Source organism: Pseudomonas sp. 32_A, from assembly GCF_017490905.1.
Lineage (GTDB): Bacteria > Pseudomonadota > Gammaproteobacteria > Pseudomonadales > Pseudomonadaceae > Aquipseudomonas > Aquipseudomonas inefficax.
Window position 1 is genome coordinate 1 of the sequence record NZ_JAFGYI010000021.1, and the last position, 57,671, is coordinate 57,671.

The following is a 57,671-nucleotide window of genomic DNA, read 5'->3' on the forward strand; positions in this document are numbered from 1 at the left end:
ACCCAGCACATCGCCCGCCGCCCCCAGCGCATCGCGCTGCTGCAGCACATTGCCGAACAAGGATCGATCACCCGCGCCGCCAAGGCTGCGGGCATCAGCTACAAGGCCGCCTGGGACGCCATCGACGAACTCAACAACCTGGCCAGCCAGCCCCTGGTGGAGCGCAGTACCGGGGGGCGTGGTGGCGGTGGTGCCCGCCTGTCGCCGGAAGGCCAGCGGGTGCTGCGCCTGTATCAGAGGCTGCAGGCCCTTCAGGCGCAGATTCTCGAAGCGGCCGAGGAGTCCAGCGACCTCGACTTGCTCGGCCGGCTGATGTTGCGTACCAGCGCACGCAACCAGTTGCAGGGCCAAGTCAGCGGCCTGCGCCGTGAGGGCCGGCATGATCGCGTCAGCCTGGCGTTGGGCGGAGGGTTGGAGATCGAGGCGTTGATCACCCACGACAGCACTGCGCGGCTTGAGCTGACGCTGGGGACGATGGTGGTGGCGCTGCTCAAGGCGGGGTGGGTGCGGTTGTTGGCCGACGAGGAAGAGGCCGAAGCGGGTAGCAATTGCCTGCTGGCGACGGTGGAAGAGGTGCTGGCAGAGGCTGATGGGCCTGGAGAGGTCAGGTTGGCGCTGGGTAATGGGCAGACGTTGTGTGCGTTTGCCGAGGCGGATTGGTTGGCTGGGCAGCGGGTGGCAGAAGGCAGTTCGGTGCGGGTTCAGTTTCATCCCTCCTATGTATTGCTCGGGGTTCCTGCATAGCCTGGCCGCGCTTTGCGCGGTTCGCGGGTAAACCCGCTCCCACAGGTGCATCGTTTCCCTGGCGGCTGCGCCGTACCTGTGGGAGCGGGTTCACCCGCGAAGAGGCCGGTACAGGCATTAACGCGCTACCATGGCCCCCACGCCGCCTACCCCCGGAGCCACCATGTCCCACCCCTTCGACACCCTCACCCCCGACCTGGTCCTGGACGCAGTGGAAAGCATTGGCTTTCTCAGCGATGCGCGGGTGCTGGCACTGAACAGCTACGAGAACCGCGTCTACCAGGTGGGCATCGAAGATGCACAACCGCTGATTGCCAAGTTCTACCGCCCAGGCCGCTGGAGCGACGCGGCCATCCTCGAAGAGCACAGCTTCACCGCCGAACTGGCCGACTGCGAAGTGCCGGTGGTCGCCCCGCTGCACCACGACGGTCGCACCTTGTTCGAGCACCAGGGCTTCCGTTTCACCCTGTTCCCCCGCCGCGGCGGCCACGCGCCAGAGCCGGGCAACCTCGACCAGCTCTACCGCCTCGGCCAGTTGCTCGGCCGCCTGCATGCCGTGGGCGCCAGCAAACCGTTCGAGCACCGCGAAGCGCTGGCTGTGGACAACTTCGGCCACGCCTCGCTCAATACCCTGCTGGAAGGTGACTTCGTCCCCCGCGAACTGCTGCCGGCTTTCGAATCGGTAGCCCGCGACCTGCTAAAGCGAGTGGAGGACATCTACGCCCGCTCGCCGCACCAGCTCATCCGCCTGCATGGCGACCTGCACCCCGGCAACCTGATGCACCGCGACGAGGTATATCACGTGGTCGACCTCGACGACTGCCGCATGGGCCCGGCGGTGCAGGACCTGTGGATGATGCTGGCCGGCAGCCGCGAGGAGCGCCTGGGGCAGCTGGCCGAACTGATCGACGGCTACAACGAGTTCCACGACTTCGACCCGCGCGAGCTGGCCCTGATCGAACCCCTGCGCGCCCTGCGCCAGTTGCACTACAGCGCCTGGCTGGCGCGGCGCTGGGACGACCCGGCATTCCCGCCCAGCTTCCCCTGGTTTGGCCAGCCACGCTACTGGGGAGACCAGATCCTCGCCCTGCGCGAGCAAATGGCAGCACTGGATGAAGCGCCGCTGAAATTGTTCTAGAAGCGCGCCCGCCTCTGTCTACAATAGGCGTCGCTTTATTTAGCTACCTAAGCAAGGATTCTGCATGCATGCCGCAAACCCGCGTCGCGGGTATCTACTAGGCCTCAGCGCCTACATCATCTGGGGCTTGTTCCCCCTGTACTTCAAGGCAATCCAGAGCGTCCCGGCGGTGGAGATCATTGTCCACCGGGTGCTGTGGTCGGCTTTGTTCGGCTCGTTGCTGCTACTGGTGTGGAAACACCCCGGCTGGTGGCGTGAACTGCGGGAAAACCCGCGCCGGCTGGGCATCCTGGCCCTGAGCGGGGCACTGATCGCCGGCAACTGGCTGACCTACGTATGGTCGGTGAACAACGGGCGCATGCTCGAGGCCAGCCTGGGTTACTACATCAACCCGCTGATCAATGTGCTGCTGGGCATGCTGATTCTCGGCGAGCGCCTGCGCCGTATGCAGTGGCTTGCGGTAGCCATGGCCACCGTGGGTGTTGCCCAGCAGGTGTGGCAGGTAGGCAGCCTGCCGTGGGTGTCGCTGGTACTGGCGCTGAGCTTCGGCTTCTATGGGCTGATTCGCAAACAGGCACCGGTAGCGGCACTGCCGGGCCTGGTGGTGGAAACCTGGATGCTGGTACCGCTGGCCCTTGGCTGGCTGTTGCTGCACCCGGCGGCAACAAGTGCCAAGGGCGCGTTCTACACCAGCAGCGAAGCTTTGTGGCTGATGGCTGCGGGGCCGGTGACCCTGGTGCCGCTGGTGTGCTTCAACGCTGCCGCGCGGCACTTGCCGTACACCACGCTGGGCTTCCTGCAGTACCTGGCGCCGACGCTGGTGTTGCTGCAGGCGGTGCTGCTTTTCGATGAGCACTTGTCGTCAAGCACTTTGGTGGCGTTCATGTTCATCTGGGCGGGTTTGGCGATTTATAGCGTCGATGCGTGGGTCAGTTTGCGCAAGCGTAGCTGATCAAAAAATGATCATAACCCTGCAGGCCTTGTGCTTCGTGGCCTGCAGAGACATCTCCAAAGGTTATCCACACCCTCGTCCCCGTGCTTTGTGCACAAGCTGCTGATTATTGGCTGTTTTTTGAGCAAATCCTCGGAGGGCCTGATTTGCCTGGCCTGGAGAGGTGAGCCCCCAGGTTATCCACAAGGCCTTCCCCGTGATATCGGGATAACCGCAGGGGGCTGCTTTGCAGCCCATCGCGACACAAGGCCGCTCCTACAGGGGTACACGTTTACCGGCGGATTACGCGTGCCCCTGTAGGAGCGGCCTTGTGTCGCGAAAGGGCCGCAAAGCGGCCCCCGGCGATTCCGGATCACTCCTCCGGCCGCAGTTTCAACTCGACCATCAGATCGTCCGCCAAGCTTTCCAGCTTCTGCTGCAAATCCTCCAGCGACAGGGTCAACGGCAATGCCAGCAAGGCATCGGCATGGAATAGCGGCTCGCTGCTCATGGGCGCCGGCCGCACCTCCGTGGTAAACCGCTCAAGGTTCACCCCCAGGTCCGCCAGCAAGCGGGTGATGTCACGCACGATCCCCGGCCGGTCATTCCCTACCAGCTCCATGGCAATCGGCTTCCAAGTACAAGACGGCTCGATTCCGCTCTCGGCGATCAGCACACGAATGTCATATCGGGCCAACCCCTGCAGCGAAGCCACCAGCTCGTCGTAGTTTTCCGCCGGCACCGCCACCCGCAGGATGCCGGCAAACTGCCCGGCCATACGCGACATGCGGCTTTCCAGCCAGTTGCCACTGTGGTCAGCGATGCACTGGGCAATGCGCTCGACCTGGCCGGCCTTGTCAGGGGCAATTACAGTCAGTACAAGATGATCCACAAGCCCTTCCTCGTGTCGGACCGCGCCGTGCGGCAGAAAATCGGGGGATCGACTCAGTATAGGCAAGGCGCGGCAACCTGCCGCAGGGCAATCTGCACAACGAATCGTGTACTGTTTCAAGATTTATCTGGAACAATCCACCTGTTTTTTGCGAACATACCCACTCCCAGCGTGACCATACGCGACCAACGGGTCGCATAACGGCGCTTTTAGTCTGATTTTGCCCCGCCTACTGCTTCATGTAGTATCCCGTGGCGCGGACTACAAAACGTCGTTTGGATGTCTGCCAAGGCGCCTGTGAAAATACGCACACTGTCTGCCAGCCAGTCTGGCAGGCCGCACCCAGCCGCGCTCGGGCTCTACTCGGGGGCATGCACTGGTGCCGTGTTTAGAGAAGCGCTACAGGCTTAATACAGAAGAGCGAAATAGCTGAGCAGAGTGAGGCAAGCAATGACTGGATACGTTCAAGTCGGTGGCCTTCAGGTCGCCAAGGTCCTGTACGACTTCGTGAACAACGAAGCGATCCCAGGGACCGGCATCGTCGCCGAGCAGTTCTGGGCGGGTGCAGAGAAGATCATCAATGACCTCGCTCCAAAGAACAAAGCCCTGCTCGCCAAACGCGACGAGCTGCAAGCCAAGATCGACGCCTGGCACCAGGCACGCAAAGGCCAGGCCCATGACGCCGTAGCCTACAAAGCATTCCTCCAGGAAATCGGCTACCTGCTGCCACAAGCCGACGATTTCCAGGCCACCACCCAGAACGTCGACGAAGAAATCGCCCACATGGCCGGCCCGCAGCTGGTCGTACCGGTGATGAACGCCCGCTTCGCCCTGAACGCCGCCAACGCCCGTTGGGGTTCGCTGTATGACGCGCTGTATGGCACCGATGCCATCAGCGATGAAGGCGGCGCAGAGAAAGGCCAAGGCTACAACAAGGTGCGTGGCGACAAGGTCATCGCCTTCGCCCGCGCCTTCCTCGACGAAGCCGCGCCACTGGCAGCCGGCTCGCACGTCGATTCCACCGGCTACCGCATCGAAGGCGGCAAGCTGGTAGTTGCCCTGAAAGGCGGCAGCAACAGCGGCCTGCGTGACGACGCCCAGCTGATCGGCTTCCATGGCGATGCCGCCGCGCCGACTGCCGTGCTGCTCAAGCACAACGGCCTGCACTTCGAAATCCAGGTCGATGCCAGCACCCCGGTCGGCAGCACCGACGCCGCCGGCGTGAAAGACATCCTGATGGAATCGGCGCTGACCACCATCATGGACTGCGAAGACTCGGTTGCCGCCGTCGACGCCGACGACAAGGTGGTCGTCTACCGCAACTGGCTGGGCCTGATGAAAGGCGACCTGGCCGAAAGCGTCAGCAAGGGTGGCAAGACCTTCACCCGCACCATGAACCCGGACCGCGAGTACGCCGCGCCCAACGGCGGCAGCGTGACCCTGCACGGCCGTTCGTTGCTGTTCGTGCGCAACGTTGGCCACCTGATGACCAACCCGGCGATCCTCGACGCCCAGGGCAACGAAATCCCCGAGGGCATCCAGGACGGGCTGTTCACCAACCTGATCGCCCTGCACAACCTCAATGGCAACACCAGCCGCAAGAACACCCGCAGCGGCAGCGTGTACATCGTCAAGCCGAAGATGCACGGCCCGGAAGAAGTAGCCTTCGCAGCCGAGATCTTCAGCCAGGTCGAAGACCTGCTGGGCATGAAGCGCAACACCGTCAAGGTCGGCATCATGGACGAGGAGCGCCGTACCACGGTCAACCTCAAGTCGTGCATCAAGGCCGCAGCCGAGCGCGTGGTGTTCATCAATACCGGCTTCCTCGACCGCACCGGCGATGAAATCCACACCTCGATGGAAGCCGGCGCCGTGGTGCGCAAGGGTGCCATGAAGAACGAGAAGTGGATCGGTGCCTACGAGAACAACAACGTCGACGTCGGCCTGGCCACCGGCCTGCAAGGCCGTGCGCAGATCGGCAAGGGCATGTGGGCCATGCCCGACCTGATGGCGGCCATGCTCGAGCAGAAGATCGCCCACCCGCTGGCCGGTGCCAACACCGCCTGGGTGCCGTCGCCGACTGCAGCCACCCTGCATGCCCTGCACTACCACAAGGTGGACGTACAGGCACGTCAGCGTGAACTGGCTTCGCGCACCCCGGCGTCGGTAGACGACATCCTGACCATCCCGCTGGCCGCCGACACCAACTGGTCGGCCGAAGAGATCCGCAACGAACTGGACAACAACGCCCAAGGCATCCTCGGCTACGTGGTGCGCTGGATCGACCAGGGTGTGGGTTGCTCGAAGGTGCCAGACATCAACAACGTCGGCCTGATGGAAGACCGCGCCACCCTGCGCATTTCGGCCCAGTTGCTGGCCAACTGGCTGCGCCATGGCGTGGTCAGCCAGGAGCAGGTACTGGAAAGCCTCAAGCGCATGGCGGTGGTGGTTGACCAGCAGAACGCCGGTGATGCCCTGTATCGCCCGATGGCACCTGACTTCGACGACAACATCGCATTCCAGGCCGCTGTGGAGTTGGTACTGGAAGGTGGAAAGCAGCCGAACGGTTACACCGAGCCGGTACTGCACCGCCGTCGCCGCGAGTTCAAGGCGCGTAACGGGTTGTAAGCGACATCTGCGACAGGGGGCCGCTTTGCGGCCCTTTCGCGACACAAGGCCGCTCCCACAAGTACCGCGCAAGGCTGAAGTCTGGCGCGGTACCTGTAGGAGCGGCCTTGTGTCGCGAAAGGGCTGCAAAGCAGCCCCACTCCTGCACTACTGGATCTTCAGTTCTTTCTTCACCAGCTCCAGCAGCCTGTCCAGATCCACCGGCTTCAGCAGAAAATCCACCACCCCAAGGTGCATCACGTCCACCGCCTCTTCCACATCGGTGTCGCCTGACACCACGATGATCGACAACGCCGCCCGCTCCGACTCGCGAATCTGCCGGATCAGCTCCAGGCCATCCTCGGGCTGCATGCGCAAATCCGTGATCATCAAGCCGATCCGCTGCTGGTAATGCAGGTAAAGCCTGGCTTCCTCGGCCCCATCCGCGCCTACGCAGTCAATGCCCCGGCTTTTCAGGTACAGGATCAGCGCCTCACGGTTCACTGCATTGTCATCCACCACCAGCACCAGCGGCTTGGCTGCCACAGGCGCACTCACGACGGCCAATGCCTCGCGCTCGGCGTCGCTCAGGATGTCGTGTTGCTCAGGCATGCTCATCTCGTCAAAAAAATTCCGCTTCAGCATTAGGACCGCAGAACTTGCGTAACCCGGCTGGCCTTTCGTCGGGTGTTTGACAGGGCGCTCATAGACTTACGTCCAATGGGCACCACCTCGCCGCAAGCCGACCATGGAGGCAGAGAACAACATGGCCGGCACCTATATATATATAGATATATAGTTCGGCATAGCGATACGGTCAGTTTCATGAGCAAAAAGGACGCCTACAGCCAGGCGGGCAGGACGGCAGTGCTGCAGAACATCCAGGGCACCTTGCAGTTCCTGCAGCGTTTTCCGCCATTCAACCAGATGGAACACAGCCACCTGGCCTACCTGGTCGAACAGTGCCAGCTGCGCTTCTATGCCAGCGGCGAAAGCATCGTCAAACCTGCCGACGGGCCGGTCGAGCACTTCTACGTCGTCAAGCAAGGCCGCGTGGTGGGTGAGCGCCAGCACCTGGTCAAGCCTGGTGTGGAGACCACCTTCGAAATCACCAGCGGCGAATGCTTCCCGCTGGCGGCCCTGCTCGGCGAGCGAGCGACTCGAACCGAGCACCTCGCGGGTGAGGACACCTTCTGCCTGCAACTGAACAAGCCCGCGTTCATCCGCGTATTCTCCATGTCGGAAGTGTTTCGGGATTTTGCCCTGCGCGGGGTCAGCAGCCTGCTCGACCAGGTCAACCAGCAGGTACGCCAGCGCGCGGTGGAAACCCTCGGCACCCAGTATTCGCTGAATACGCCACTGGGAGAACTGGCCATGCGCCACCCGGTAGTGTGCAACCCCGAGACGCCCCTGCGCGACGCCGTGCGGCTGATGCACGAGCAGCAGGTCGGCAGCATCGTGGTGGTCGACCCGCAGCGCTACCCCACCGGTATCTTCACCCTGCGCGACCTGCGCCAGGTGGTGGCCGCGGCCGACGCCGACCTAGGTGCGCCCATCGCGCGCCACATGACCGCCCAGCCGTTCTACCTCAGCCCCCAGGCCAGCGCCTTCGACGCAGCCATGGCCATGACCGAACGGCATATCGCCCATGTCTGCCTAGTGGAAAACCAGCGCCTGTGCGGTGTGGTTTCGGAGCGCGACCTGTTCTCCCTGCAACGGGTCGACCTGGTGCACCTGGCGCGCACCATTCGCCATGCGCCACGCCTGGATACCCTGGTCTCGCTGCGCGGCGAAATCAGCCAACTGGTCGAGCGCATGCTGGCCCATGGCGCGTCCTCCACGCAGATCACCCAGATCATCACCCTGCTCAACGACCACACCGTGTGCCGGGTGATCGAGCTGGCGCTGGCCGAGCGCGGTGACCCGGGCGTGCCGTTCAGCTGGCTGTGCTTTGGCAGCGAAGGGCGACGTGAACAAACCCTGCATACCGACCAGGACAACGGCATCCTCTTCGAAGCCGCCGACAGCGACGAGGCCGACGCCATCCGCGCGCGCCTGCTCCCGCTGGCGCAATACATCAACCAGTGCCTGGCCCAGTGTGGCTTCACCCTGTGCAAGGGCAACGTCATGGCCGGCAACCCCGAGCTGTGCCTGTCCCGCAGTGAGTGGGCGCGGCGTTTTGCCGGTTTTGTCCGCGAGGCCAGCCCGGAGAACCTGCTGGGCTCGAGCATCTATTTCGACCTGCGCGTGGTGTGGGGCGACGAGCAAGGCTGTGAGCAGTTGCGCCAAGGCCTGCTGGACCAGGTGGCTGACAACCGCATCTTCCAGCGCATGCTGGCTGACAACGCCCTGCGCCAGCGCCCGCCGGTAGGCCGCCTGCGCGAGTTCGTGCTGACCCGCCAAGGCAACGACAAGGCCGCCACCCTCGACCTCAAGGTCCAGGGCCTGACGCCCTTCGTCGATGGTGCCAGGCTGCTGGCCCTGGCCAACGGCATCGGTGCCTGCAATACCCTGGAACGTCTACGTCAGCTGGTGGCCAAGGGCGTGATCGAGGCACTGGACGGCGCAGCATATGAAGAGGCCTACCACTTCATCCAGCAAACCCGCATGCAGCAGCACCAGCGCCAGACCCGCGACAACCTGCCGTATTCCAACCGCCTGGACCCGGACAGCCTCAACCACCTGGACCGGCGCATCCTGCGCGAGTCCCTGCGTCAGGCCCAGCGCCTGCAAAGCAGCCTGGCCTTGCGGTACCAGCTATGAGCCTGTTCGCCTGGCTGCGCCCCAGTGCGCCCGAACTGGACCATGCCATGCGCCAGCGCCTGGCCCGGCTGCCCAAGGCCGCACCACTGGGGGTGTGTACCCTGCGCGAGCAGCGCTGGGTGGTGCTGGACCTGGAGACCAGCGGCCTGAACCCCAACCGTGACCAGGTACTGTCGGTTGGCGCCGTGGCCATCGAGGATGGCGCCATCGACTTTGCCCAGCAGTTCGAACGCACCCTGCACCGGCCTTTGCAGAAGACCAACGCCAGCGTGCTGATCCACGGCCTGGGCCCGAGTGCCCTGGCTGCCGGCTGCGACCCGGCCGAGGCCTTGCTCGATCTGCTCGACTTCATTGGCAATAGCCCGGTGCTGGCATTCCATGCGCCGTTCGACCAGCGCATGCTGGCCCGGGCGCTGAAGGAAAGCCTGGGCTATCGCTTGCAGTCGCACTTCCTGGATGTTGCCGAGTTGGCGCCGATGCTCAACCCCGACACAGTGCTGCGCGAGGCCGGGCTGGATGACTGGGTGGCGCGGTTTGGCCTGCACGTGGAAGAGCGCCATCATGCCAGCGCCGATGCCTTGGTGACCGCCGAACTGGCGCTGATCCTGTTCAGCCAGGCCCGGCGCCAGCAACTGGACAGCCCGCTGCAGCTGGAGCAGCGGTTGCGCGGGTGGCGCAGGCGCAAGGTGCACAACCACGGCCTGTAGCTTTTCACCGCCCTTGCTGGCCTCTTCGCGGGTAAACCCGCTCCCACAGGTACTGTGCAATGCTCAAGGCCTGCGCCGTACCTGTGGGAGCGGGTTTACCCGCGAAGAGGCCTGTACAGGTGATGCACCTTCCATGATGGCCATCCGATAAGCGTCCATTGCACCCACCCCCTCCCCTCTGCAACAATCGCGAATAATTATCGTTAGTTAATGCATTCGTTCCGGGGGGACGCTGCTTGTCTTCTGCACAGAGCCCACACGCCGATCTGGTCGGTGCGCTGTACCGCGACCACCGCGGCTGGCTGCTCGCCTGGCTGCAACGCAGCATGGCCTGCCGCCAACGTGCCGAAGACCTGAGCCAGGACACCTTCGTGCGCCTGCTCGGCCGTGCGCAACTGGATACGCCCCGCGAACCCCGCGCATTCCTGGCCGCCGTGGCCAAGGGCCTGATGTTCGACCACTTCCGCCGCGCCGCGCTGGAGCAGGCCTACCTGGCCGAACTGGCCTTGATGCCGGAAGCCGAACAACCTTCCCCGGAAGTGCAGCACCTGATCCTCGAGGACCTCAAGGCCATCGACCGCCTGCTCGGCAAACTGTCGAGCAAGGCCCGCGCGGCATTCCTGCACAATCGCCTGGACGGCATGAGCCATGCCGAGATCGCCGAGCGCATGGGGGTTTCGGTGTCGCGGGTACGCCAGTACATCGCCCAGGGCATGCGCCAGTGCTACGTGGCCCTGTACGGGGAGCCGACGTGAGCAGCGCCCCGGTTTCGTCACGGGTGCTGGAAGCTGCCATTGCCTGGAAACTCAGCCTCGACAACGGTAGCGGCACACCTGACGAGCGCAGCGAATTCATGCGCTGGCATGCCGCGAGCGAGGAGCACGCCCGCGCCTGGCGCCAACTCGGCGCCATGGACCAGCGCGTGAACGCCGCTGCAGGCCCGGCACGCCAGGCCCTGCTGCAATCGCGCGCCGGCCTGCGCCGACGTATCGGCAAGGTCGGCGGCGGGCTGGCCGGCATGTTTCTTCTGGGCTCGCTGCTGGCCTGGGTCGGCGCGCCATCGCTGGCACCGAGCTACTGGCTTGCCGACCAGCGCACCGCCACCGGCGAACTGCGCACCCTGCGCCTGGAAGACGGCACCTTGCTGAGCCTGAACAGCCACACTGCCGTGGACATCGACTACGCCGGCGAGCAACGGGTGATCGTGCTGCACCAGGGCGAGATCTCGGTCGAAACCGGCCATCAGGACCCGCGTCCGCTGCTGGTGCGCACCGACGATGGCCGCCTGCGCCCACTGGGCACGCGCTTCCTGGTGCGCCGCGAGGATGACGGCACCCGCCTGGAAGTGCTGCAAGCCTCGGTCGCCGCCATGCCGCTGAACAGCGGCGACGAACAGGTGCTGCGCGAAGGCCAGCAGGTGCTGATGAACGCCAACGGCCTTGGCCGGGTCGGCACGGTGCCAGCCGGAGCCGACGCCTGGACCCGCGGCATGCTGGTGGTGGACAACGTGCGCCTGGCCGACCTGCTGGCCGCGCTTGGCCAGTACCGCAGCGGTTACCTCGGGGTAGACGACAAGGTCGCCGATCTGCGGGTGACCGGCAGCTTCCCGCTGACCGACACCGACCTGGCGCTTTCGTCGCTGGTGCCGGCACTGCCGGTGAAGGTCGAGCGGCATACCCAGTGGTGGGTGACCGTCGGTCCCAAGTAGGCCTGCACCGGCCTCTTCGCGGGTAAACCCGCTTCCACAGGATTGCACCAGCCTCAAAGCCCCCGCGATCCCTGTGGGAGCGGGTTTACCCGCGAAAAGGCCGGTACAAGCAGAAACCAACTTCAAATAATTCTCAATTTTTTTCAGATTCGCCCTGTCACTTTTCAAATCTCGCTCGGCAAGGAAGCAGAAAGCACTTATCCGTCGAGGAGCCGCTGCATGTCCCGTGCTGTTGATCGTATCCTGCGCCCCAGCCTGATGGCCCTGGCCATCGCCGTGGCCGCGCCATTGGCCAGCCCTGCCCTGTTCGCCGCCGAGCAATCCGCTCAGCGTGCCTACGACCTGCCCAGCGCCCCGCTGGCCACCACCCTCAACCAGATCGCCAGCCAGGCCGGCATTACCCTGGCCATCGACCCGGCACTGGTCAGCGGCCGTACCTCGGCCACGGTGAGCGGGCAGTACGATGGCCTTGGTGCCCTGCAGGCTGCCCTGCGCGGCACTGGCCTGCAGCTGCAGCAAAGTAGCGTGGGCAGCTTCAGCCTGGTGGCTACGCCGGAAGGGACACTGGCGTTGCCGGAGACCGCGATCAATGCGACTTCCAACTATGAAAGCGCCTGGGGTGCCTCCAGCGGCTACGTGGCCACGCGCACTGCCGCGGGTACCAAGACCGACACACCAATCGTCGAGACCCCACGCTCGCTGACTGTCATCACCCGCCAGCAACTGGACGATCGCCAGGTACTCAACCTCAATGACGCCCTGCGCTACACCGCTGGCGTGCAAAGTAGTGGTTACGGTTCGGACTCGCGCGCCGACTGGCTGCGTGTGCGTGGTTTCGAGCCGACCCAGTTCCTTGACGGGCTGCCGCTGCCCAAGGGCTCGTTCGCCAATCCCAAGGTCGAGCCGTGGAACCTCGAACGCATTACCGTACTGCGCGGACCGGCGTCGTCGGTGTATGGCCAGACACCACCGGGCGGCATGCTCGATATGGTCAGCCGCCGTCCGCAACTTGAGAGTGCGCATCAGATCGAAGCCCAGGTGGGTAGCAACGAACACAAGCAGATCAACTTCGACAGCACCGGCAAGATCGACGACGAAGGCAAGTTTCTATACCGCGTGAGTGGTGTGGTGCGTGACAGCAATTCACCCGTCGACCATATCCCGGACAAGCGCTACAACATCGCACCCAGCCTGACCTGGAATATCGATGAAGATACCAAGCTGACCTTCATCTCTCAGTACACCCGGGACGATACCGGTATCACTGGTCAGTTCCTGCCACTACAAGGAACCAAACTGGACGGCCCGACCGGCAAGATTTCCCACCACAAGAACCTTGGCGAACCGGACTGGGACTTCTACGACCGCAGCTACTACGCGTTGGGATATGCCTTCGAGCACCGACTCAACGACACCTGGCAGTTCCGCCAGAACCTGCGCTACACCAAGAGCGATTTGTCGTTCCAGGCCGTGCAGGTAGCCACCATCAACAGCATCGATGCCGATGGCAACGTCAATCGCGAGTCGGGTATCGTCAACGAAGACATCAGCCAGTTCGCCGTCGACAACAACTTCCAGGCCGACTTCCAGACCGGCGACATCAGCCACACAGTGCTGCTGGGCCTGGACCATCAGCGTTCGAATACCAATTATCAATGGCTGTATGGCATGGGCGTGCCTCCGATCAATGTCAACCGCCCGGTATATGGCGCCGACCTGTCGAACGTCACCTACTTTGCCATGCAGGACTTCCAGCAGAAAACCCACCAGACAGGTGCCTACGTTCAGGACCAGATGTCACTCGACAACTGGCGCCTGACCTTGGGTGGTCGTGAAGACTGGATTCACACCGGCACTGTGTTCCACAACAGCGCCGACGCAACCAATACCCAGCGCGACAAAGCCTTCAGCGGCAACGTCGGCCTGAGTTACGTTTTCGACAACGGCATCACGCCGTACTTCTCGTACACCGAGTCGTTCCAGCCGGCCAGTGGTGCCAACGTCAAATCCACGGAATCGTTCAAACCAACCGAAGGCCGCCAGTATGAAGTGGGTGTGAAATACCAGCCCGTCGGGACTGACACCCTGCTCACTGCAGCGGTGTATGACCTGAAGCAGCAGAACGTCAGCGTCACGGAAGGCAGCATCACCCGCCAGGTGGGTGAACTGCAGGTTCGCGGCGTCGAACTGGAGGCCTCCACTCAGGTTACCGAGAACCTCAAGGCCATCGCGTCATACACCTATACCGACACCGAGATCCTGAAGGGTGACGACAAAGGCAACCGCATGGCGCTGATCCCGCGCAACCAGGCAACCCTGTGGGCCGACTACACCTGGCACAGCGGGCCACTGGACGGCTTCGGCATTGGTGGTGGTGTGCGCTATGTGGGTGACACCTACGGCAACACGGCCAACACCGAACTGGCCCATGTGGGTTCGTACACTGTGTACGACGCTTCGGTGCACTACGACCTGGGCCGCCTGGACAGCAGCATGAAAGGCCTGACGGTAGCAGTGGAGGCGAAGAACCTGTTCAACAAGGACTACCTGGCCAACTGTGACGGTTACTGGTGCTACTACGGCGACGAGCGCAACGTGGTGGCCAGTGTCAATTACAAGTTCTGAGTAAGCAGGGACTGCTTCGCAGCCCGATCGCCGGCAAGCCAGCTCCCACAGATTCAGCGCATTGCCCGAGGCCTGCGCTGTACCTGTGGGAGCTGGCTTGCCGGCGATTGGGCCGCACTGCGGCCCCAGGTTCCAACAGGCAAACACCGGTATCGTGATGAAAAGCCCAACCATTCGCCGCTGGTCCACAATCCATACCTGGAGCAGCCTTGTCTGCACCCTGTTCCTGCTGTTGCTGGCGCTCACCGGCCTGCCGCTGATCTTCCACCACGAACTCGAACACCTGCTCGGCGACGCGCCCGAACTGCGCGAAATGCCGGCAGGCACCCCACACCTCGACCTGCAGCAGCTTGTGATCAAGGCCGAGCAGCACCGCCCCGGCGAGGTCATGCAGTACTTTGGCTACGACGAGGACGAAGCCAACGGCTTGGTGGCCATCACCGCTGCCACCGCCGGCACCGAACCCAATTCGTCGCACACTTTCATGCTCGACGCCCGCACCGGCGAAGCCGTGGCCATGCCGGCCGCCAACGGCGGCTTCATGATGACCATGCTGCGCCTGCATGTGGACATGTTCGCCGGCCTGCCCGGCAAGCTTCTGCTGGCCTTCATGGGCGTGCTGTTCGTCGTGGCGATCATCTCCGGCACCGTACTGTATGCACCGTTCATGCGCCGCCTGGACTTCGCCACGGTACGCCACGGCAAATCCCGCCGCCTGCGCTGGCTCGACCTGCACAACCTGATCGGTGTGGTCACCCTGGCCTGGGCACTGACGGTAGGCGTGACCGGTGTGATCAGCGCCCTGTCCGACCTGGTCATCGCCGCCTGGCGCAACGACAGCCTGGCCGCCATGGTCGCGCCCTACCGTGATGCCCCACCGCTCACCGAGCGCGCCCCGGCCACCCGCCTGCTGGGCATCGCCGAACAGGCCGCGCCCGGCATGCGCCCGGACTTCATCGCCTTCCCCGGCACCCGCTTCTCCAGCGAACACCACTACGCGGTGTTCATGAAAGGCGCCACGCACCTGACCTCGCACCTGCTCACCCCGGTGCTGATCGATGCACGCACGCTGGAAGTTACTGCGGTCGGTGAACGCCCCTGGTACATGGACGCCATGGGCCTGTCGCAACCGCTGCACTTCGGCGATTACGGCGGGCGGCCGATGCAGGTCCTCTGGGCCGTGCTCGACGTGCTGACCATCATCGTGCTCGGCAGTGGCCTGTACCTGTGGTGGGGCAAGCAGCGCAAGCCCAAGGGGGCAACCGCATGAGCCACAAGTCGCGGTCAACCCGGCGCATCTACGCCTGGCCGGCGCTTATCGCCCTGCTCAGTGCCGGCGGGTTATTCGCAGCCCTGCTGGGCGACGGCATCTGGGACAGCCTCGCCTGGCTAGGCCTGGGCGTTTCGGCCGTGCTGGGCCTGCGTGGCTTGTGGCCCCGGCGCCGGCAATAACCGGCTACCACCCACCTCGCACATTGCCTCGACATGGTGTGGCTCCCTTGACCCACGGAACTACACCATGACCCCGCTACAACGCCTCGAAGCCCTGGACACCCAGATCACTGCCCTGCAACGAGGGCAGCCCGCCCCGGTCGACGGCCTGGCGCACTTGCAGCTGCGCCAGCGCTTTTTCGGTGACCTGGCACTGTTCTGGAAGGAAGCCCCTGCCGGGGGCCAAAGCCGCTTCCAGCGCTTGCTGCAACTGCGTCACGAGCAGCTGCTTGCGGAGCTGGAGCTGCGTCTGGCCGACCAGACTCTCGATTACGACGCTATCGTGTTGCTACGCACCTGCCTGGCTTCGCCACGGGCCTGGCAGCGCCGACATCTGCCCACCATGCAGCGCGCACAGCTGTACCGCCCGGTTTTCAGCAGCCTGAGCCCCAACCGCCGGCTGCACCTGCGGGGCGCGCTGGTGCTCGTGGCCGGTAGCCCGGAGGGCAGCGCTGCAGTGCCCGGCACAACCAGCGGCCTGGCCTTGCTGTGCAGCCTTTCACATGGCATCGAGGCATTCGCCAACCTCGCCGAACTGCACACCGAGCTGTGCGAACGTCTCGACGACCCGCTGCAAAGCCAACCCATGCTGCAGCTGCTGCCCCGCATTGAAGACCAGCAGTTGATCCAGCAAGCGGACCAGCTGCGTTACGAGTGGTTTGCCGAGGACATGGTCGAGCAGCAGGTTCAAGACCTGATCGATGTGCAGCGCGAACGCCTGGCAATTACCTGGCAAACCGCCTGGCAGCATGAGCATGCGCCCGACCTGGCAGACTTCAGCGCCATGCTGGCCAACCAGCAAGGCTTGCTGAGCCTCATGGGTTGCAAGCATGCCCTGGCCACGCGTTATGCACTGCTGCTGGAAAAACATTTGCCCAGCTGGCTGCGCAATGCTTCCGCACAAGGTTTGGCGCACATCATGCAAACCATGCAGGAGCTCGCCGGAGCCATCACCCAGGCCGCCGCGCCCGGGCTGCTGACCCTGGAGCAGTTCAGCCAGCATAATCACTTGCTGGCATGGGTCCGTGACCGCCTGGGCGAACAGCTGCGCCGGGAACACGGCATCCACACGCCTGCCGAGCAGATCCTCGTCAAGGTCACCATGGCCCGGCGCAAAGGCCCGCTGCTGAATCCGCTGGCACCCTCCAGCTACATCGCAGCAGCAAGCCGCCCACAGGTGGGCGATACCATCGAAATGGTACCGCTCAGCTACCGCCTGGACGAGTTGGCTCTGCTCAACATCGCCTGGTTCGATGTCGAATACTGGCTGACCGCACGAGTCCAGCGCGCTGACGGAAGCGCCTTGCCCAGGCTCACGCCTGCGCATGTCAAACGACTGGTGCGCAACCTGGATGCTGGCAGTGGCTACCTTCGCTACCTGCGCCACCACCTGCTCGACTCCGCCGCCGGTCGCTGGCGCATGCAGGCCCATGGCGCCATAAACCGTGCGCGCATGCACGCCGAAGCGGCCAAGGCCCGCTACGCCGGGCACTTCCTGAACGACCCGCTGGAGCAGGGCTATCGCTGGGTCAGGGCAATCATTCACTACCCAGACAGCGGCTGGCGGCCGACCATCGAGGAACACCGCATCGTGGTCCGCCAGTTGCTCATCGACGGCCATACCCTGCACGGTGTACTGCTGCTCAATGCCGAGGTCGCCAGTGTCCAGTCGTTGGTGGTCTACACCCCGGATGCGCCCGACCGCCGTGCCTGGCGCGAATTCCGCAACACCCGCGACCTGTTACGGACCTTGCGCAATACCCCGGCGCTGCGCGAATACGTGATTCAACGGGCGCCCCAAGCCAACCGCAAACGGCTGGACAAACTGCTGCGCATGGGGCGCCTGGGGCCCTACGTGCAACGACCGATCATTACCGGCAACCTGTACCAAGCCTGCTACCGGGCAGAGGTGCAAATGCTGATGGCCGAGGCCGACAGCAACAGCCGCAGCAACAACGAAGTGCTGGGCGAGTTCAGCCTGGCCACCCTGCGCCTTATCCTCGACCTGATCAGCTTGGTGCTGCCTGCACCCGCCATGTCGGCACTGGCCTTCGGGCGCATGGCCATTTCCATCTGGGATGGCGTGGAAGCGATGCATCGGGACGACTACGAAGCCACCCTGCACCACGCCATTGCCGCGCTCAGCCACACCGCCGACGGGCTAAACAGTTTTGCCGGCTCAACCTTGATGCGCCGGGCCCTGCGCGGTTTGCCACCACAGCCACCGAGGCCGCTACCGAAAAGCCACGAAGCCGCGGTCGACATCAGCAAGCTGCGCTACCGGATCGACGGTATTCACGGGGAGAAGGTCTACGAACAGATCAGTGCTACAGCAGGGCCGGACCGCTATTTCGTCAAGGACAGCCATGGGCGCATGTACAGCGTAAACTTCGACGGCCAGCGCTGGCGGGCACTGGACCCCAGGCAGCCGGACGCCTACGTGCAACTGCCGCTAAAGCGCCTTCGCGATGGTACCTGGGTGGTCGACTCGCCCGTGCTCTGGCACGACGGTTTGCCCGACCTCAGCCACCTGTTCGAAACCTGCCGCCTGCAACCCGAACGCGAAGGCCTGGCGCTAGCGACCGAGGACGACCTGTACGAGGCCGATGGGCAACTTTACCTGCTGCTGGCGGGCAAGCAGCTACCGGTGCGCCGGCACCTGCTCCCAGGCCATTACCATCTAGGCATCCCGCAACACGCGCTCGGCGCGGTGCACGCCTGGGCGGTGCTGCGCCGCCAGGACGGCCAGTGGCGCATTCGCGTGCGCCAGCCAGGCCGCAGCAGCGACTGGCTGACACTGCCGGCGGATTACTCGGCCAGCCTGGGCAGCAGCCGGTCCAGCCGCTGATGCAGGGCACTGCCACTCGGCCAGTTGCGCAGCAACCGCGCCCGGTCACGGGCGTAGGCCGGGGCGAAGCTGAGCTGGGTGGCGTGCTGGCACATGGCATCGAGGTCGATCAGCGACCACTGGCCGTTGTCCCAGAACAGGTTATGGCCCTTGAAATCGCCATGGCTGATACGCTCGCGAATCAGCTGCTGCATCACATGTACCAGGGCATCGACCTGCTCTTCGGGTGCATCGCCGTTTTCCACATAGGGTGCGAAGCACTCGGCCAGGTCCGGGCCATCGACATACTCGGTGACCAGGTAGGCACGGCTGCGCAGGCCCATGACCCGCTGCTCCAGCACCGCCAACGGGCGCGGCGTGGCGATGTCGAGGAACTCCAGGCGATGCCCTTCGATCCACGAATGCCAGGCCCGGCTCGGCCGCCAGAATCGCTTGAACCAGTGTGCGGTGTTCTTGATGTTGTAGCGCTTGAGCACCAGTGTGCGGCCGCCAACCTCGATGCGCGCCACACTGGCAGCGCCACCGGTCTTGTACAGGTGGCCCTGGTCGATCAACGCGTCGGCCTGCTCCAACACCGGCAGCATGGCTTCAACCTCGTTGCGGCGGACCGCCCGCAAGCCCGAAAGGCTGCGCTCGACACTGAACAGGCTGCATTCACGGCCAGCCTTTTCCAGGTAATCCTTCTGGCGCCAGCTGCGCACCTTGTCCACCTGCTTCTGCAAGGCTTCCAGCGGCAACGCATGCTCGGCGTTGGCCAGCAGATAGTGCACCAGCAGCTCTTCGATGAACGGTTCCAGGCGCTTGGGTAGCTGGGCGAAGAATACCCCAAGGTTTTCCAGCACACGCGGGCGCGACAGCTGCTGGCCAGGTGTTTCCGCCTTGATGCCGGCGCCGTCGATCAGGTAAAGCTTGCCCCCATGGCGCAGCAGGTTGTCCAGGTGCAGGTCTTCCTGCCACAGGCCTTGGGCGTGCATGTGCGCCACTGCGGTGAGCGCCTCGCCCAGCACCAGATGCTGCTCATCGGCCAGCACCGGCAAGCTCTCCACTGCCGCCCAGGCATCGGCCAGGCTTTCGGCCCCGTCGAGGAACTCGAACAGCAGCCAGCCACCCTCGCCTTCCTTGAGGCCATCGGCCAGCAGCTTCGGCGTGGTCAGGCCCTGCTCGGCCAGCAGCTTCACGCCTTGCAGTTCGCGCTGGAAATGCCGTGCAGCGTTACCACCGACCAGCAGTTTGGCCAACACCGGTGTACCGCGCCACACGCCGGCGCCCACATAGCGCTGGCCCGGCAGCACGCGCAGCAGGCTGAGCAATTGCAGGTCGGCCGTGCCGGCGGCATCGGCCAGGGTGATACTCAGGGGCAACGAAGGGCTGCGCCCGGCCTCTTTCAATTCAGACAAACGCATCAGCGGGCCTCTTTTTCACGACGGCGTTGCGTCAGGCGTTGCAGCCAGGTATCGACCAGCGTGCCGTCGGCAGGCTGCGCCAGGTAGCTGGCCAGCAAGCTACGTACATCGCGCCCGCTCCAGACAGGGGCGCGACGCAGCAGCGGCTCAAGGTCCTTGAGACGGTCACGCATGCCGAACAGCAGGGGGCGGGTCTTCTCCAGGTCGATCAGTTGCGCGTCCCAGCCTTCGCGGCGCTGGCGCAGGAAGATGTGCTTGGGGTAGAAGCAGCCATGCACCTGGCCGGCGCTGTGCAGGGTACGCGCCAGCTGGCCGCAAGCCTGCAGCACGCCGTTGCGTTCAGCATCGCTCAGTTGTGGCCACCGGGCCAGCAGGCTGTCGAGGTCGGCCCATTCGTCCAGGGCGCGAGTCATCAGGATCGCCCGGTGCGTGCCGCCTTGCTTGCGCTCGCCATAGAACACCGCCTGCAAGGCCGGAATCTGCAGCTTCTGGTAACGGCTGATGTTGCGGAATTCGCGGGCGAAGGTCGGTTCGCCAAATGGCCGGTGCAGGGTACGGGTCAGGTAGTCGCTCTGGCGCTTGAGGTAGTAGCCCTTGCCTTCGAGCTCCAGGCGGAACACGCTGCTCCAGCCACCGCGGCCGGTGTTTGGTTCGTCCACGGCATCCAGTTGCAGCGCCCACAGCGCCTCGAAGTCGTCCAGGCCATGGCGTTTGAGCAGCGCGATGTCCGCGCTGGCCAGATAATCGGTCATTCCCTTCCCTCGAAAAAGCTCACCACCTGGCGAATGCGTTTCTTGTCACGCACATTCAGCCGGTCGCGGCCACGGTATTGCAGGTAGAAACGCAGGCGCTGGGTTGCCGACAGGTGGTATTTGGCCACTTTGTCCAGGCACGCCAGGTCCTTGATCATCCGGTGCCGCCACATGAAGCCGCGCCAGAAATCACCGGTGGGGCAGTCGATGAAGAATAGCGTGCCATGGTCGTCGACCAGCAGGTTGCGCCATTTCAGGTCGTTATGGGCGAAGTGGTGCTGGTGCATGACCCGAGTATGGCGCGCCAGCTGGCTGCTGACATGCCCGACCCAGGCGCGATCGGCCAGGCGTGCATCGTTGCGCTCGGCCAGCGCCGACAGGTCTTCGGTGCGTGGCAGTTCGCGAGTGATCATCGCCCCCCGACCGAAAGCCAGGCCATTGCGCTCCAGGCCCCAGGCCACCACTTCGGCAGTGGGGATGCCCCATTTGTCGAACTGTTTGAGGTTCTGCCATTCGGCCTTGATCCGCGGCCGGCCCAGGTAACGGCGCATGTGCTTGCCGGCCCCGGTGTAACGCTTGACGTAGTAGTTGACCCCGCCACGTTCGACGCGCACCACCTCGCTGATGGGGTCGCGGGTCAGGCGCTCGCCTTGCAAGGCGAATACCGCTTCCAGGCTGCCGAAGTCCGCCGCCAGGTGTTCATAGCCCGGCGCCAGTGTCCACCCCGCCATCAGAGTGCATCTCCATAGCGTTGCTTGCGATCGTAGAGTTTCTGCGCCTTGCGCTCCAGCCAGGCGAGCAGCGCGGCTTCGTCCTTCAGGATCTGCCGCAGCGGGCGCTGGAAGTAACCGCGCAGGAAGCGCAGCTTGTCGCGCTGGGTCAGGCCGATGTCCAGCGCCGAGAAGTACAGCGCGGCCAGGTCCTTGTCGCGCCAGCGGCGGCTGATTCTCGCCCGGGTCTGCGCGCGGTGCAGGTCGATCACCGACAGTTTGAAGTCGTCCGCCGTCACCGGGCGGTCGGTGTGCAGCAGGAAGTGGCAGATGTAGCAGTCGCGGTGGTTGACCCCGGCGCGGTGCATGCCGCCGGTCATCTTCGCCACTTCGGCGATCAGCGCACGCTTGAGGCGCGGCTCGGGCGGCTGCCTGACCCAGTCGATGCTGAAGTCTTCCAGGCTGATGGTCGGCGCCAGTTCTTCGGTGATGATGAACGAGTGCTGCGCGGCCGGGTTGCTGCCACGCTCGCCATAGGCGACGGCAGTCATGGTCGGCACGCCAACCTGGTGCAGGCGCTGGATGGCCTGCCATTCCTGGCCGGCGCCGAGCACCGGCAGCTTGGCGGTGAGCAGGTTCTTGAAGATCTCGCCCCAGCCGATGCCGCGGTGGATCTTGACGAAGAAGCCCTCGCCAGCGACTTCGGTGCGTAGCGTGCGGCGCCCTTCCAGTTCGCGATAGACCTCGCCTTGCAGCGCCTCAACGGCATCGAAGGCATCACGCCCGGCCCACAGGCGCTTGAACGGTTCGGCCAGTATCAGCTTCATGCGGACTCCTGCCCCAGGATCACATCAGCGGCATGCTGCGGCATGCTGTACAGGTCGGCGGTTTCAGCAAACGCCAGGCCGTTGCGCGACCAGCTGGCGCGGGCCTGTTGGTCCTCGAGCATGCGCTGCAGGTAGCCATTGAGCTGTTCCTGCTCGAACGGCTCGTCCAGCACCAGGCCGCTGTCGGCTTCGGCAATGTAGTGGGCGTAGCCGCACACCTTGGAGACCAGCACCGGCAGGCCGGCCACCAGCGCCTCGAGCAGCACCGTGCCGGTGTTCTCGTTGTACGCCGGGTGGATCAGCAGGTCGGCGCCCAGCAGGAAGCGCGGGATGTCGCTGCGGCCCTTGAGGAACTGCACCTGATCGCCCAGGCCCAAGGTAGCGCTTTGCAGCTGGAACACCTTGGGGTCATCCTGGCCGATCACCATCAGCCTGGTGCGCTTGCGCAGGGCCGAAGGCAGTGCGGCCAGGGCCTTGAGGCTGCGGTCGACGCCCTTGGTCTTGAAGCCCGAGCCAATCTGCACCAGCAGCAGGTCGTCGTCGCCCAGGTTGAATTCCTTGCGGAACTCCGCGCGGATCTCGCTGGCATTGGCCGGCGCGCGGCGGTCCTGGGAAATGCCCGGCGGCAGCAGGTGGAAACGCTCCACCGGGGTGCCGTAGTGCTTGATGAACAGCGGCTGCTGAACTTCGGAAATCATCAGCACTTCGGTATGGGCATCCTTGGCGAACACCGCACGTTCGTACTCGGCAAAGTGCCGGTAGCGGCCCCAGCGGCGGTACAGGCCGCCACGCAGGGTCTGCGCCTTGTCCTCGAAACAGCCATCGGCGGCGTAGTACACATCCAGCCCAGGCATCTTGTTGAAGCCGATCAGGCGGTCGACCGGGCGCTTGGCCAGGTCGGCGGCCATCCAGGCGCTGAGCTTCTCGTTGCGGCGGTGGTTGAAAATCGCCTTCACCGGCGCCACCAGCACTTCGAAGCCCGGCGGAATGTCACCCTCCCAGATCAGCGTGTACACACGGATCTGGTGGCCCCGCTTCTGGCATTCCAGGGCAATGCGCATGAAGTCGCGCTGCAGCCCGCCGAAGGGGAAATATTTGTAAAGCACGAAAGCCAGTTGCATCAACGGACATCCTCAGCCAGCAGCAACGCGCTCAAGCGGCTCGCCACATGCTCGGGATTCAGGCGAGTGAAGCACAGCGGCCACTCGCGTTTCAGATCGAACCGGCGCAGGTCGTCGGCGCTCGGTTTATAGGTGCACTTTTTCTGCAGGCAGGGCGCGCAGGGCCAGTCACTGGCCTGGTGAATCTGGGTCCGTCCGTAGGCGCCGGTCAGGCCCGGGTTGGTCGGGCCGAACAGCGAAATGGTGGGCACATCGAGTGCCGCCGCCAGATGGCCAAGGCCGGTATCGACCGCCACGCAGGCTTTTGCCGCCGCCAACACGCGGGCGACGCCGGCAAGGTTCAATTTGGGGAGTACCTGGCAATTGTTCAACCCCTGGGCGATGCGCTCGGCCCGCGCCTTCTCGGCAGGGTTGCCCCACGGCAGGCGCACCTCCAGCTTGCGCCGGCCCATGCGCTCGGCCAGTTCGCGCCAGTAGGCTTCGGGCCAGTGCTTGGTCGCCCAGGTGGTGCCATGCAGGAACACCACATAGGGGGCGGCAGGCGGCAGTTGCAGGCGCTCGAGGTCGAGGCCGTAATTGCCGATGCCTTCCGGCAGGTCATAGGCCAGGGCCATGGCGAACAGCTGGCGCACCCGCTCTACCGCGTGCTGGCCGGTAGCAACCGACAGGCGCCGGTCATAGAAGCGGCTGGCCCAGCCTTCGCGGGCCGAGTAGCGGTCCAGGCCAGCCACCGGCGCCTTCACATAGCGGGTCAGCCAGGCCGACTTGACCAGGCCCTGGGCGTCGATCACCAGGTCGTACTTGCGCTCGCGTACACGTTGCTTGAACGCCTTCCACTCGCCACTCTTGATGGTTTGCCAGAGGTTCTTGCGCCATCGGCGGATGGCCACCGGGATCACCTGGTCGACCGCCGGGTGCCAGCTGGGGATTTCGGCGAAGCCTTCTTCCACCACCCAGTCGAAGCGGATGCCCGGGATGGCGTGGGCCGCATCGGTAAGCGCCGGCAAGGTGTGGATCACATCCCCCAGCGACGAAGTCTTGATGATCAGTACCCGCACTTAGTCGACCTCGGCCACGGTATCGATCAGGTCCGGCCCGCTCAGGCTGTGCAGGGCGGCAATGACTTTGCCAGGTTCCAGCAGGCGCAGGCAGTTGTAGTGGCCGAAGCGGCAGGTGCGGTCGAAGCACGGGCTGCACTCGATGCCGGTGCGCACCACTTCCACGTGCTCGGCCAGCGGCGGGGTGAAGCCCGGCGAGGTCGAGCCGTAAACGGCCACCAGCGGGCGGTTCAGCGCGGCGGCCACGTGCATCAGGCCGGAGTCGTTGGACACCACGGCATGGGCACAGGACATCAGGTCGATGGCTTCGGCCAGCGAGGTTTCCCCGGCCAGGTTGGACGATTCTTCACGCAGCCCCGGGATCAGCCGATCGCGGATCTGCTCACCGACCGGGTGATCGTTCTTCGAGCCGAACAGCCACACCTGCCAGCCCTGGCGGATCATCGCATCGGCCACGCTGGCGTAGTGCTCGGCCGGCCAGCGCTTGGCCTCGCCGAACTCGGCACCGGGGCACAGCGCCAGCACCGGGCGGTCCAGCTCCAGGCCGAACTTGGCCAGGGCGGCGTCACGGCTTTGCGCTTCGATCTGCAGGCTGGGCCGCGGGTACGGCTGCGGCAGCTCGGCGCCGGGTGCGTAGGCCAGGGCCATGAAGCGCTCGATCATCAGCGGGTAGCGGGCCTTGTCCAGCTTGCGCACGTCGTTGAGCAGGCCGAAGCGCATTTCGCCGCGCCAGCCGGTGCGCTTGGGGATACCGGCAAAGAACGGCACCAGCGCCGACTTGAGCGAGTTGGGCAGCAGGATGGCCTGGTCGTACTGGCCGGCCAGGGACTTGCCGATGCGTCGCCGCGTGGCCAGTTCCAGTGCGCCGTGGCCGAGCGGGAAGCTCAGGGCCTGACGGACCTCGGGCATGCGCTCCAGGATCGGCCGGCTCCACTCGGGGGCCAGCACATCGATCACGCAGTCGGGGTGCTGCTGTTTCAGGCACTGGAACAGGGTCTGCGCCATCACCATGTCGCCGACCCAGCTGGGGCCAATGATCAGTATTCTCATGCTTAGTCCAGAAACGCTCGGGGAGGCTACAGGCTGCGGTACAGCCTGGCCTCCCCTCTTTATATTCAGGCTATGTGGCGGACAGTGTACCACTCAGGCATATCCGTCGCTGACTGCAGACCCTGTGGGAGCGGGTTTACCCGCGAACACCGGCGAAGCCGGTGCCATGCACCGCGTGGCCTTTTCGCGGGTGAACCCGCTCCCACAGGGTTGGCGAGGCCTTCAAGTCAGACCCAATTCACCCCAGATCCGCCGCACCTCACGGCGTTCATCGGCAAACTGCGCTGCATCGATCACCCCAGCCTCCTTTTGCAGAGCCTGGCGGTGCGAGGCCGAGCGGAACGCCTTGTACACTTCACGCAACAGCACCGCGTCACTGGCCGGCATCAAACCCGCCTGCTCCAGCTCTTCCAGAATGCGGATGTTATCGGTCCATCGGAGTATGGCCGGGTGGTCGTGGGACCAGGCCAAAGCGGCGTATTGCACCATAAATTCGATATCGACGATACCGCCGGCATCCTGCTTGATATCGAACGGCACACCGGCCTCGAAAGCGTTGGCTGCGGTACCGGCAGCGGTGGCCTTGGTGCCGAGGTTATCGCGCATCTTGGCGCGCATTTCGCTCACTTCGCTGCGCAGTTTTTCCAGGTCGCGGGCCTGGCCCAGAACCTTGGCGCGCACACCTTCGAATGCCGTGCCCACCTGCTTGCAGCCCACCAGCACCCGGGCCCGCACCAAGGCCTGGTGCTCCCAGGTCCAGGCCTCGTTCTGCTGGTAGCGCTCGAACGCACCCAGCGAGCTCACCAGCAGGCCCGAGGCACCCGACGGGCGCAGGCGCATGTCCACGTCATACAGCTGGCCCGAGTTGGTCTGGGTAGTCAGCAGGTGAATGATGCGTTGGCCCAGGCGGGTGAAGAACTGCGCACTGTCGATCGGCTTGGCGCCGTCGGTTTCCGCCTGCGGGTCGCCGTCATGGATGAATACCAGGTCCAGGTCCGAGCCGTGACCCAGCTCCAGGCCACCTACCTTGCCGTAGCCGATGATGATGAAGCCCGGGTCGCACAGGCTGCCGTCGCTGCGCTTGGGCTGGCCGTGGCGGGCCACGGTCTGGCGCCAGGCCAGGGCCAGTACCTGGTCGAGGATGGCCTCAGCCAGCCAGGTCAGGTAGTCGCTGACCTTCATCAGCGGCAGGTTGCCGCTGATTTCCGAGGCGGCCACGCGCAGGCTGTGGGCCAGCTTGAAGTGGCGCAGCGCCTCCATTTGCTGTTCCAGGTCGTCCTCGGGGATGCGCGTCAGGCGTTCGCGCAATTCGCTGGCCAGCTCCGGCGCCAGTGGCGGGCTGAACAGGCGGCCTTCATTGAGCAGCTCGTCGAGCAGCAGCGGGTAGCGGGCAATCTGCTCGGCAATCCATGGGCTGGCGGCGCACAGGGTCAGCAGGCGGCGCAAGGCGCCGGGGTTTTCGGTGAGCAACACCAGGTAGGCAGAACGCCGCGCCACGGCCTCGACCAGCGGCAACACGCGCTCGAGCACCAGGTCGGGGTTGTCATGCTCCACAGCCTGGGCCAGCAACCGCGGGATAAAGGCGTCCAGGCGCTCACGGCCAATCCGCTGCATCGAACGCAGCTGCGGGCTGGAGCGCAGCGCGGCCAGGCGCCGCAGGGCTTCGGCGGGCTGCTGGAAGCCGGCCTCCTGCAGCTGACGGCCAGCGGCCTCTTCATCCTGCGCCTGCTCCCACAGCGGCGACCATTCGCCACCCACCACCAGCTCGCCTTCGCCGTCTTCATCATCCGGGTCGGCGATCACCTGACGGAAATGCCAGTCAATGCGGCCACGCCAGTGCGTCAGTTGGTCATGGAAGCTTTGCCAGTCGGCATAACCGAGCATGTAGGCCACCCGCGCCTGATCGGTCTCGCTGTCCGGCAGCATCTGCGTCTGGCGGTCGGCGATGGCCTGGATGGCGTGCTCGGTATAGCGCAGGAATTCATAACCCTCGCGCAGCTCGGCGACCACGGCTGGCGGCAGGTAGCCCTGGCCCTCGAGGGTGGCCAGCACTTTCAGCAGCGGCCGCTGTTGCAGGCTGAGGTCGCGCCCGCCGTGGATCAGCTGGAAGGCCTGGGCGATGAATTCCACCTCGCGAATGCCCCCGGCACCCAGCTTGATATTGTCGGCCATGCCCTTGCGCCGCACTTCCTGCTGGATCAGCTGCTTCATGGTGCGCAGCGCTTCGATCGCGGAAAAATCCAGGTAGCGGCGGTACACGAACGGCCGCAGCATCTCCTGCAGCTGCGCGCCGGCCGCCTGGTCGCCGGCCACCACCCGCGCCTTGATCATCGCGTAGCGTTCCCAGTCGCGGCCCTGGTCCTGGTAGTACTGCTCCAGGGCATTGAAGCTGAGCACCAGCGCACCGGCCGATCCGTAGGGGCGCAGGCGCATGTCGACGCGGAACACGAAACCGTCGACGGTGACCGGGTCCAGGGCCTTGATCAGGCGCTGGCCCAGACGGGTGAAGAACTCCTGGTTGTCTAGCGAGCGCTTCACCCCTTCGGTTTCGCCACCTTCGGGGAAGGCGAAGATCAGGTCGATGTCCGACGACAGGTTCAGCTCCACCGCGCCCAGCTTGCCCATGCCCAGCACCACCATGTGCTGCGGCTGGCCGCTGCGGTTACCGACAGGCGTACCGAACTGCTGGCAGTGGCGCGGGTACAGCCACTGGTAGGCTTCGTCGATGGCGGCATCGGCCAGGTCGGACAGGTCGCGGCAGGTTTCGCCCAACTCGGCCTGGCGAGTGATATCGCGCCAGATGATGCGCAGCTGTTGACGGTTGCGCTCGCGGCGCAGGTTGCGCGCCAGCTCGTCTTCGCTCTGCGCCGCCTGGGCCGTGGCGGCGATGTGCCCGCGCAGTTCACCGGCAGCGTAGCGCCGGTCCAGCTCGCCGCTGGCCAGCAGGCCGAACAGCATGGCCGGCTCGCGCCGGGCCAGGCCGAGGACGAAGTCGCTGGCGGCGGCTACCTGGTCGAACTGTTGCCGATGCAGCGGGCTCCAGATGTGCAGGTCGAGTTCCGGGTGGGCAGCCACCGCATCGCTGAGGAATTGCTGGTTGCGAATGATCAGCGGCTGCAAGGTGGCGGGCAGATCGGACGGCAAAGGTAGGCGCATGGTCTATCCTTGATCGGCGTGAAAGAGAGGGGAACAAGCGGCCAAGGGGAAGCCGGACCACGGTTGGACTGTCGTACAAAAGTTGGAAATAGCTGAAAAAAACGGAAAATTGGTAGCAAACATCAAGAATTACCCGCTCGCGACACAACGCCAACCAACATGAACGTTTTTCCTCACAAGCCAACATGCGACGAAACGTCGCACAAATGTAGTTTTACTACTACTCGTGTCGTGTAAAAGCATGAAATGCGAAAGCAAATGTAGTAAAACTACACGGCGCCGGAGGACACCCCGGTAATCCAAGAATTCACGACGTCTGCCCATAAGGCCAGTCGCAACTTCAGGCAATCGATTCTGGTTGCCTTTCCGCCCTGGAGCAAGCCATGCAAGACCTCGATCCAATCGAAACCCAGGAATGGCTGGATGCCCTGGAGTCGGTCCTCGACAAAGAAGGCGAAGACCGCGCTCATTACCTGATGACCCGTATGGGCGAGCTGGCCACCCGTAGTGGCTCCCAGCTGCCGTATGCGATCACCACGCCATACCGCAACACCATCCCTGTCACCCACGAAGCACGCATGCCTGGCGACCTGTTCATGGAACGCCGCATTCGCTCGATGGTGCGTTGGAACGCCCTGGCCATGGTCATGCGTACCAACCTGAAAGACTCGGACCTGGGCGGACACATCTCCAGCTTCGCCTCCAGCGCCACCCTGTACGACATCGGCTTCAACTACTTCTTCCAGGCCCCGACCGAAGAACACGGCGGCGACCTGATCTTCTTCCAGGGCCATGCTTCGCCAGGCGTCTACGCCCGTGCCTTCATGGAAGGCCGCATCAGCGAAGACCAGATGAACAACTTCCGTCAGGAAGTGGACGGCAACGGCCTGTCTTCGTACCCGCACCCATGGCTGATGCCTGACTTCTGGCAGTTCCCGACCGTATCGATGGGTCTGGGCCCGATCCAGGCCATCTACCAGGCACGTTTCATGAAGTACCTTGAAGCCCGTGGCTTCATCCCGGCCGGCAAGCAGAAGGTCTGGTGCTTCATGGGCGACGGCGAGTGCGACGAGCCGGAATCCCTGGGCGCAATCGCCCTGGCCGGCCGCGAGAAGCTGGACAACCTGATCTTCGTCATCAACTGCAACCTGCAGCGCCTCGACGGCCCGGTTCGCGGCAATGGCAAGATCATCCAGGAACTCGAAGGCGTGTTCCGTGGCGGTGGCTGGAACGTCAACAAGGTCGTCTGGGGCCGTTTCTGGGACCCACTGTTCGCCAAGGACACCAACGGTGCCCTGCAGCGCCGCATGGACGAAGTCATCGACGGCGAGTACCAGAACTACAAAGCCAAAGACGGCGCGTACGTTCGTGAGAACTTCTTCAACACCCCAGAGCTCAAGGCCATGGTCGAAGACCTGTCCGACGAAGAGATCTGGAAGCTCAACCGTGGCGGCCACGACCCGTACAAGGTCTACGCGGCGTACCACCAGGCGGTCAACCACAAGGACCAGCCTACCGTCATCCTGGCCAAGACCATCAAGGGTTACGGTACCGGTGCCGGCGAAGCCAAGAACACCGCGCACAATACCAAGAAGGTCGACGTCGACAGCCTGCGTCACTTCCGTGACCGCTTCGACATCCCGGTCAAGGATGCCGACCTTGAGAACCTGCCGTTCTTCAAGCCGGAAGAAGGTTCTGCCGAAGCCAAGTACCTGGCCGAGCGCCGTGCTGCCCTGGGCGGTTTCGTACCTCAGCGCCGTGCCAAGAGCTTCAGCGTGCCGACCCCGCCACTGGAAACGCTGAAAGCGATCCTGGACGGCTCGGGTGACCGCGAAATCTCCACCACCATGGCCTTCGTGCGTATTCTGGCGCAGCTGGTCAAGGACAAGGAAATCGGCCAGCGCATCGTCCCGATCATCCCGGACGAAGCCCGTACCTTCGGTATGGAAGGCATGTTCCGCCAGCTGGGCATCTACTCGTCGGTCGGCCAGCTCTACGAGCCAGTCGATAAAGACCAGGTGATGTTCTACCGCGAAGACAAGAAGGGCCAGATCCTCGAGGAAGGCATCAACGAAGCCGGCGCCATGTCGTCGTTCATCGCTGCCGGTACCTCGTACAGCTGCCACAACCAGCCGATGCTGCCGTTCTACATCTTCTACTCGATGTTCGGCTTCCAGCGTATTGGCGACCTGGCCTGGGCTGCCGGCGACAGCCGCACCCGTGGTTTCCTGATCGGCGGTACCGCCGGCCGTACCACCCTGAACGGTGAAGGCCTGCAGCACGAAGACGGTCACAGCCACATGATGGCGGGCACCATCCCGAACTGCCGCACCTACGATCCGACCTACGGCTACGAGCTGGCGGTGATCATCCAGGACGGCATGAAGAAGATGACCGAAGAGCAACAGGACATCTTCTACTACATCACCGTGATGAACGAATCCTACCAGCAGCCAGCCATGCCGGCCGGTGTCGAGGAAGGCATCATCAAGGGCATGTACCTGCTGGAAGAAGACACCCGCGATGCCGCGCATCACGTACAGCTGATGGGCTCCGGCACCATCCTGCGCGAAGTCCGCGAAGCCGCGAAGATCCTGCGTGAAGAGTTCAACGTCGGTGCCGACGTATGGAGCGTCACCAGCTTCAACGAACTGCGTCGTGACGGCCTGGCCGTGGAACGCGCCAACCGCCTGAAGCCTGGCCAGAAGCCACAGCAGACCTACGTCGAGCAGTGCCTGAACGGTCGCAAGGGCCCGGTCATCGCCTCCACCGACTACATGAAGCTGTTCGCCGAGCAGATTCGCCAGTGGGTACCGAGCAAAGAGTTCAAGGTCCTGGGTACCGACGGTTACGGTCGCAGCGACAGCCGCAAGAAGCTGCGCCACTTCTTCGAAGTCGACCGCCACTTCGTGGTGCTGGCTGCCCTGGAAGCCCTGGCTGACCGTGGCGAGATCGAACCAAAGGTTGTTGCAGACGCTATCGTCAAGTTCGGTATCGACCCGGACAAGCGCAACCCACTGGACTGCTGAGGAGTATTTTTAAGTGAGCGAACTCATTCGCGTACCTGACATCGGCAGCGGTGAAGGTGAAATCATCGAGCTGTTCGTCAAGGTCGGTGATCGTATCGAGGCTGACCAGAGCCTGCTGACCCTGGAGTCCGACAAGGCCTCCATGGAGATCCCGGCTCCCAAGGCCGGCGTGATCAAGGAACTGAAGGTCAAGCTGGGCGACCGCCTGAAAGAAGGCGACGAGCTGCTGGTCCTGGAAGCCGAGGGCGCCGCTGCTGCGGCCCCTGAGGCCCCGGCCGCTGCTCCGGCCCAGGCTGCTGCGCCGGCTCCTGCCGCCGAAGCCGCCCCTGCCCCTGCTCCGGCCGCAGCCCCGGCTGCCGCCAGCGTGCAGGACATCCACGTGCCGGACATCGGTTCGTCGGGCAAGGCCAAGATCATCGAAGTGCTGGTCAAGGTCGGCGACACCGTCGAAGCCGACCAGTCGCTGATTACCCTGGAGTCCGATAAGGCCTCCATGGAAATCCCGTCGCCGGCTGCCGGCGTGGTCGAAGAAGTCCTGTGCAAGCTGGAAGACGAAGTCGGCACTGGCGACCTGATCTTCAAGCTGAAAGTCGCCGGCGCTGCCCCGGCTGCTGCTCCGGCACCTGCCGCTGCTGCTGCCCCGGCCAAGGCTGAGGCGGCTCCAGCCGCCGCACCTGCCGCTGCTGCCTCGGCTGCTGCCCCTGCACCGGTTGCTACCGCACCGGCTGCCGGCAGCAACGCCAAGGTTCACGCAGGCCCGGCGGTTCGTCAGCTGGCCCGTGAATTCGGCGTCGACCTGGGCGCGGTTGCCGCGACCGGTCCGCACGGCCGCATCCTGAAAGAAGACGTGCAGGTCTACGTCAAGGCGATGATGCAGAAGGCATCGGCCGCACCGGCAGCCGCTGGTGCAACCGGTGGCGCCGGCATCCCGCCGATCCCTGCCGTGGACTTCAGCAAGTTCGGTGAAGTGGAAGAAGTGGCCCTGACCCGCCTGATGCAGGTCGGTGCTGCCAACCTGCACCGCAGCTGGCTGAACGTGCCGCACGTGACCCAGTTCGACTCTGCCGACATCACCGAGCTGGAAGCCTTCCGCGTTGCGCAGAAGGCCGTGGCCGAGAAGGCTGGCGTGAAGCTGACCGTGCTGCCACTGCTGCTCAAGGCCTGCGCCTTCCTGCTCAAGGAACTGCCGGACTTCAACAGCTCGCTGGCGCCAAGCGGCAAGGCCATCATCCGCAAGAAGTACGTGCACATCGGCTTTGCCGTGGACACCCCGGACGGCCTGCTGGTCCCTGTGATCAAGAACGTCGACCAGAAGAGCCTGCTGCAACTGGCTGCCGAAGCGGCTGCGCTGGCCGAAAAAGCCCGCACCAAGAAGCTCTCGGCCGACGAGATGCAAGGCGCCTGCTTCACCATCTCCAGCCTCGGCCACATTGGCGGCACCGGCTTCACGCCGATCGTCAACGCGCCGGAAGTGGCTATCCTGGGCGTCTCCAAGGCGACCATGCAGCCGGTCTGGGATGGCAAGGCCTTCCAGCCGAAGCTGATGCTGCCGCTGTCGCTGTCCTACGATCACCGTGTGATCAACGGCGCTGCCGCCGCGCGCTTCACCAAGCGCCTGGGCGACGTGCTGGGCGATATCCGCACCATGCTGCTGTAAGGCAGCACACTGCCCCTCTCTGCGAGGGGCAGTACCCTTTTCGAGCTGCCACGCTCGTACCTCAACCCCGTCGATTGGCGGGGCTTTTTTTTGCCTTGATTTTCCCGGTGGGCTGCACCCTCTGTGGGAGCGGGTTCACCCGCGAACACCGGCGCAGCCGGTGCCATGTACTGTGTTGGATTCATCGCGGGTAAACCCGCTCCCACAGGCCGCAAAGCGGCCCCAGGATCTCCAGTCAACCTACAGATTCCGACCAAACAGCCGATAACCCATCCACAGCATCAAGCTCGGCCGCTTGCCAGCCCCCGGGACATGATGCAACCTTGCCAGACCTGCCGCCCCAAAGGCCGCGTTCCCTCTTCAAGCGAGTCTTCGATGAAAAGCCAACCCGATGCCGCCAGCCGTGTGGCGGCCGAGGTCGTCACGCAGTTACCCGTGCCCTCGCGGCTCGGCATGCTGCGTTTCGAAAGGCTCAACGAAGCCACCTGGACCATGCTCTACCTCGACCCGGCCTGCGAGCGCCAGTTCGGCCTGCACGCCGGCGACCTTTGCGCCCTGGTAGACGCACCCTACGCCAGCTTGATGGAACCCGAAGCCCGCTACCGGCTGCACGACGAGATCCAGTCGCAACTGGCCCAGCGCGGCTACTTCCGCGTGCGATACACCTTGCACACGCCAACTGCATCGCTACGCCTGCTGGAAACCGGGGAAGCCTACAAGCAGCACAACCGCCACCTGTTGCGCGGCTACCTGAGTGTGCTCGACGACCACGCCGAAGATACCGGCGAGGCCGGTGCCAGCGACCTGGAATCGCGCAACAACCGCCTGCAATTGGCGCTGCAACTGAACCAGCGCACGCAGCAGGAACAACTCGAGCACCTGGAACGGGTTCGTGGCCAGCAAGACCTGATCCTGCGCCTGGCCCGCCAGCGCTACAGCGCCGGGAATTCGCTGCGCGAAGCCGCCCAGCTGATTACCCAGAGCGCCTGCGAGATCTACAAGGTCGACAGCGCCAGCATCTGGCATCTGGAAGACCAGCGCCTGGAGCCGATCATCGCCTGGTACCGGGACGCGCAGGAGCACCGCCAGCCCGAAGCCATCGATGCCAGTCGCTTCCCCGACTACCTCGACGCGCTGCACGCCAGCCGTGCCATCGACGCCCACAATGCCGGCCATGACCCGCGTACCCGCGCCCTGGCGCAAAGCATGTGTCCGGAAAACAAGGCCATGCTCGATGCCAGCATCCGTGTCGATGGCCAGGTAGTCGGCGTGCTGTGCCTGGAGCAGACCGGCCAGACACGCGCCTGGCAATCGGACGAAATAGCCTTTGCCGGCGAACTGGCCGACCAGTTCGCCCAGGTCATCACCAACCACAACCGGCGCACCGCCGCCAGCGCCCTGCACCTGTTCCAGCGTGCGGTCGAGCAGAGCGCCAGCGCCTTCCTGCTGGTGAACCGTGACGGCGTGGTGGAGTACGTCAACCCCAGCTTTACCGCGATCACCCAGTACAGCACCGAGGAAGTGCAAGGCCGCCACCTGGGCGAGCTGCCGGCGCTGGAGAACCTGAGCGAGCTGCTGTTCGACTCGCCCTCGAGCCTGGCCATGGGCAACAGCTGGCAGGGCGAGTTCAAGAGCCGGCGCAAGAACCTCGAGCCCTATTGGGGCCAGCTGTCGATTTCCAAGGTATACGGCGACAACCGTGAGCTGACCCATTACATCGGCATCTACGAAGACGTCACCCAGACCAAGCTGGCCCAGCAACGCATCGAGCGCCTGGCCTACACCGACAACCTGACCAACCTGGGCAACCGCCCGGCGTTCATCCGCAGCCTGGACGAGCGCTTTGCCCGTGATGGCGAGCACTCGATGTGCCTGCTGCTGGTGGACATCGACAACTTCAAGCGCATCAACGACAGCCTCGGCCACCAGACCGGCGACAAGCTGCTGATCAGCCTGGCCCGGCGCTTGCGCAACAGCCTGCACACCGGCGGTATCCTGGCGCGCTTTGCCAGTAACGAGTTCGCCGTACTGCTCGACGACACCAGCCTGGAAGATGGCCAGGGCGTCGCCCAGCAATTGCTGCGCACCCTCGACAAGCCGATGTTCGTCGACAACCAGCTGATCAACGTGACCGCCTCGGTGGGCCTGGCCTGCGCTCCGCTGCACGGCGCCGACCCGGCCAGCCTGATGAAAAACGCCGGCCTGGCACTGCACAAGGCCAAGGCCAACGGCAAGCACCAGGTGCAGGTGTTTACCGAAGTGCTCAATGCCGAAGCCAGCTACAAGCTGTTCGTCGAGAACAACCTGCGGCGCGCCCTGACTCAGAACGAGCTGGAGGTGTTCTACCAGCCCAAGCTGTGCCTGCGCAGCGGCCGCCTGCTGGGGCTGGAAGCACTGCTGCGCTGGAACCACCCCGAGCGCGGCATGATCCGCCCGGACCAGTTCATCAGCGTGGCGGAAGAAACCGGCCTGATCATCCCCATCGGCAAATGGGTGGTGCGCCAGTCGTGCCGCATGAGCCAGCAACTGCGCGAGGCCGGCATGGGCAACCTGCATGTGGCCATCAACCTGTCCCCCAAGCAGTTCTCCGACCCGGACCTGGTGGCATCGATCAGCACCATCCTCGAGGAAGAAGCCCTGCCCCCGCACCTGCTGGAGCTGGAGCTGACCGAAGGCCTGCTGCTGGAAGCCAGCGAAGATACCCACCGCCAGCTGGATGAGCTGAAGGCCCTGGGCCTGACCCTGGCCATGGACGATTTCGGCACCGGTTATTCGTCGCTGAGCTACCTGAAGAAGTTTCCGATCGACATCCTCAAGATCGACCGCAGCTTCATCAACGAGATCCCGGACAACCAGGACGACATGGAAATCACCTCAGCGGTGGTGGCCATGGCGCATAACCTCAAGCTCAAGGTGGTGGCCGAGGGAATCGAGACGCCGGAACAACTGGCGTTCCTGCGTCGGCACCGCTGCGACGTGGGCCAGGGCTACCTGTTCGACCGGCCGATTCCGGGGCGCGAGCTGGCTGAACGGCTGAAGCGCTATCCGCGTGGCCCACTGGCCTGACAGCCGGGTAAACCTCGGGCACTATAGAACCTATACGGGTCCCTTCGCGGGTAAACCCGCTCCCACAGGTACACCACAATATTCGAAATCTGTGGGGTATCTGTGGGAGCGGGTTTACCCGCGAATGCCCCAACACCTATTCAACTGACATTCAGAGGAACGGCCATGGTCCTGCGTTCGGAAATCCTGGTGAACAAAAACGTCATGCCAACAGCGGAGCAGGCCCTGCCTGGCCGCGAAACGCCAATGAAGCTGCCCGAGTTCCACTACGTGTTCAAGGACACGCCGCTGCTCGGCCCCTTCTTCGAAGGCGCCATCGACTTCGCCATCTTCGGCCTGGGTTGCTTCTGGGGCGCCGAGCGCCGCTTCTGGCAGCGTGAAGGCGTGGTCAGCACCGTGGTCGGCTACGCCGGCGGCTTCACCCCCCACCCCACCTACGAAGAGGTCTGCTCGGGCCTGACCGGCCACACCGAGGTGGTGCTGGTGGTGTTTGACAAGGACAAGGTCAGCTACCGCGAGCTGCTGGCGATGTTCTGGGAGCTGCACAACCCGACCCAGGGCATGCGCCAGGGCAACGATATCGGCACCCAGTACCGCTCGGCCATCTACTGCACCAGCCCAGAACAGCTGGAACAGGCCAAGGCCAGCCGCGACGCCTTCCAGGCCGAACTGAGCAAGGCCGGCTTCGGCGAGATCACCACCGAAATCGACCAGGCACCAACCGTGTATTTCGCCGAGGCCTACCACCAGCAGTACCTGGCCAAGAACCCGGACGGCTACTGCGGCATCGGCGGCACCGGTGTGTGCCTGCCACCCAGCCTGCAGGGTAACTGACGCATGAGCACGATGACCCTGTTCCACTCGCCGTTGTCGCCTTTCGTGCGCAAGGTCATGGTGGTGTTGCACGAGACCGGCCAGCTTGAACGCGTGCAAGTGCAGCCGGTAAACATCAGCCCGGTCAGCGGCGACCCAAACCTGAACCAGGACAACCCGATCGGCAAGATCCCGGCCCTGCGCCTGGAGGACGGCACCGTGCTGCATGACAGCCGGGTGATCTGCGAGTACCTCGACCTGCAGCATGTCGGCCTGCCGCTGCTGCCGCGCGAAGGCTCGGCACGTTGGCGCCGCTTGACGCTGGTGTCACAGGCCGATGCGATCATGGATGCGGCGGTGTCGTCGCGCTATGAGAGCTTCCTGCGGCCTGAAGACAAGCGCTGGGACGGCTGGCTGCAGGCACAGGGCGACAAGATTCGCCGTAGCCTGGCCAACCTGGAGCAGGCGCATTTGCCTGAGCTGATGTCCGGGTTCGACCTGGCAGCGATTGGAGTGGCCTGTGCGCTGGGGTATCTGGATTTGCGCCAGCCCGAGTTCGGCTGGCGTGAGCAGCAGCCTGGGTTGGCGGCGTGGTATGCCGAGGTGATCAAGCGGCCTTCTATGGTTGCCACCGCGCCGGTAGCCTGAAGGGCCTCTTCGCGCGCACGCCCGCTCCCACAGGGTATGCGCCCTACCTGTAGGAGCGGGCGTGCCCGCGAAAGGGCCGCTACAGGCGCCTCGCCATCAGCAGCCCGGCTTGCCAGCGGTAAACTTCTTGGCCGGGTTGACCGCTGCCTTGAACTCGCGTAACGCCTTGGAGCCCACCAGCAGGGGGTAGTTGAAGCTGCTGCGGTCGACCAGGTTGACCTCCACGGTGCGCTTCACGTCACCCAGGCACAGCTCCAGGTCGACCACCGGGCGCTTGGAGATTTCCGGCGCATCGCCTTCCTCCTCTTCATCGGCCCGGCCCTTGATCTTGCTGATGCGCGAGACCTTGTGCTCGTACACCTTGCCGTCCGAGTCCTTGGTTGCCAGGCGGAAGCGTACCCACTCGTCACCATCGCGGGTAAATAGCTCGATATCCTTGGCCGACAGCGACGCGGTAAAGGCACCGGTATCCATCTTGGCTTTCAGGGTTTCGCCCAGTTCGGGCAGGGCTATGTTCTCGTAACGGCCGTAGATAGTGGGTTCAGCGGCCATGACCGGCAGTGCCAACAACGACAACAGGGCAAGCAGAGGTTTCACAGGCAGGCTTCCTTGAGGAGTGTCAGTGCTTAGACTGCACTGGCAGGATAGGTTCGCTGTCACAAGCCTAACCAACATAATGTGAAACATTTGTCCTCGCCGCAGGGCACTGGAAATTTGGCGTAGGCCACGGCCCTGCTTATCATTGCCAACCGTTTATCTCCTACAACAAGAGTCTCTTTATGCGTCGCCTGCTGACCGGCATCCTCACTACCATCCTGCTGCTGCTCAATACCCTGGTGTTGATCTGCCCGCTGCTGGTCTTCGCGCTGCTCAAACTGGTGCTGCCGGGGCGTGGCCGTGACTATGCCTCGTGGGCGGTGATGTGGGTGGCCGAGACCTGGTCGGAGATCGACAAGGCCATCTTTGCCCTGTGCATTCCGACCCAGTGGGACATCCGCGGCGTCGAGAACCTGCGCAAGGACACTTCGTATCTGGCCGTCAGCAACCACCAGACCTGGGTCGATATTCCGGCGCTGATCGAGAGCCTCAACCGCCGTACACCGTTCTTCAAGTTCTTCCTGAAGAAGGAGCTGATCTGGGTACCTCTGCTGGGTCTGGCCTGGTGGGGGCTGGACTACCCGTTCATGAAGCGCTACAGCAAGGCCTTCCTGGAGAAGCACCCCGAGCTGAAAGGCAAGGACCTGGAAATCACCAAGGCTGCTTGCGAACTGTTCAAGCGCCAGCCGGTGACCGTGGTCAACTACCTGGAAGGCACACGCTTCACCGAAGCCAAGCGTCAGCAGCAGCAATCGCCGTATCGCTACCTGCTCAAGCCCAAGGCGGGTGGCGTGGCGTTCGTGCTGGCGGCATTGGGCGAACAACTGGATGCCTTGCTGGACGTGACCATCGTCTACCCCGGCAACAAGGCGCCGGGGTTCTGGGATTTGCTCAATGGCAGCATCAACCGGGTGATTATCGACATTCGCGTGCGTGAACTGGACCCGATGCTGTGGGCGGGGGATTACGAGAATGATCCTGAGTTCAGGCAGACCGTGCAGGCCTGGGTGAACCAGTTGTGGGTGGACAAGGACCAGCGGATCGAGCAGTTGCGGGGGGAGATGGGCTGAGGTCTTTTTCGCCTGCCCGGGCCTCTTCGCGGGTAAACCCGCTCCCACAGGGACCACGCCACCTTCAAGGCCTGTGGTAATCCTGTGGGAGCGGGTTCACCCGCGAAGAGGCCAGACCAGGCACTACAGAAAACTGATTAGAACCCAGGCTAATAATCAGCATAAGGATTACTTTTTTGTCATCCCCCACCTAAGTGGATAAAAATCGACCAAAGCACAACTACAAAAATGCTCTGGATCGAACGATGGCCAACCCACCCAACTCTACCCCCGTCCAGCTTCGCCGTGTTCTCGGCCTACCCGCCCTGGTGTTCTTCGGCCTGGTGTACATGGTCCCGCTGACCATCTTCACCACCTACGGCATCGTCACCGAACTTACTGGTGGCCGTACGGCTGGCGCCTACATCGTCACACTGGTGGCCATGCTGTTCACCGCCACCTCCTACAGCTTCATGGTCAAACGCTTCCCGGTCGCTGGCTCTGCGTACTCCTACACCAACATGGCCTTCGGCCCGAACGTTGGCTTCCTGGCCGGCTGGTCGCTGCTGCTCGACTACCTGTTCCTGCCGATGATCAACTACCTGCTGATCGGCCTGTTCCTCAACATCGCCTTTCCCGCCATCCCCGCGTGGTCGATTGCGCTGGCCTCTATCGCCCTGGTCACGGTGCTCAACGTGGTCGGCATTCACTCTGTGGCCAAGACCAGCAACCTGATCGTCGGCGCACAGATCGTCTTCATCGTGGTGTTCGTCGCCCTGTCCTGCCAGTCCCTGGCCGGCCAGCCGCTCGACCTGCTGTCGCCACTGCTGGGCGACGGCTCGCAGCCTGGCTTTGGTGCGCTGATGGCTGGTGCAGCGGTGCTTTGCCTGTCGTTCCTCGGCTTTGACGCTGTCTCGACCTTGGCCGAAGAATGCCGCGATGCCCGCCGCGATGTGCCACGGGCAATCATCCTCACCACCCTGTTCGCCGGTTTGCTGTTCACCGTGCTGGCCTATGTAAGCCAACTGGTACTGCCGGGCACTACCTTTGCCAATGCCGATGCGGCGGCCAACGAGGTGATGTTCAAGGCGGGCGGGCAGTTTCTGGCCAACTTCTTCACTGCTGCGTATGTCGCCGGCAGCCTGGGCTCGGCGCTGGCCTCGCAGGCGGCGGTGTCGCGCATCCTGTTCACCATGGGGCGCGACAACGTGCTGCCACGGCGAACGTTCGGCTACCTGTCACCGCGTTTTGGCACGCCGGTGTTCGCCATTCTGCTGGTTTCGGCGTTCTCGTTGCTGGCGTTGGTGATCGACCTGGCGACCCTTGCCTCGCTGATCAGCTTCGGGGCGCTGGTAGCGTTTTCGGCGGTGAACCTGGCGGTAGTGAAAACCCACCTGATGGATGATGGCGCCCAGCGTAACCTCAAGGAGTTGCTGAGCTATGGCCTGGTGCCGCTGGTGGGGTTGGGGTTGACACTTTGGCTGTGGACCAGCCTGTCGGCGCTTACCTTGGTGATTGGCTTGTGCTGGTTCGCTCTGGGTCTTGCGTACCTGGCAGTACTGACCGCCGGCTTCCGCCGCCCGGTGCGCCTGGTGGACTTCACTGAAGCTGCCTGACTGCCGGCCCGACGCAGATCTGCTTTTGTTTTGTGGGAGCGGGCGCGCCCGCGAAGAATTCAGCGCGGTGTCTGGCACCGGCTTCGCCGGAGTTCGCGGGCATGCCCGCTCCCACAAAAACAGCGCAGGCTCTTGAACTTTGATCAAGACAGATGCCCCACAGGTACAGCGCCAGTCCTTGAGGCCTGTGATAACCCCGTGGGAGCTGCTTGCCGGCGATAGGGCCAGCACTGCCCCTACAAAACCTTCAGACCGAAGGCTGGGCCAACGGCGCCGGCGTCGGCGTAGTCCACAAGCTCCCCAGGTTCTGCAACAAAGCCCCGGCAATACCCTGCTGCCCCAGGTACTGCAGCAGCAACGGCGCAAACTGCCCGATCATCCCGGTATCCATGCCCAGTGCCTTGAACGCATTGTCCAGGTCACTGCGGTTCTGCACATTGCTACCCAGCGCATTGCTCAACGCCGACGGGTTCTCACTGTTCTTGCCCAGCAAATCACCCAACCCACTCAACCCACCCAGCGCACTGGCGCCAGCCAGCAGGTCCAGCCCCGGCACCGCCTTGGTCAGCTGGCCATAGTCCTCGCTGCTGAGGTTGTTACGCGCCAACCCCAACATCGCCCCTGCCCCACCCACGGCTTGTTCGGGGGTGATCTTCAATTCGCTGCCCAAGGTGTTGAGCAGATTGGCCTGCGCCTCGGGCGCCTGCACCTGGCCTTGCTGGCTTTGATTCTGGTTCTGCATGGCCGACACGGCGTTGGCGGCGTCGCTGAGGTTGAAGGCGAACACCGGGCTTGCGGCCAGGGTCATCAGGGTTGCCAGGGTGACTGCTTTCATCGGGAGGGACCTCGTTGGCCGGGATGGCCTGGGAAACGAGGGGTTTGACTCGTGGGTTGGGGGTTTGTTCCGACCATTCGTTACCTGACAAAACTGCTAGTTGTAGCGGTCGAAAATGTTGGGCACAGTCAAATCAACATCGCACAGTTCCTTGGGTGACAAACCATGACCAACAACGTCGAACCCAGCAACGGAGATGCAGCGGCTACCATCAAGGTGCAGCCAAGCAAGGAGAAAAATGTTAGCCATATGCATTTTTACCAAAATGACTTGCTGACTACCAAAGTTTCTGCGCAGAGGAGTTTTCAACTTCTCCGGATGCAAGACGTGGCATTGGCTCAGCTTGAGCAAAAACAAGCGCCAAAAATGCTGCTCACTGACAGCTCCAAATCTGTTATGGGCATGCCTCCGAACTCGATGACCTATTCGCCCTATGGCTATCTGCACGCAATACATTCAAATGCGCTTCTCGCTTACAACGGGTACGAGTACGACCCAATAACACAGGGGTATCTACTAGGTAACGGCTATAGACTATTTAATTCGTGCCTAATGCGGTTTTGCTGCCAGGATTCTATGAGCCCCTTCGGTAGAGGCGGCTTGAATGCCTACGCATACTGCATAGGCGACCCGGTAAATAACACTGATGCTAATGGGCATTTCAGGATCCCTTTCCTTAAACGGAGCCCAATTTCGAAACTTAGCCACTACACCACCAAAAAACAATTACTGGCAGACAAAGAAATAAAGATCAAAAATAAAATTTCACATTACGAGACGAAAATTCAGGAACTTACCGGCGAGAGAAACCAGTGGCGAACAGCGGCCTTAGACAATAATTACCCTGATCGGCACGGCAATCGACCCTCAGAGCAAGTAGCAACCCTAAATCACGATATAGGCAGAAATGAAGCCAAACTTAACAAACAGGACAACAAACTGACAAAACTAGAAGCATACATTGAGCGCACCCACGAAAAATTTCTCAACGCCCAGCAATTAGTTGCATCTCAAACACCAGCGACTAATAATGAGCTACCTGGCTATGCAACGCTTACTCAACAGCAGACACAAGTTAGAGCGTCCCCCTAACATCTACTGATTTAGCTATTGCGGCGCGGATCCCATGTCGCTTCTTGATTTACTAGCTGATCTACCTGCTGAAGGCCGTTGCTCCGCAAGGGGCACTAATATTGAGGCTCGGGTGCTCAGCACAACAATCGCTCTCAGAATTTCGGAATTTCCCCCTTACTTGCTGGACGCTTCTGAATTACAGTCCCAAGCCGCTTAAGCCATTGCGATGATCTGGACTGGGCTCTAGTCTCGGACGGTCGCTGCGAAATCAGTGACCGGCTTTGACAGGCCACCTTCGTCAACCACATGACTTTTGCCGCTATCTGGTCGCGCTGGCCAAGGCGCTGATGGATGATGCCGAACTGGGAATGATGCGCTGAGCCTTGTGCTGGCCTCATCGCCGGCAAGCCAGCTCCCACAGAGCCCGCGTGAGCGTCGAAAACTGTTATTTCTGCCAGTATCAAAATCCCTGCGGCTGTTCAGAATGGGCTGCAAGCAGCCCCCATTCATCCAGCACCGCAGGGACTTGAACCATGAGCAAAGCAACGAACGGTACGCTTTTCTTCTACCAGGGCGACAAGCTGATCACTGTGAAACAAGGCGACCAGCAACGCGCCATTTTCCGCAACGGGGCACAACCGCTGGCAGAGCTGAGTACAGACGAAACCCACACCGGAGGCTTGTTGGCCACCGATGACAAAGGCTCTGTCCTTGTCGTGCAGGACGCCGGCGAGCAGCCATAAAAAAGCCCCTCATATCGAGGGGCTCGTTATTACATCACGCGATCACGCCGCGCCCCACATCTTGTGCGGGTCGATCACGAATTTCTTCGGCACACCTGCATCGAACTCGCCATAACCTTCCGGCGCCTGATCCAGGTTGATCACCTGCACACCCACCACTTCAGCGATGTTGATGCGGTCCCACATGATCGCCTGCATCAGCTGGCGGTTGTACTTCATGGTCGGGGTCTGACCAGTGTGGAAGCTGTGCGACTTGGCCCAGCCCAGGCCGAAGCGGATGCTCAGCGCGCCGATCTTGGCGGCGGCATCCACCGCGCCCGGGTCTTCGGTCACGTACAGGCCCGGGATACCGATGTTGCCGGCAACGCGGGTCACCTGCATCAGCGAGTTCAGCACGGTGGCTGGCGCTTCGTGCTTGGCACCTTCGTGGCCATGGCCGCGGGCTTCGAAGCCTACGGCGTCGACGGCACAGTCCACTTCCGGTTCACCGAGGATGTCGACGATCTGCTCGTGCAGCGGGGTGTCCTTGGACAGGTCGACCACTTCGAAGCCCTGGGACTTGGCGTGGGCCAGGCGGGCCGGGTTCAAGTCGCCGACGATGACGCAGGCAGCGCCCAGCAGGCGCGCCGAGGCAGCGGCGGCCAGGCCGACCGGACCAGCGCCAGCCACGTAGACGGTGCTGCCTGGGCCGACGCCAGCAGTCACGGCACCGTGGTAGCCGGTCGGCAAGATGTCGGACAGGCAGGTAAGGTCACGGATCTTCTCCATGGCCTTGTCGCGCTCGGGCAGTTTCAGCAGGTTGAAGTCGGCGTAAGGCACCAGCACGTATTCGGCCTGGCCGCCGGTCCAGTCGCCCATGTCGACGTAACCGTAGGCACCGCCGGCGCGGGCCGGGTTGACGGTGAGGCAGACACCGGTGTGCATTTCCTTGCAGGAGCGGCAGCGGCCACAGGCGACGTTGAATGGCACCGAGACCAGGTCGCCAATCTGCATGCGCTCGACGTCACGGCCCTTCTCGACGATCTCGCCAGTGATTTCGTGGCCCAGGACCAGGCCGACCTGGGCAGTGGTGCGGCCACGGACCATGTGCTGGTCGGAGCCGCAGATGTTGGTGGAGACCACCTTCAGGATCACGCCGTGCTCGATCTTCTTGCCGCGTGGGTCCTGCATTTTCGGGTAGTCGATCTTCTGCACCTCGACCTTGCCGGCGCCGAGATATACCACTCCACGATTGCCAGACATGCTCTTACCTCGCTTGATTTTTATTTATGCAGCGGTGGTTGAACGCGCCGCCTTCCGTGGGCGGCATGTGTTTCTGGAATGAGGGGAATTGTGGGCCTGATAGGGCGGGATGCACTGACTGGGAGCGACAGGGAGATGCCATTTAGCGGCAGGGTTGTCGTTGGAAGATATGGGGGCAAACAAAGGTGGCGGCGTGTGCTGGCCTCTTCGCGGCTGAAGCCGCTCCCACAGGTACTGCGCCAGTCTTTAAACCTGCACAAACTCTGTGGGAGCGGCTTTAGCCGCGAAGAGGCCGGTACAGGTTGTTACAGAACAACGGTCCGGTTGGCGTTGAGGAACACCCGCCGCTCGATGTGATAACCGACAGCCCGCGCCAGGGTCAGGCATTCGATGTCGCGCCCTTTGGCAATCAGGTCTTCGGGGTAATGGCTGTGGTCGACCACTTCCACACCCTGGGCAATGATCGGCCCTTCGTCGAGGTCGTTGTTGATGTAGTGCGCCGTGGCACCGACCATCTTCACGCCTTTGTTGTATGCCTGGTGATAAGGCTTGGCGCCCTTGAACCCTGGCAGCAACGAGTGGTGAATGTTGATCGCCCAACCATCCAGTCGCCGGCACAGCTCTGGCGACAGCACCTGCATATAGCGCGCAAGAATCACCAGCTCGGCGCCGGTTTCCTCGATCACCTGAAGCACCTTGCGCTCTTGCCCAGGCTTGTCCTTGGGGTCGAGGGCGAAGTGGTAGTAAGGGATCTTGTGCCAGTGCGCCAGGGGTTCGAGATCGGGGTGGTTGGACACCACCGCGACCACGTCCATGGCCAGCTGACCGATACGCTGGCGATACAGCAGGTCGTTAAGGCAATGGTCGGCCTTGGACACCATGATCACCACCTTGGGGCGGTGGTTAGGGGCGGTCAGCTCGAAGGTCATGCCGAACGCATTGCTGCGCTCGGCGAGGCCGGCCCGGAAACCTGCCTCGTCGAAATCGTCCGGCTGGCGGAACTCCACGCGAATGAAGAAACGCCCCGACAGCCGGTCATCGAAGGAATGGTGCTCCGTCACGTAGCAGCGCTGCTCGAAGAGGTAACGCGTCACCACGTCGACGGTGCCGAGCATGCTCGGGCAGTCGGCGGTGAGAATCCAGGTATCCGGTGCCCGACTCATGTTCTGCTCTCCTTAAGCCTCGATGCTCAGGCCGTACTCGGCCGAAGCGTCCTGCAGCCACAGCCACCAGTAGTCGGCGAAGCTGCGGCGAATCACCAGCTCCCAGGTGTCTTCGGCGGTACGGCGGATCACCAGTTGCGACTTGGCGAACACGGTGCCGACTGCCTTGCCAACCGGGAAGTTGTTCGGGTGAACATCATAGCTGGTGGACTTCATCAGCACTTCACGCACGTTGGGGCCGCGCAGTTCCAGCAGGCTCTGCCCACCGCTGACATTGACCACCTGGATGTGCTGGCCTTCGAGGGCGGCGCGCAGTTTCTGCTCGACCGCCAGCTCCTGGCCGCCTGGCACGATCAGCAGCCACTCGTCTGGGCCGACCCATTGCAGCGACATTTCGTTGTTGGCGACCACGGTCAGGGCCACTGGCAGCTCCAGGCCCAGGGCCTTGTGCACGCCGGCGGCGAATTCCGGGTCGTGGCCGTCGCCACGGAGGGTCAGGTGGCCGAGGAACTTGCGTTCACGCAGGGTCACGCCTGCGTTCTTGCGGCCTTTGCCAACCAGGCTGGCCAGGTCGGCGTGGTGCAGTGGCGACTGGGCCTTGGCCTCGGCGCCGGGGTTTTGCTGGAAGACGTTGATAGCGCTCATTTCTTACCTGCCTTGAATTCTGTAGGTCGCATGCGGTGCTGCGGCTGGTGGTGCACTCTGTGGGAGCGGGTTTACCCGCGAATGCGATGGTGGATTCACCGCCCTCTTCGCGGGTGAACCCGCTCCCACAGGCACTTCATATCCAACCCGGCACCGTGTGCCATCCGGGGCCTTAGACGTTCTGCCGCTCACCCTTCGGATCGAAGAACACCGAAGACACGATCTCCGCCTCGATCACGCTGCCATCCGCCTGCGGCGAGTAGACGCGCTCGCCCATGCGTTTGAGGCCGCCCTTGACCACACCCATGGCGAACGAATAGCCCAGGGAGTTGGAGGCGTAGCTGGAGGTGACGTGGCCAACCATGTCCATCGGGATCGGCTGCTTCGGATCGAACACCAGCTGGGCGCCTTCCGGCAGCCATTTGGTCGGGTCGATCGGCTTCAGGCCTACCAGCTGCTTGCGGTTCTCGCGCAGGCAGTCTTCGCGGTTCATGCCACGCAGGCCGATCCACGAGAATGGCTTGTTGCGGCCTACGCACCAGCTCATGTTCAGGTCGTCCGGGTTCATCGAGCCGTCGGTGTCCTGGCCAACGATGATGAAGCCCTTCTCGGCACGCAGTACGTGCATGGTCTCGGTGCCATACGGGGTCAGGTTGTACTTCTTGCCTGCCTCGATGATCTGTTCCAGTACGCCCATGGCGTAGTTGGCTTGCACGTTGACTTCGTACGACAGCTCGCCGGTGAAGGAAATGCGGAACACGCGGGCAGGTACGCCGCCGACGTTGCCTTCCTTCCAGGTCATGAACGGGAAGGCTTCCTTGTCCATGTCGATGTCGGTCAGCTCGCTGAGCAGCTTGCGGCTGTTGGGGCCGGACAGGGTCATGGTGGCCCAGTGGTCGGTGACCGAAGTGAAGTACACCTTCAGTTCCGGCCATTCGGTCTGGTGGTACAGCTCCATCCACTGCAGTACCCGGGCGGCGCCGCCGGTGGTGGTGGTCATGATGAAGTGGTTATCGCCGACGCAGGCGGTTACACCGTCGTCGAAGACCATGCCGTCTTCCTTGCACATCAGGCCGTAGCGGGCCTTGCCCACGTCGAGCTTGGTCCAGGCGTTGGTGTAGATGCGGTTGAGGAACTCACGCGCATCGGGGCCCTGGATGTCGATCTTGCCCAGGGTCGAAGCGTCCAGCAGGCCCACGCTGTCGCGCACGGCCTTGCATTCACGGGTCACGGCGGCGTGGATGTCTTCACCGGCTTTCGGGAAGTACCAGGGGCGCTTCCACTGGCCGACGTCTTCGAACTCGGCGCCGTTCTTCACGTGCCAGGCATGCAGGGCAGTGAAGCGTACGGGCTCGAACAGGTGACCACAGTGACGGCCCGCTACCGCGCCGAAGGTTACCGGCGTGTAGTTGGGGCGGAACATGGTGGTGCCCATTTCCGGGATAGTGATGCCGATCGAACGGGCGGCGATGGCCAGGCCGTTGATGTTGCCCAGTTTGCCCTGGTCGGTACCGAAGCCCAGCGCGGTGTAGCGTTTTACGTGCTCGACCGACTCGAAGCCTTCGCGGGTGGCCAGTTCGATGGCGGCTGCGGTGACGTCGTTCTGCTGGTCGACGAACTGCTTGGGTGCGCGGGCAGTGCCCTTGTCGTGCGGCACCTGGAACAGCGCCACGGTGGCCTCTTCCTTGCGCGCAACGGTTTTCGGCAGGCTGCCGACGGTGGCCTTGAAGCCCGCTTCGGTGGCTGCGCGAACGCCGCCTTCGAAGCCATCGGCGATCACGTCGCCCAGGGCGTAGACGCCGTTGATGCCACCCACGCATTCGCGTTTCTGCGGAGCATCGCCCGGTACGAAGCCGAGGATGTCTTCACGCCATACCGGGCGACCACCCAGGTGCGAAGCCAGGTGCACGATCGGGCTGTAACCACCGGAGGTAGCGATGAGGTCGCAGTCGAGGGTTTCGCCCGGGCTGGTGACCTTGTGTGCCTGCACGTCGATGGCGGCCACACGGGCGCCGGTAACGTGCTTGGTGCCCTTGGCCTCGATCACGGCGCTGGATGTGAGGATGCGGATGCCTTTGGCACGTGCTTCTTCAACCAGCGAGCCACGCGGGTTGTGGCGAGCGTCGGCAATGGCGACCACTTGCAGGCCGGCATCGTGCCAGTCCAGCGCGGCGCGGTAGGCGTGGTCGTTGTTGGTCGACAGCACCAGCTTGCGGCCCGGGGCCACGCCGTAGCGGCGCACGTAGGTGGAAACTGCACCGGCCAGCATGTTGCCCGGCACGTCGTTGTTGCCGTACACCAGCGGGCGCTCGTGGGCGCCGGCAGCCAGCACCACGCGCTTGGCGCGGACGCGGTGCACGCGGTGGCGCACCTGGCCGATCGGGGCGCGGTCGCCGAGGTGGTCGGTGAGGCGCTCGTGAATGGTCAGGAAGTTATGGTCGTGGTAGCCGTTGACCGTGGCGCGTGGCAGCAGGGTCACTTCCGGCAGGCTTTCCAGCTCCTTGACCACGGCGTTGACCCAGTCGGTGGCAGGCTTGCCGTCGAGGGTTTCGCGGGTGTCGAGCAGGCTGCCGCCGAACTCTTCCTGTTCGTCAGCCAGGATCACGCGGGCACCGCTGCGCGCAGCGGCCAGCGCGGCGGCCAGGCCAGCAGGGCCGGCGCCGACGATCAGCACGTCGCAGTGCTGGTTCATGTAGTCGTAGCTGTCCGGGTCGTTCTGCAGCGGCGCGCGGCCAAGGCCGGCGGCTTTACGGATGTACTTCTCGTAAGTCATCCAGAACGATTTCGGGTACATGAAGGTTTTGTAGTAGAAGCCCGGCGGCATCATGCTGCCGCCAACCTTGCCAAGGATGCCCATGACGTCGTTGTTGACGTTCGGCCAGCCATTGGTGCTGGTGGCTACAAGCCCGGCGTACAGCGCCTGCTGGGTGGCACGCACGTTGGGGATCTGGGTGGCTTCGCTGGAGCCGATCTGCAGGATGGCATTCGGCTCTTCGGTACCGGCGGCGATGATGCCGCGCGGACGCGAGTACTTGAAGCTGCGGCCGACAATGTCGACGCCGTTGGCCAGCAACGCGGCGGCCAGGCTGTCACCGGCATAACCCTGGTAGGTCTTGCCGTTGAAAGTGAAGTTCAGGACCTTGCTGCGGTCGATACGGCCGCCGCTGGCGAGGCGATAGGTCTGGCTCATACTTTTTCCCCTTGGCCTTTGACGGTCGACGCGGCGCTGCTTTGCTTGCCGCTGGCGGTCACTTGCGGCTTCTCGCCAATCTTGTAGGTTTCCAGAATCTCGTAGGTCACGGTGTCACGGGTGACGTTGAAGTACTGGCGGCAGCCGGCAACGTGGTCCCACAGTTCGTGGTGAATACCGCGCGGGTTGTCACGGTAGAACATGTAGGTACCCCACTCCTCGTCGGAGCAGGCGTTGGGGTCCAGCGGGCGGGCGATGTGCGCCTGGCCAGAGGCGTGGAACTCTTCTTCGGAGCGCAGCTCGCCGCAGTGGGGACAGAAAATATGCAACATGACGGTGTCTCCGGTTAGTGGGCGACGGCGGCGGCGCCGTGTTCGTCGATCAGTGCGCCGTTGTAGAAACGGTCCATGGAGAACGGCGCGGCCAGTGGGTGCATTTCGCCCTTGGCCAGGCTCGCGGCGAAGACGTTGCCCGAACCCGGGGTCGCCTTGAAGCCGCCAGTACCCCAGCCGCAGTTGAAGAACATGTTCTTGACCGGGGTCTTGGTGATGATCGGGCAAGCGTCCGGCGAGGTATCGACGATGCCGCCCCACTGACGGTTCATGCGCACGCGCGAGAGGTTGGGGAACATCTCGACGATGGCCTGCAGGGTGTGCTCGATCACCGGGTACGAACCGCGCTGGCCGTAGCCGACCCAACCGTCGATACCGGCACCGATCACCAGGTCGCCCTTGTCGGACTGGCTGATATAGCCGTGCACGGCGTTGGACATGATCACGCTGTCGATGATCGGCTTGATCGGCTCGGATACCAGTGCTTGCAGCGGGTGCGATTCCAGCGGCAGGCGGAAGCCGGCCAGCTTGGCCATGTGCCCGGAGTTACCGGCGGTGACCACGCCGACGCGCTTGGCGCCGATGAAGCCTTTGTTGGTTTCCACGCCGATGACCGCGCCGTTTTCCTTGCGGAAGCCGATTACTTCGGTCTGCTGGATCAGGTCCACGCCCAGGGCGTCGGCGGCACGGGCGAAGCCCCAGGCTACGGCGTCGTGACGGGCCACGCCGCCACGGCGCTGCACGGTGGCACCGAGGATCGGGTAGCGGGTGTTCTTCGAGCAATCCAGGTACGGGATCTCGGCTGCGACCTGGGCGGTGTTGAGCAGCTCGCCGTCCACGCCGTTCAGGCGGTTGGCGCTGACCCGGCGCTCGGAGTCACGCATGTCCTGCAGGGTGTGGCACAGGTTGTACACGCCGCGCTGGGAGAACATCACGTTGTAGTTGAGGTCCTGGGACAGGCCCTCCCACAGCTTCATGGCGTGCTCATACAGGTGCGCCGACTCGTCCCACAGGTAGTTGGAACGCACGATGGTGGTGTTACGGGCGGTGTTGCCGCCGCCCAGGTAGCCTTTCTCGATCACGGCAACGTTGGTGATGCCGTGTTCTTTGGCCAGGTAGTAGGCGGTTGCCAGGCCATGGCCGCCACCGCCGACGATGACCACGTCGTAGACCTTTTTAGGGGTTGGCGTGCGCCACATGCGCTGCCAGTTCTCGTGGTGGCTGAGGGAGTGCTTGAAAAGGCCGAAGCCCGAGTAACGTTGCATGGTGTGTGACTCCACTCAGCGGTAAACAGGGAAATCTGCGCACAGGGCCGCGACGTTCTTCGCCACATCGGCTTCGACGTCTGCGTCACCGAGGTTGTCGAGGATGTCGCAGATCCAGCCGGCCAGGGCTACACATTGCGCGACCTTGAAGCCACGGGTGGTAACGGCCGGGGTGCCGATGCGCAGGCCCGAAGTGACGAATGGCGACTGTGGGTCATTCGGCACGGCGTTCTTGTTGACGGTGATGTGCGCGCGGCCCAGGGCGGCGTCGGCATCTTTGCCGGTGAGGCCCTGGCGGATCAGGCTGACCAGGAACAGGTGGTTGTCGGTGCCACCGGAAACCACGTCGTAGCCGCGGTCGATGAACACCTGGGCCATGGCCTGGGCGTTTTCGATCACTTGTTGCTGGTAGGCCTTGAATCCAGGCTCCAGCGCTTCCTTGAAGCACACGGCCTTGGCGGCGATCACGTGCATCAGCGGCCCGCCCTGGGCACCAGGGAACACCGCAGCGTTCAGCTTCTTCTCGATCTCTTCGTTCGACTTGGCCAGGATCAGGCCGCCACGTGGGCCGCGCAGGGTCTTGTGGGTGGTGGTGGTAACCACATCGGCGAACGGGATCGGGTTCGGGTACAGGCCAGCGGCAACCAGGCCGGCTACGTGGGCCATGTCGACGAACAGCAGCGCACCGACCTTGTCGGCGATGGCGCGGAAGCGTGGGAAGTCGAGGGTCTTGGAGTAGGCCGAGAAGCCGGCAACGATCATTTTCGGCTTGTGCTCGACAGCCAGGCGCTCGACTTCGTCGTAGTCGATCAGGCCAGTGTTGGTGTCGATGCCGTATTGCACAGCGTTGTACAGTTTGCCCGAGGACGACACCTTGGCGCCGTGGGTCAGGTGGCCGCCGTGAGCCAGGCTCATGCCGAGGATGGTGTCACCAGCCTGCAGCAGGGCCAGGTAGACAGCGCCGTTGGCCGAGGAGCCGGAGTGCGGCTGGACGTTGGCGTAGTCGGCACCGAACAGCTGCTTGGCGCGCTCGATGGCCAGGGCCTCGACCTTGTCCACGTGCTCGCAGCCACCGTAGTAGCGCTTGCCCGGGTAGCCTTCGGCGTACTTGTTGGTCAGGCCGCTGCCTTGGGCCTGCATCACGCGCTTGGAGGTGTAGTTTTCCGAGGCGATCAGCTCGATGTGGTCTTCCTGGCGCTGTTCTTCGGCATTCATCGCCGCCAGCAGTGCATCGTCGTAACCCTGGATCTGGTCTTGCTTGCTGAACATCGTGTATCTCCCGGCAGCGATCATTTCTTGTCTTGGGGCACTGTGGCCCTTTGTGGCGATGTTATGACTGGCCGGGACGGGTCAGATGCCTGCGCACGCCTTGCAATGGCGCGTTTACGACATTGGCATTTGTGTTGACCATGCCGGCCCTTTCGCGGGTGAACCCGCTCCCACAGGTACGGCGATGCTTTAATGCTTGTAATGTCCCTGTGGGAGCGGCTTTAGCCGCGAAGAGGCGAGTACAGGCAATGCCGAAATCAAACGATCCACAGCTTGTATAGGCAACCGCTGAATCGATGGTTTACAGTGCTGTTCTGCGTCGTTCACAGGACAGTGCCATGACAGACAAGAGCCAACAATTCGCCAGCGACAACTATTCCGGTATCTGCCCCGAAGCCTGGGCGGCGATGGAAAAAGCCAACCATGGCCACGACCGCGCCTACGGCGACGACCAGTGGACCGAACGCGCCGCGGAATACTTCCGCAAGCTGTTCGAAACCGACTGCGAGGTGTTCTTCGCCTTCAATGGCACCGCCGCCAACTCCCTGGCCCTGGCCTCGCTGTGCCAGAGCTACCACAGTGTGATCTGCTCCGAGACCGCCCACGTCGAAACCGATGAGTGCGGCGCGCCAGAGTTCTTCTCCAACGGCTCCAAGCTGCTGACCGCGCCCAGCGTCAACGGCAAGCTGACGCCGCAGTCGATCCGCGAAGTGGCGCTGAAGCGCCAGGACATCCACTACCCCAAGCCACGGGTGGTGACCCTGACCCAGGCCACCGAGGTCGGGACCATCTACCGCCCCGATGAGCTCAAGGCGATCAGCGCCACCTGCAAGGAGCTGGGCCTGAACCTGCACATGGACGGCGCACGCTTCAGCAATGCCTGCTCGTTCCTGGGCTGCAGCCCGGCAGAGCTGACCTGGAAGGCCGGCGTCGACGTGCTGTGCTTCGGTGGCACCAAGAACGGCATGGCGGTGGGCGAGGCGATCCTGTTCTTCAACCGCCAGCTGGCCGAGGACTTCGACTACCGCTGCAAGCAGGCCGGGCAACTGGCATCGAAGATGCGCTTCCTGTCGGCGCCTTGGGTAGGCCTGCTGGAAGATGGCGCCTGGCTGCGCCATGGCGCGCATGCCAACCATTGTGCGCAGCTGCTCGCCTCGCTGGTGAGTGACTTGCCGGGGGTGGAGCTGATGTTCCCGGTGGAGGCCAACGGGGTGTTCTTGCAGATGCCGGAGCACGCGATCGAAGCGCTGCGCGGCAGAGGGTGGCGGTTCTATACCTTCATTGGTAGCGGCGGGGCGCGGTTCATGTGCTCGTGGGATACCGAGGAAGAGCGGGTGCGCGAACTGGCGGCGGATATCCGCGCCATCATCGGCGCCTGACAGGCCGCATTCGCGGGTAAACCCGCTCCCACAGGGATCGCGCAGGTTTCAAGGCCTGAGGTGAGCCTGTGGGAGCTACAGATACAGCTCTGCCCTCAAAAGCAATGATGAACCTGTGGGAGCGGGTTTACCCGCGAAGAAGCCAACACTGATCTAAAGCCTGAACCCGCCCATCTGCCGCGCCAGGTCATCCGCCAGGCCACGCAGCGCCTGGCACTCTTCGCGGCACCCCTGCACCTCTGCCGCCGTCTCCCGCGCCAGGTCGGAAATCCCCTGCACCGTACGGTTGATCTCCTCGGTCACCGCCGATTGCTCTTCGGTCGCAGTAGCCACCTGATGGTTCATGTCGCTGATGTGCTCCACCTGGTCGGTAATCGCGCCCAACGACGCCCCGGTACGCTGGCTCGACTCCACGCCACTGCCGGTAGCCTGCTGCCCCGCCTGCATCGAACTCACCGCCGAACCCGCGCCCTGCTTCAAGCGCTGGATCATCTGCTGCACTTCGTCGGTGGACAGCTGCGTGCGCCGGGCCAAAGTACGCACCTCATCAGCCACCACGGCAAATCCACGCCCCATCTCCCCTGCCCTGGCCGCCTCGATGGCGGCATTCAGCGCCAGCAGGTTGGTCTGTTCGGAAATACTACGAATCACCGCGAGAACTTCGTCGATCGAGGCCACTTCATCAGCCAACTGGCTGACTGCATCGGCCGCCTTGCCGATATCACCCGACATCCCCTCGATACCCCGGATCGAGCGTTGCACCACTTCACGCGCCTGCAAGGCTTCCTCCCGCGCCGACTGCGAGGCCTGGGCCGCATCGCCGGCATTGCGGGCAATGTCCTGCACGGTCAAACCCATTTCGTGCACGGCGGTAGCGACCATTTCGGTCATTTCCTGCTGGCGTCCGGAACGCTCGGCGGTGTTGTCCACCACCTGTGTCACCTGCTCGACCGCCAGGTGCAGCCGCTCGGAAGTGTGCAGTACCTCGCCGATCAAGCGGCGCTGGCTGTCGAGGAAACGGTTGAAGCCACGCGCCAGGTCACCCAGTTCGTCCTGGCGTGAATCGTCCAGCCGGTGGCTGAGGTCACCCGCGCCGCTGCCAATCTGCACCAGCGCCGCTGTGACGCGGCGGATCGGCCGCACCAAGCCACGCGCCAGCAGCACCACCAGCAGCAGCGACACCAGGGCCACGGCTCCACCGATCAGACTTGTCAGCCATACCGCCTGATGCATTTGCGCGTAGATTTCCTCCTCGGGCACCTCGGCCACCAAGGTCCAGTTGAGGTCGCGCAGCGGCAGGCCGAGCGCCAGGTAGCTTTCGTCGTCACGGCTGAAGCGGCTGCTGCGCAGGCCTTCGCCGCCGGTCATCAGCGCCTTGGCGGCATCCGCGCCAAGCTGTTCCGTGAGCTGGCGTTTGCCGCTGAAGGCAGCATCCGGATGAACCTGGATCAGGCCATCGTTACGCACCAGGAACACCTTGCCGTGCTCGCCAAACTTAAAGTCATGGATCAGTTTCGACAGCTCGGTCATGCGCAGGCCCATGCCGGCCACACCGACCAGTTGGCCGTTCTTTTCCACGCGATAGTCGATGAACAGGGCGAGCTCGCCGGTAGCACCGTCGATATCGATGTTGATCAGGCGTTCGGCGCCGCTGTCGATGTAGCCGTAGAACCATTTGTCCTTGGGATTGCTGCGGCTGAGGGTACGGTCCAGGCCATTCTCGTTGTAGTAGCGGCCGGTTTCGGTCGAGACGAATAAAGTGGTGAAGGCCTGGTTGCGCTGCTTGGCGGCGGTCAGGTATTCGATGAATGGTGCGACCTGCGCGGGGTCTTCGCCGGCGGCTAGCCAGTCGCGCAGCAGGGTGTTGCCGGCGATGTCCGCCGCCGCCACCAGCGGCTGGCCAAGCATGCGCTCGATGTCGTTGCGGATGGCCTCGATGCTGGCGGGCAGGGCGGTGTCGACCAGGTAGCGCTCGGTGAGGCGGTTGAGCGCCACCGTAAAAATGATGACCACCACCAGGATACTCGCCAGCAGGGCGGCGCCCATGCTGGTGATCAACTGCCACTGGATGCTCTTGCGCCAGATACGCATGCCCTACTCCCCGCATAATTATTGTTTTGCGGAAAGTGTATACACTTGCGTATCCAGTTAATCCAGTGATCTGAAGCAATCATATGCCCTGTGGGAGCGGCTTTACCCGCGAATGCGATGCTGAATGCACTGACGCATTCGCGGGTGAACCCGCTCCCACAGAGGTCGATGCAAGGCCTTATTGTTCGGCTATGGTCCGCACGATGGCGTCCACCGTGGCGTCGATCTGCGCCTGGGTACGCTCCAACGTCTTGCGGTGCTCATCCTGTAGTTCGATCTGCCGCGAACACAGGTTCAGCGCGGCCAGTACCAGCAACTTGTCGCCGATCAGGGTCGGGTACTGACGCTTGGTCTGGGCCAGGGCGGTGTTGAGCATCTGCACCGCCTGGGCCAGGGTCGCTTCCTGGCCTTCAGGCGCCTTGATCGAATAGTCGTTGCCGAGGATCGACACGACATTGATCGGCTGCGCTTGCAGTGTCATGCGCCTACGACGCCGGCGTTGGCGCGCTCGAGCAGGGCCTGCAGGCGTGCGGCGGTGCTGCCGTTCTTCTCTTCCTGCTCCATCAGCGACAGCTGCAGGGTTTCGTTCTCTTCCTTGGCCTGGGCCAGTTCCTGGCCGAGGGCGGTGTTCTGCTCGGTGAGTTGAGCGTTCTTCTGCATCAGGTCGCTGACCAGTTGCTCGATTTGGTTAAGGGAAGCTTCCAGCATGGGTCTATCTCAGGTTGTTGCGAGGGGCGCACACGATAAAGAAAAGTGCGGCCCATCGCCATTAAATATCGGATTCACGAGGTGTCTAACCCGCAGATTGACAGAGGAACCACCCCCTTGTTCCGACCTGGGTCAACCGCCGGTCAGGAAAAGGTTAGCAACCTCACAATTTTCGCCAATAGCACTCAAGACTGAGCAGTCACAACCGATAGCCCGGCAAGTCATGTTTTGTCGCACTTGCGCACCATTTTTCCCTTGCCTGGATCGTCCCCTCCATGTCTCTACGCAATATGAACATCGCCCCGCGCGCGCTGCTCGGCTTCGCGCTCATCGGCCTGCTGATGCTTGGCCTCGGTATTTTCTCGCTCATCCAGATGGGCAACATCCGCCAGGCCGGCGTCGTAATCGAACAGGTCAGCGTGCCCAGCATCAAGATCCTCGACGAGCTCACCGCCCTGAACCTGCGCATGCGCACCCTCTCCTATCGCCTGCTGCTCAACCGCGAGCCGGCAACCCAGCGCGAGACCCTTAGCCTGCTGGACGAGCGCAACAGCCAGATCGACCGTGCACGCCAGGCCTACCTGCCGATGATCGGCGCCGCCGACGAGCAAGCTGCGTTCGACCAGTACGGCCTGTTGCTCAACCAGTACCGCCAGCTTGAGTCGCGCTTGCGCAGCCTGAGCCAGGCCGACCGCGTCGACGAACTGCGCGACCTGCTCAACCGCGACC

At 63.4% G+C, this 57,671-nt stretch carries 45 protein-coding genes (1 of these 45 running past the window's edge); 23 read left to right on the forward strand and 22 right to left on the reverse strand.

Annotated features, from left to right (window positions below):
- The 3 genes from J5M58_RS14560 to rarD form a co-directional block, all read left to right on the forward strand.
- The coding region (locus tag J5M58_RS14560) for a TOBE domain-containing protein (RefSeq protein ID WP_207878565.1) at window positions 1-744 on the forward strand (744 nt) is incomplete at its 5' end.
- Between the two features lie 163 nt (window positions 745-907).
- Window positions 908-1,882 (forward strand): serine/threonine protein kinase, encoded by a 975-nt coding sequence (locus tag J5M58_RS14565; protein ID WP_207878567.1) that lies wholly within the window; start codon window positions 908-910, stop codon window positions 1,880-1,882.
- Between the two features lie 64 nt (window positions 1,883-1,946).
- Window positions 1,947-2,834, forward strand: coding sequence for an EamA family transporter RarD (gene rarD, locus J5M58_RS14570; RefSeq protein WP_207878569.1), 888 nt, complete (start codon window positions 1,947-1,949; stop codon window positions 2,832-2,834).
- A gap of 352 nt (window positions 2,835-3,186) precedes the next feature.
- On the opposite strand, the gene J5M58_RS14575 is transcribed toward rarD, so the two are convergent.
- Window positions 3,187-3,705: a glycine cleavage system protein R gene (locus J5M58_RS14575; protein WP_112251475.1), complete on the reverse strand. Its 519-nt coding sequence runs from the start codon at window positions 3,703-3,705 to the stop codon at window positions 3,187-3,189.
- A gap of 450 nt (window positions 3,706-4,155) precedes the next feature.
- On the opposite strand from J5M58_RS14575, the gene J5M58_RS14580 reads away from it, so the two are divergent.
- Window positions 4,156-6,333 carry a malate synthase G gene (locus J5M58_RS14580; RefSeq protein WP_112251473.1) on the forward strand — a complete coding sequence of 726 codons (2,178 nt, stop codon included), beginning with the start codon at window positions 4,156-4,158 and terminating at the stop codon, window positions 6,331-6,333.
- A 147-nt stretch (window positions 6,334-6,480) separates the two neighbouring features.
- Here the strand turns inward: J5M58_RS14580 and J5M58_RS14585 are convergent, their stop codons facing one another.
- Complete coding sequence (locus tag J5M58_RS14585) at window positions 6,481-6,957, reverse strand: response regulator (protein ID WP_112251471.1); 477 nt, start codon at window positions 6,955-6,957, stop codon at window positions 6,481-6,483.
- A 180-nt stretch (window positions 6,958-7,137) separates the two neighbouring features.
- Here J5M58_RS14585 and J5M58_RS14590 point away from each other — a divergent pair, with 180 nt between their 5' ends.
- The 8 genes from J5M58_RS14590 to J5M58_RS14625 all read left to right on the forward strand — a co-directional run bounded on the left by J5M58_RS14590 (window position 7,138) and on the right by J5M58_RS14625 (window position 18,454).
- Window positions 7,138-9,075, forward strand: a complete 1,938-nt coding sequence (locus J5M58_RS14590; protein ID WP_207878571.1) for a DUF294 nucleotidyltransferase-like domain-containing protein — start codon at window positions 7,138-7,140, stop codon at window positions 9,073-9,075.
- A complete protein-coding gene (locus J5M58_RS14595; protein WP_112251467.1) occupies window positions 9,072-9,782 on the forward strand; it encodes a PolC-type DNA polymerase III in 711 nt (236 codons plus the stop codon). Before J5M58_RS14590 ends, J5M58_RS14595 begins: the two co-directional genes overlap by 4 nt.
- 236 nt (window positions 9,783-10,018) lie before the next feature.
- Complete coding sequence (locus J5M58_RS14600; protein WP_015268687.1) at window positions 10,019-10,537, forward strand: RNA polymerase sigma factor; 519 nt, start codon at window positions 10,019-10,021, stop codon at window positions 10,535-10,537.
- On the forward strand, window positions 10,534-11,490 hold the full coding sequence (locus tag J5M58_RS14605) for a FecR domain-containing protein (protein WP_207878573.1): 957 nt from the start codon (window positions 10,534-10,536) through the stop codon (window positions 11,488-11,490). The genes J5M58_RS14600 and J5M58_RS14605 overlap by 4 nt, the downstream gene beginning before the upstream one ends.
- A 219-nt stretch (window positions 11,491-11,709) precedes the next feature.
- Window positions 11,710-14,115 (forward strand): TonB-dependent siderophore receptor, encoded by a 2,406-nt coding sequence (locus J5M58_RS14610; RefSeq protein WP_112251463.1) that lies wholly within the window; start codon window positions 11,710-11,712, stop codon window positions 14,113-14,115.
- A 157-nt stretch (window positions 14,116-14,272) separates the two neighbouring features.
- A complete protein-coding gene (locus J5M58_RS14615; protein ID WP_207878575.1) occupies window positions 14,273-15,385 on the forward strand; it encodes a PepSY domain-containing protein in 1,113 nt (370 codons plus the stop codon).
- Window positions 15,382-15,567, forward strand: coding sequence for a hypothetical protein (locus J5M58_RS14620; protein WP_112251460.1), 186 nt, complete (start codon window positions 15,382-15,384; stop codon window positions 15,565-15,567). Before J5M58_RS14615 ends, J5M58_RS14620 begins: the two co-directional genes overlap by 4 nt.
- 67 nt (window positions 15,568-15,634) lie before the next feature.
- Window positions 15,635-18,454 carry a DUF6543 domain-containing protein gene (locus tag J5M58_RS14625; RefSeq protein WP_207878577.1) on the forward strand — a complete coding sequence of 940 codons (2,820 nt, stop codon included), beginning with the start codon at window positions 15,635-15,637 and terminating at the stop codon, window positions 18,452-18,454.
- Here J5M58_RS14625 and J5M58_RS14630 read toward each other — a convergent pair.
- The 8 genes from J5M58_RS14630 to glnE form a co-directional block, all read right to left on the reverse strand.
- Entirely contained in the window at window positions 18,415-19,857 is a 1,443-nt protein-coding gene (locus tag J5M58_RS14630; RefSeq protein WP_112251457.1) for a lipopolysaccharide kinase InaA family protein, read from the reverse strand. The two genes, J5M58_RS14625 and J5M58_RS14630, sit on opposite strands and share 40 nt — an antisense overlap.
- A complete protein-coding gene (locus J5M58_RS14635) occupies window positions 19,857-20,609 on the reverse strand; it encodes a lipopolysaccharide kinase InaA family protein (protein ID WP_207878579.1) in 753 nt (250 codons plus the stop codon). Before J5M58_RS14635 ends, J5M58_RS14630 begins: the two co-directional genes overlap by 1 nt.
- A complete protein-coding gene (locus J5M58_RS14640; RefSeq protein ID WP_112251455.1) occupies window positions 20,606-21,340 on the reverse strand; it encodes a lipopolysaccharide kinase InaA family protein in 735 nt (244 codons plus the stop codon). The genes J5M58_RS14635 and J5M58_RS14640 overlap by 4 nt, the downstream gene beginning before the upstream one ends.
- The gene (gene rfaP, locus J5M58_RS14645) at window positions 21,340-22,146 is read right to left on the reverse strand and encodes a lipopolysaccharide core heptose(I) kinase RfaP (protein WP_112251454.1); all 807 of its coding nucleotides are present in this window, start codon (window positions 22,144-22,146) and stop codon (window positions 21,340-21,342) included. Before rfaP ends, J5M58_RS14640 begins: the two co-directional genes overlap by 1 nt.
- A complete protein-coding gene (locus tag J5M58_RS14650; RefSeq protein ID WP_207878581.1) occupies window positions 22,143-23,267 on the reverse strand; it encodes a glycosyltransferase family 4 protein in 1,125 nt (374 codons plus the stop codon). Before J5M58_RS14650 ends, rfaP begins: the two co-directional genes overlap by 4 nt.
- Window positions 23,267-24,325 (reverse strand): lipopolysaccharide heptosyltransferase I, encoded by a 1,059-nt coding sequence (gene waaC / locus J5M58_RS14655; RefSeq protein WP_015268679.1) that lies wholly within the window; start codon window positions 24,323-24,325, stop codon window positions 23,267-23,269. Before waaC ends, J5M58_RS14650 begins: the two co-directional genes overlap by 1 nt.
- Complete coding sequence (gene waaF / locus J5M58_RS14660; RefSeq protein ID WP_112251452.1) at window positions 24,326-25,375, reverse strand: lipopolysaccharide heptosyltransferase II; 1,050 nt, start codon at window positions 25,373-25,375, stop codon at window positions 24,326-24,328. It abuts the gene before it with no gap.
- Between the two features lie 222 nt (window positions 25,376-25,597).
- The gene (gene glnE / locus J5M58_RS14665; protein WP_207878583.1) at window positions 25,598-28,531 is read right to left on the reverse strand and encodes a bifunctional [glutamate--ammonia ligase]-adenylyl-L-tyrosine phosphorylase/[glutamate--ammonia-ligase] adenylyltransferase; all 2,934 of its coding nucleotides are present in this window, start codon (window positions 28,529-28,531) and stop codon (window positions 25,598-25,600) included.
- A gap of 383 nt (window positions 28,532-28,914) precedes the next feature.
- Between glnE and aceE the strand changes: the two genes are divergently transcribed.
- From aceE to J5M58_RS14690, 5 genes are all read left to right on the forward strand, one after another.
- Window positions 28,915-31,560, forward strand: a complete 2,646-nt coding sequence (gene aceE / locus J5M58_RS14670) for a pyruvate dehydrogenase (acetyl-transferring), homodimeric type (RefSeq protein WP_112251448.1) — start codon at window positions 28,915-28,917, stop codon at window positions 31,558-31,560.
- A gap of 13 nt (window positions 31,561-31,573) precedes the next feature.
- Window positions 31,574-33,217 carry a dihydrolipoyllysine-residue acetyltransferase gene (gene aceF / locus J5M58_RS14675; RefSeq protein ID WP_207878585.1) on the forward strand — a complete coding sequence of 548 codons (1,644 nt, stop codon included), beginning with the start codon at window positions 31,574-31,576 and terminating at the stop codon, window positions 33,215-33,217.
- 375 nt (window positions 33,218-33,592) lie between these two features.
- A complete protein-coding gene (locus J5M58_RS14680) occupies window positions 33,593-36,283 on the forward strand; it encodes a bifunctional diguanylate cyclase/phosphodiesterase (RefSeq protein ID WP_112251444.1) in 2,691 nt (896 codons plus the stop codon).
- 165 nt (window positions 36,284-36,448) lie between these two features.
- A complete protein-coding gene (gene msrA, locus J5M58_RS14685; RefSeq protein ID WP_056805689.1) occupies window positions 36,449-37,117 on the forward strand; it encodes a peptide-methionine (S)-S-oxide reductase MsrA in 669 nt (222 codons plus the stop codon).
- A gap of 3 nt (window positions 37,118-37,120) precedes the next feature.
- Window positions 37,121-37,744: a glutathione S-transferase gene (locus J5M58_RS14690; RefSeq protein ID WP_207878587.1), complete on the forward strand. Its 624-nt coding sequence runs from the start codon at window positions 37,121-37,123 to the stop codon at window positions 37,742-37,744.
- Between the two features lie 96 nt (window positions 37,745-37,840).
- Here J5M58_RS14690 and J5M58_RS14695 read toward each other — a convergent pair whose 3' ends face one another.
- Window positions 37,841-38,341 (reverse strand): ATP-dependent zinc protease, encoded by a 501-nt coding sequence (locus J5M58_RS14695; protein ID WP_015268670.1) that lies wholly within the window; start codon window positions 38,339-38,341, stop codon window positions 37,841-37,843.
- A 182-nt stretch (window positions 38,342-38,523) separates the two neighbouring features.
- Here J5M58_RS14695 and J5M58_RS14700 point away from each other — a divergent pair, with 182 nt between their 5' ends.
- Window positions 38,524-39,411 carry an acyltransferase gene (locus tag J5M58_RS14700; RefSeq protein WP_207878589.1) on the forward strand — a complete coding sequence of 296 codons (888 nt, stop codon included), beginning with the start codon at window positions 38,524-38,526 and terminating at the stop codon, window positions 39,409-39,411.
- A gap of 245 nt (window positions 39,412-39,656) precedes the next feature.
- On the forward strand, window positions 39,657-41,006 hold the full coding sequence (locus J5M58_RS14705) for an APC family permease (protein ID WP_207878591.1): 1,350 nt from the start codon (window positions 39,657-39,659) through the stop codon (window positions 41,004-41,006).
- A 247-nt stretch (window positions 41,007-41,253) separates the two neighbouring features.
- On the opposite strand, the gene J5M58_RS14710 is transcribed toward J5M58_RS14705, so the two are convergent.
- On the reverse strand, window positions 41,254-41,841 hold the full coding sequence (locus J5M58_RS14710; RefSeq protein ID WP_112251436.1) for a DUF2780 domain-containing protein: 588 nt from the start codon (window positions 41,839-41,841) through the stop codon (window positions 41,254-41,256).
- A 165-nt stretch (window positions 41,842-42,006) separates the two neighbouring features.
- Between J5M58_RS14710 and J5M58_RS14715 the strand changes: the two genes are divergently transcribed.
- Both J5M58_RS14715 and J5M58_RS14720 read left to right on the forward strand, forming a co-directional pair.
- Window positions 42,007-42,933 (forward strand): RHS repeat-associated core domain-containing protein, encoded by a 927-nt coding sequence (locus tag J5M58_RS14715; protein ID WP_112251434.1) that lies wholly within the window; start codon window positions 42,007-42,009, stop codon window positions 42,931-42,933.
- Between the two features lie 515 nt (window positions 42,934-43,448).
- Complete coding sequence (locus tag J5M58_RS14720; protein ID WP_112251432.1) at window positions 43,449-43,658, forward strand: hypothetical protein; 210 nt, start codon at window positions 43,449-43,451, stop codon at window positions 43,656-43,658.
- Between the two features lie 42 nt (window positions 43,659-43,700).
- Here the strand turns inward: J5M58_RS14720 and fdhA are convergent, their stop codons facing one another.
- From fdhA to J5M58_RS14755, 7 genes are all read right to left on the reverse strand, one after another.
- On the reverse strand, window positions 43,701-44,900 hold the full coding sequence (fdhA, locus tag J5M58_RS14725) for a formaldehyde dehydrogenase, glutathione-independent (protein ID WP_003255673.1): 1,200 nt from the start codon (window positions 44,898-44,900) through the stop codon (window positions 43,701-43,703).
- A 305-nt stretch (window positions 44,901-45,205) separates the two neighbouring features.
- Window positions 45,206-46,063, reverse strand: coding sequence for a formyltetrahydrofolate deformylase (gene purU, locus J5M58_RS14730; protein ID WP_112251430.1), 858 nt, complete (start codon window positions 46,061-46,063; stop codon window positions 45,206-45,208).
- A gap of 12 nt (window positions 46,064-46,075) precedes the next feature.
- The gene (locus tag J5M58_RS14735; RefSeq protein WP_112251428.1) at window positions 46,076-46,708 is read right to left on the reverse strand and encodes a sarcosine oxidase subunit gamma; all 633 of its coding nucleotides are present in this window, start codon (window positions 46,706-46,708) and stop codon (window positions 46,076-46,078) included.
- Between the two features lie 172 nt (window positions 46,709-46,880).
- Complete coding sequence (locus tag J5M58_RS14740; protein ID WP_112251426.1) at window positions 46,881-49,898, reverse strand: sarcosine oxidase subunit alpha; 3,018 nt, start codon at window positions 49,896-49,898, stop codon at window positions 46,881-46,883.
- Window positions 49,895-50,230 carry a sarcosine oxidase subunit delta gene (locus J5M58_RS14745; protein WP_039613194.1) on the reverse strand — a complete coding sequence of 112 codons (336 nt, stop codon included), beginning with the start codon at window positions 50,228-50,230 and terminating at the stop codon, window positions 49,895-49,897. The genes J5M58_RS14740 and J5M58_RS14745 overlap by 4 nt, the downstream gene beginning before the upstream one ends.
- Window positions 50,231-50,244: 14 nt before the next feature.
- On the reverse strand, window positions 50,245-51,495 hold the full coding sequence (locus J5M58_RS14750) for a sarcosine oxidase subunit beta family protein (RefSeq protein WP_003255680.1): 1,251 nt from the start codon (window positions 51,493-51,495) through the stop codon (window positions 50,245-50,247).
- A 15-nt stretch (window positions 51,496-51,510) separates the two neighbouring features.
- The gene (locus J5M58_RS14755) at window positions 51,511-52,764 is read right to left on the reverse strand and encodes a serine hydroxymethyltransferase (protein ID WP_003255681.1); all 1,254 of its coding nucleotides are present in this window, start codon (window positions 52,762-52,764) and stop codon (window positions 51,511-51,513) included.
- 338 nt (window positions 52,765-53,102) lie between these two features.
- On the opposite strand from J5M58_RS14755, the gene J5M58_RS14760 reads away from it, so the two are divergent.
- Window positions 53,103-54,143 carry a low specificity L-threonine aldolase gene (locus J5M58_RS14760; RefSeq protein ID WP_112251425.1) on the forward strand — a complete coding sequence of 347 codons (1,041 nt, stop codon included), beginning with the start codon at window positions 53,103-53,105 and terminating at the stop codon, window positions 54,141-54,143.
- A 153-nt stretch (window positions 54,144-54,296) separates the two neighbouring features.
- Here J5M58_RS14760 and mcpH read toward each other — a convergent pair whose 3' ends face one another.
- The 3 genes from mcpH to J5M58_RS14775 all read right to left on the reverse strand — a co-directional run bounded on the left by mcpH (window position 54,297) and on the right by J5M58_RS14775 (window position 56,942).
- A complete protein-coding gene (gene mcpH / locus J5M58_RS14765) occupies window positions 54,297-56,234 on the reverse strand; it encodes a methyl-accepting chemotaxis protein McpH (RefSeq protein ID WP_207878593.1) in 1,938 nt (645 codons plus the stop codon).
- Window positions 56,235-56,412: 178 nt separating this feature from the next.
- A complete protein-coding gene (locus tag J5M58_RS14770) occupies window positions 56,413-56,715 on the reverse strand; it encodes a cell division protein ZapA (RefSeq protein ID WP_112251423.1) in 303 nt (100 codons plus the stop codon).
- The gene (locus tag J5M58_RS14775; protein ID WP_025337390.1) at window positions 56,712-56,942 is read right to left on the reverse strand and encodes a hypothetical protein; all 231 of its coding nucleotides are present in this window, start codon (window positions 56,940-56,942) and stop codon (window positions 56,712-56,714) included. The genes J5M58_RS14770 and J5M58_RS14775 overlap by 4 nt, the downstream gene beginning before the upstream one ends.
- A gap of 275 nt (window positions 56,943-57,217) precedes the next feature.
- Between J5M58_RS14775 and J5M58_RS14780 the strand changes: the two genes are divergently transcribed.
- Window positions 57,218-57,671: the start of a methyl-accepting chemotaxis protein gene (locus J5M58_RS14780; RefSeq protein WP_207878595.1), read on the forward strand. The gene runs 1,172 nt beyond the window's last position; only the first 454 of its 1,626 coding nucleotides appear in the window; its start codon is at window positions 57,218-57,220; its stop codon lies beyond the right edge, outside the window.

Excerpts from the sequence above, each read along its gene's own strand:
- aceE (WP_112251448.1), top strand. The coding sequence starts at position 28,915 with ATGCAAGACCTCGATCCAATCGAAACCCAGGAATGGCTGGATGCCCTG.
- J5M58_RS14635 (WP_207878579.1), bottom strand. The coding sequence starts at position 20,609 with ATGACCGATTATCTGGCCAGCGCGGACATCGCGCTGCTCAAACGCCAT.
- J5M58_RS14640 (WP_112251455.1), bottom strand. The coding sequence starts at position 21,340 with ATGGCGGGGTGGACACTGGCGCCGGGCTATGAACACCTGGCGGCGGAC.
- J5M58_RS14715 (WP_112251434.1), top strand. The coding sequence starts at position 42,007 with ATGACCAACAACGTCGAACCCAGCAACGGAGATGCAGCGGCTACCATC.
- J5M58_RS14650 (WP_207878581.1), bottom strand. The coding sequence starts at position 23,267 with ATGCAACTGGCTTTCGTGCTTTACAAATATTTCCCCTTCGGCGGGCTG.
- J5M58_RS14735 (WP_112251428.1), bottom strand. The coding sequence starts at position 46,708 with ATGAGCGCTATCAACGTCTTCCAGCAAAACCCCGGCGCCGAGGCCAAG.
- J5M58_RS14620 (WP_112251460.1), top strand. The coding sequence starts at position 15,382 with ATGAGCCACAAGTCGCGGTCAACCCGGCGCATCTACGCCTGGCCGGCG.
- J5M58_RS14630 (WP_112251457.1), bottom strand. The coding sequence starts at position 19,857 with ATGCGTTTGTCTGAATTGAAAGAGGCCGGGCGCAGCCCTTCGTTGCCC.
- J5M58_RS14720 (WP_112251432.1), top strand. The coding sequence starts at position 43,449 with ATGAGCAAAGCAACGAACGGTACGCTTTTCTTCTACCAGGGCGACAAG.
- purU (WP_112251430.1), bottom strand. The coding sequence starts at position 46,063 with ATGAGTCGGGCACCGGATACCTGGATTCTCACCGCCGACTGCCCGAGC.
- J5M58_RS14580 (WP_112251473.1), top strand. The coding sequence starts at position 4,156 with ATGACTGGATACGTTCAAGTCGGTGGCCTTCAGGTCGCCAAGGTCCTG.
- J5M58_RS14615 (WP_207878575.1), top strand. The coding sequence starts at position 14,273 with ATGAAAAGCCCAACCATTCGCCGCTGGTCCACAATCCATACCTGGAGC.
- J5M58_RS14585 (WP_112251471.1), bottom strand. The coding sequence starts at position 6,957 with ATGCTGAAGCGGAATTTTTTTGACGAGATGAGCATGCCTGAGCAACAC.
- J5M58_RS14610 (WP_112251463.1), top strand. The coding sequence starts at position 11,710 with ATGTCCCGTGCTGTTGATCGTATCCTGCGCCCCAGCCTGATGGCCCTG.
- J5M58_RS14705 (WP_207878591.1), top strand. The coding sequence starts at position 39,657 with ATGGCCAACCCACCCAACTCTACCCCCGTCCAGCTTCGCCGTGTTCTC.
- J5M58_RS14710 (WP_112251436.1), bottom strand. The coding sequence starts at position 41,841 with ATGAAAGCAGTCACCCTGGCAACCCTGATGACCCTGGCCGCAAGCCCG.
- waaF (WP_112251452.1), bottom strand. The coding sequence starts at position 25,375 with ATGAGAATACTGATCATTGGCCCCAGCTGGGTCGGCGACATGGTGATG.
- J5M58_RS14690 (WP_207878587.1), top strand. The coding sequence starts at position 37,121 with ATGAGCACGATGACCCTGTTCCACTCGCCGTTGTCGCCTTTCGTGCGC.
- J5M58_RS14770 (WP_112251423.1), bottom strand. The coding sequence starts at position 56,715 with ATGACACTGCAAGCGCAGCCGATCAATGTCGTGTCGATCCTCGGCAAC.
- mcpH (WP_207878593.1), bottom strand. The coding sequence starts at position 56,234 with ATGCGTATCTGGCGCAAGAGCATCCAGTGGCAGTTGATCACCAGCATG.
- J5M58_RS14740 (WP_112251426.1), bottom strand. The coding sequence starts at position 49,898 with ATGAGCCAGACCTATCGCCTCGCCAGCGGCGGCCGTATCGACCGCAGC.
- fdhA (WP_003255673.1), bottom strand. The coding sequence starts at position 44,900 with ATGTCTGGCAATCGTGGAGTGGTATATCTCGGCGCCGGCAAGGTCGAG.
- glnE (WP_207878583.1), bottom strand. The coding sequence starts at position 28,531 with ATGCGCCTACCTTTGCCGTCCGATCTGCCCGCCACCTTGCAGCCGCTG.
- msrA (WP_056805689.1), top strand. The coding sequence starts at position 36,449 with ATGGTCCTGCGTTCGGAAATCCTGGTGAACAAAAACGTCATGCCAACA.
- J5M58_RS14750 (WP_003255680.1), bottom strand. The coding sequence starts at position 51,495 with ATGCAACGTTACTCGGGCTTCGGCCTTTTCAAGCACTCCCTCAGCCAC.
- rarD (WP_207878569.1), top strand. The coding sequence starts at position 1,947 with ATGCATGCCGCAAACCCGCGTCGCGGGTATCTACTAGGCCTCAGCGCC.
- rfaP (WP_112251454.1), bottom strand. The coding sequence starts at position 22,146 with ATGAAGCTGATACTGGCCGAACCGTTCAAGCGCCTGTGGGCCGGGCGT.
- J5M58_RS14760 (WP_112251425.1), top strand. The coding sequence starts at position 53,103 with ATGACAGACAAGAGCCAACAATTCGCCAGCGACAACTATTCCGGTATC.
- J5M58_RS14680 (WP_112251444.1), top strand. The coding sequence starts at position 33,593 with ATGAAAAGCCAACCCGATGCCGCCAGCCGTGTGGCGGCCGAGGTCGTC.
- J5M58_RS14595 (WP_112251467.1), top strand. The coding sequence starts at position 9,072 with ATGAGCCTGTTCGCCTGGCTGCGCCCCAGTGCGCCCGAACTGGACCAT.
- J5M58_RS14745 (WP_039613194.1), bottom strand. The coding sequence starts at position 50,230 with ATGTTGCATATTTTCTGTCCCCACTGCGGCGAGCTGCGCTCCGAAGAA.
- J5M58_RS14565 (WP_207878567.1), top strand. The coding sequence starts at position 908 with ATGTCCCACCCCTTCGACACCCTCACCCCCGACCTGGTCCTGGACGCA.
- J5M58_RS14625 (WP_207878577.1), top strand. The coding sequence starts at position 15,635 with ATGACCCCGCTACAACGCCTCGAAGCCCTGGACACCCAGATCACTGCC.
- J5M58_RS14775 (WP_025337390.1), bottom strand. The coding sequence starts at position 56,942 with ATGCTGGAAGCTTCCCTTAACCAAATCGAGCAACTGGTCAGCGACCTG.
- J5M58_RS14590 (WP_207878571.1), top strand. The coding sequence starts at position 7,138 with ATGAGCAAAAAGGACGCCTACAGCCAGGCGGGCAGGACGGCAGTGCTG.
- J5M58_RS14700 (WP_207878589.1), top strand. The coding sequence starts at position 38,524 with ATGCGTCGCCTGCTGACCGGCATCCTCACTACCATCCTGCTGCTGCTC.
- J5M58_RS14755 (WP_003255681.1), bottom strand. The coding sequence starts at position 52,764 with ATGTTCAGCAAGCAAGACCAGATCCAGGGTTACGACGATGCACTGCTG.